The sequence below is a fragment of the Bacillus sp. CHD6a genome, assembly GCF_001293645.1.
In the GTDB taxonomy this organism is placed as follows: domain Bacteria; phylum Bacillota; class Bacilli; order Bacillales; family Bacillaceae_I; genus Sutcliffiella_A.
On sequence record NZ_LBMD01000016.1, the window covers coordinates 57672 to 115342 of the forward strand.

Annotated in this window: 62 protein-coding genes and 1 pseudogene (2 of these 63 cut by a window edge); 48 read left to right on the forward strand and 15 right to left on the reverse strand. The window is 38.9% G+C overall.

Annotated features, from left to right (window positions below; all coding sequences use genetic code 11):
* The 4 genes from AAV98_RS13120 to AAV98_RS13135 all read right to left on the reverse strand — a co-directional run.
* A protein-coding gene (locus AAV98_RS13120; RefSeq protein ID WP_060666024.1) for a GerAB/ArcD/ProY family transporter crosses the window boundary here: on the reverse strand, positions 1 to 768 show its 5' portion. Its footprint begins 315 nt before the window's first position; only the first 768 of its 1083 coding nucleotides appear in the window; the start codon lies at positions 766 to 768; its stop codon lies beyond the left edge, outside the window.
* Between the two features lie 67 nt (positions 769 to 835).
* Positions 836 to 1069: a hypothetical protein gene (locus AAV98_RS13125; RefSeq protein ID WP_060666025.1), complete on the reverse strand. Its 234-nt coding sequence runs from the start codon at positions 1067 to 1069 to the stop codon at positions 836 to 838.
* Between the two features lie 2 nt (positions 1070 to 1071).
* A complete protein-coding gene (locus tag AAV98_RS13130) occupies positions 1072 to 2280 on the reverse strand; it encodes a Ger(x)C family spore germination protein (protein WP_060666026.1) in 1209 nt (402 codons plus the stop codon).
* The gene (locus AAV98_RS13135; protein ID WP_060666027.1) at positions 2280 to 3884 is read right to left on the reverse strand and encodes a spore germination protein; all 1605 of its coding nucleotides are present in this window, start codon (positions 3882 to 3884) and stop codon (positions 2280 to 2282) included. Before AAV98_RS13135 ends, AAV98_RS13130 begins: the two co-directional genes overlap by 1 nt.
* Positions 3885 to 4059: 175 nt before the next feature.
* Between AAV98_RS13135 and AAV98_RS13140 the strand changes: the two genes are divergently transcribed.
* The 4 genes from AAV98_RS13140 (at position 4060) to safA (ending at position 6740) form a co-directional block, all read left to right on the forward strand.
* Positions 4060 to 4638 carry a YdcF family protein gene (locus AAV98_RS13140; protein WP_060666028.1) on the forward strand — a complete coding sequence of 193 codons (579 nt, stop codon included), beginning with the start codon at positions 4060 to 4062 and terminating at the stop codon, positions 4636 to 4638.
* Positions 4639 to 4766: 128 nt separating this feature from the next.
* Positions 4767 to 5234, forward strand: a complete 468-nt coding sequence (locus AAV98_RS13145) for a threonine/serine exporter family protein (protein WP_060666029.1) — start codon at positions 4767 to 4769, stop codon at positions 5232 to 5234.
* Positions 5235 to 5246: 12 nt separating this feature from the next.
* Entirely contained in the window at positions 5247 to 5990 is a 744-nt protein-coding gene (locus AAV98_RS13150; RefSeq protein ID WP_060666030.1) for a threonine/serine exporter family protein, read from the forward strand.
* A 129-nt stretch (positions 5991 to 6119) separates the two neighbouring features.
* Complete coding sequence (gene safA, locus AAV98_RS13155; RefSeq protein WP_082380889.1) at positions 6120 to 6740, forward strand: SafA/ExsA family spore coat assembly protein; 621 nt, start codon at positions 6120 to 6122, stop codon at positions 6738 to 6740.
* Between the two features lie 52 nt (positions 6741 to 6792).
* Here the strand turns inward: safA and AAV98_RS13160 are convergent, their stop codons facing one another.
* Genes AAV98_RS13160 through nagA form a run of 3 tightly spaced genes read right to left on the reverse strand, consistent with a single transcriptional unit; the run spans position 6793 to position 9470 of the window.
* Positions 6793 to 7518: a GntR family transcriptional regulator gene (locus tag AAV98_RS13160; RefSeq protein ID WP_060666031.1), complete on the reverse strand. Its 726-nt coding sequence runs from the start codon at positions 7516 to 7518 to the stop codon at positions 6793 to 6795.
* A gap of 19 nt (positions 7519 to 7537) precedes the next feature.
* Positions 7538 to 8275 carry a glucosamine-6-phosphate deaminase gene (gene nagB / locus AAV98_RS13165; RefSeq protein ID WP_060666032.1) on the reverse strand — a complete coding sequence of 246 codons (738 nt, stop codon included), beginning with the start codon at positions 8273 to 8275 and terminating at the stop codon, positions 7538 to 7540.
* Between the two features lie 4 nt (positions 8276 to 8279).
* A complete protein-coding gene (gene nagA / locus AAV98_RS13170; protein WP_060666033.1) occupies positions 8280 to 9470 on the reverse strand; it encodes an N-acetylglucosamine-6-phosphate deacetylase in 1191 nt (396 codons plus the stop codon).
* A gap of 190 nt (positions 9471 to 9660) precedes the next feature.
* Here nagA and AAV98_RS13175 point away from each other — a divergent pair, with 190 nt between their 5' ends.
* The 22 genes and pseudogenes from AAV98_RS13175 to AAV98_RS13280 all read left to right on the forward strand — a co-directional run bounded on the left by AAV98_RS13175 (position 9661) and on the right by AAV98_RS13280 (position 35396).
* Positions 9661 to 10167, forward strand: coding sequence for a GNAT family N-acetyltransferase (locus AAV98_RS13175; RefSeq protein WP_060666034.1), 507 nt, complete (start codon positions 9661 to 9663; stop codon positions 10165 to 10167).
* Between the two features lie 11 nt (positions 10168 to 10178).
* The gene (locus tag AAV98_RS13180) at positions 10179 to 10517 is read left to right on the forward strand and encodes a hypothetical protein (RefSeq protein ID WP_060666035.1); all 339 of its coding nucleotides are present in this window, start codon (positions 10179 to 10181) and stop codon (positions 10515 to 10517) included.
* A gap of 7 nt (positions 10518 to 10524) precedes the next feature.
* Positions 10525 to 11067: a GNAT family N-acetyltransferase gene (locus AAV98_RS13185; RefSeq protein WP_060666036.1), complete on the forward strand. Its 543-nt coding sequence runs from the start codon at positions 10525 to 10527 to the stop codon at positions 11065 to 11067.
* 402 nt (positions 11068 to 11469) lie between these two features.
* Positions 11470 to 12366 (forward strand): GNAT family N-acetyltransferase, encoded by an 897-nt coding sequence (locus AAV98_RS13190; RefSeq protein ID WP_060666037.1) that lies wholly within the window; start codon positions 11470 to 11472, stop codon positions 12364 to 12366.
* Between the two features lie 50 nt (positions 12367 to 12416).
* Entirely contained in the window at positions 12417 to 14009 is a 1593-nt protein-coding gene (locus AAV98_RS13195) for a M2 family metallopeptidase (RefSeq protein WP_060666038.1), read from the forward strand.
* 193 nt (positions 14010 to 14202) lie between these two features.
* Positions 14203 to 15441 carry a D-alanyl-D-alanine carboxypeptidase family protein gene (locus AAV98_RS13200; protein WP_060666039.1) on the forward strand — a complete coding sequence of 413 codons (1239 nt, stop codon included), beginning with the start codon at positions 14203 to 14205 and terminating at the stop codon, positions 15439 to 15441.
* A 142-nt stretch (positions 15442 to 15583) separates the two neighbouring features.
* Positions 15584 to 16030 carry a pyridoxamine 5'-phosphate oxidase family protein gene (locus tag AAV98_RS13205; RefSeq protein ID WP_060666040.1) on the forward strand — a complete coding sequence of 149 codons (447 nt, stop codon included), beginning with the start codon at positions 15584 to 15586 and terminating at the stop codon, positions 16028 to 16030.
* Between the two features lie 208 nt (positions 16031 to 16238).
* Positions 16239 to 16712: a DUF6241 domain-containing protein gene (locus AAV98_RS13210; protein WP_156317766.1), complete on the forward strand. Its 474-nt coding sequence runs from the start codon at positions 16239 to 16241 to the stop codon at positions 16710 to 16712.
* A 287-nt stretch (positions 16713 to 16999) separates the two neighbouring features.
* Positions 17000 to 18166 carry an acyl-CoA dehydrogenase family protein gene (locus AAV98_RS13215; protein WP_060666042.1) on the forward strand — a complete coding sequence of 389 codons (1167 nt, stop codon included), beginning with the start codon at positions 17000 to 17002 and terminating at the stop codon, positions 18164 to 18166.
* Between the two features lie 380 nt (positions 18167 to 18546).
* The gene (locus AAV98_RS13220) at positions 18547 to 18840 is read left to right on the forward strand and encodes a YhdT family protein (protein ID WP_060666043.1); all 294 of its coding nucleotides are present in this window, start codon (positions 18547 to 18549) and stop codon (positions 18838 to 18840) included.
* Positions 18837 to 20300, forward strand: a complete 1464-nt coding sequence (gene panF / locus AAV98_RS13225; RefSeq protein ID WP_060666044.1) for a sodium/pantothenate symporter — start codon at positions 18837 to 18839, stop codon at positions 20298 to 20300. Before AAV98_RS13220 ends, panF begins: the two co-directional genes overlap by 4 nt.
* A 20-nt stretch (positions 20301 to 20320) precedes the next feature.
* Entirely contained in the window at positions 20321 to 22522 is a 2202-nt protein-coding gene (locus AAV98_RS13230; protein ID WP_060666045.1) for a poly(ethylene terephthalate) hydrolase family protein, read from the forward strand.
* A gap of 74 nt (positions 22523 to 22596) precedes the next feature.
* Complete coding sequence (locus AAV98_RS13235; RefSeq protein WP_231687745.1) at positions 22597 to 23859, forward strand: MBL fold metallo-hydrolase; 1263 nt, start codon at positions 22597 to 22599, stop codon at positions 23857 to 23859.
* Between the two features lie 77 nt (positions 23860 to 23936).
* The gene (locus tag AAV98_RS13240) at positions 23937 to 24419 is read left to right on the forward strand and encodes a hypothetical protein (RefSeq protein ID WP_060666047.1); all 483 of its coding nucleotides are present in this window, start codon (positions 23937 to 23939) and stop codon (positions 24417 to 24419) included.
* Positions 24420 to 24933: 514 nt separating this feature from the next.
* Positions 24934 to 25449 carry a CBO0543 family protein gene (locus tag AAV98_RS13245; protein WP_060666048.1) on the forward strand — a complete coding sequence of 172 codons (516 nt, stop codon included), beginning with the start codon at positions 24934 to 24936 and terminating at the stop codon, positions 25447 to 25449.
* A 136-nt stretch (positions 25450 to 25585) separates the two neighbouring features.
* Positions 25586 to 26095: a PTS sugar transporter subunit IIA gene (locus AAV98_RS13250; RefSeq protein WP_060666049.1), complete on the forward strand. Its 510-nt coding sequence runs from the start codon at positions 25586 to 25588 to the stop codon at positions 26093 to 26095.
* 46 nt (positions 26096 to 26141) lie between these two features.
* Positions 26142 to 27557 (forward strand): PTS system trehalose-specific EIIBC component, encoded by a 1416-nt coding sequence (gene treP / locus AAV98_RS13255; protein ID WP_060666050.1) that lies wholly within the window; start codon positions 26142 to 26144, stop codon positions 27555 to 27557.
* A gap of 65 nt (positions 27558 to 27622) precedes the next feature.
* Positions 27623 to 29301: pseudogene (locus AAV98_RS13260) on the forward strand (glycoside hydrolase family 13 protein).
* A gap of 35 nt (positions 29302 to 29336) precedes the next feature.
* A complete protein-coding gene (gene treC / locus AAV98_RS13265) occupies positions 29337 to 31037 on the forward strand; it encodes an alpha,alpha-phosphotrehalase (RefSeq protein WP_060666051.1) in 1701 nt (566 codons plus the stop codon).
* 27 nt (positions 31038 to 31064) lie between these two features.
* The gene (gene treR, locus AAV98_RS13270) at positions 31065 to 31772 is read left to right on the forward strand and encodes a trehalose operon repressor (RefSeq protein ID WP_060666052.1); all 708 of its coding nucleotides are present in this window, start codon (positions 31065 to 31067) and stop codon (positions 31770 to 31772) included.
* Positions 31773 to 32547: 775 nt separating this feature from the next.
* Positions 32548 to 34359 carry an oligoendopeptidase F gene (gene pepF, locus AAV98_RS13275; protein WP_060666053.1) on the forward strand — a complete coding sequence of 604 codons (1812 nt, stop codon included), beginning with the start codon at positions 32548 to 32550 and terminating at the stop codon, positions 34357 to 34359.
* Between the two features lie 134 nt (positions 34360 to 34493).
* A complete protein-coding gene (locus AAV98_RS13280; protein WP_060666054.1) occupies positions 34494 to 35396 on the forward strand; it encodes a chemotaxis protein in 903 nt (300 codons plus the stop codon).
* 57 nt (positions 35397 to 35453) lie between these two features.
* Here the strand turns inward: AAV98_RS13280 and AAV98_RS13285 are convergent, their stop codons facing one another.
* The 5 genes from AAV98_RS13285 to AAV98_RS13305 form a co-directional block, all read right to left on the reverse strand.
* Positions 35454 to 35936: a YkyB family protein gene (locus AAV98_RS13285; protein WP_060666055.1), complete on the reverse strand. Its 483-nt coding sequence runs from the start codon at positions 35934 to 35936 to the stop codon at positions 35454 to 35456.
* A 76-nt stretch (positions 35937 to 36012) separates the two neighbouring features.
* Entirely contained in the window at positions 36013 to 37521 is a 1509-nt protein-coding gene (locus tag AAV98_RS13290; protein ID WP_060666056.1) for an HD domain-containing phosphohydrolase, read from the reverse strand.
* Between the two features lie 95 nt (positions 37522 to 37616).
* Positions 37617 to 38117 carry a L,D-transpeptidase family protein gene (locus tag AAV98_RS13295; protein ID WP_156317768.1) on the reverse strand — a complete coding sequence of 167 codons (501 nt, stop codon included), beginning with the start codon at positions 38115 to 38117 and terminating at the stop codon, positions 37617 to 37619.
* Positions 38118 to 38218: 101 nt separating this feature from the next.
* A complete protein-coding gene (locus tag AAV98_RS13300; protein WP_197284295.1) occupies positions 38219 to 38416 on the reverse strand; it encodes a hypothetical protein in 198 nt (65 codons plus the stop codon).
* 77 nt (positions 38417 to 38493) lie between these two features.
* Positions 38494 to 39354: a metallophosphoesterase gene (locus AAV98_RS13305; protein ID WP_082380891.1), complete on the reverse strand. Its 861-nt coding sequence runs from the start codon at positions 39352 to 39354 to the stop codon at positions 38494 to 38496.
* A 177-nt stretch (positions 39355 to 39531) separates the two neighbouring features.
* Here AAV98_RS13305 and fadH point away from each other — a divergent pair, with 177 nt between their 5' ends.
* From fadH to AAV98_RS13330, 5 genes are all read left to right on the forward strand, one after another.
* Entirely contained in the window at positions 39532 to 40299 is a 768-nt protein-coding gene (fadH, locus tag AAV98_RS13310) for a 2,4-dienoyl-CoA reductase (protein ID WP_060666060.1), read from the forward strand.
* Positions 40300 to 40552: 253 nt separating this feature from the next.
* Positions 40553 to 41125: a LysM peptidoglycan-binding domain-containing protein gene (locus AAV98_RS13315; RefSeq protein WP_060666061.1), complete on the forward strand. Its 573-nt coding sequence runs from the start codon at positions 40553 to 40555 to the stop codon at positions 41123 to 41125.
* A gap of 87 nt (positions 41126 to 41212) precedes the next feature.
* Positions 41213 to 42430: an EAL domain-containing protein gene (locus AAV98_RS13320; RefSeq protein WP_060666062.1), complete on the forward strand. Its 1218-nt coding sequence runs from the start codon at positions 41213 to 41215 to the stop codon at positions 42428 to 42430.
* Between the two features lie 65 nt (positions 42431 to 42495).
* Positions 42496 to 42735 (forward strand): hypothetical protein, encoded by a 240-nt coding sequence (locus tag AAV98_RS13325; RefSeq protein WP_060666063.1) that lies wholly within the window; start codon positions 42496 to 42498, stop codon positions 42733 to 42735.
* 180 nt (positions 42736 to 42915) lie between these two features.
* Entirely contained in the window at positions 42916 to 43596 is a 681-nt protein-coding gene (locus tag AAV98_RS13330; protein ID WP_060666064.1) for a DUF3993 domain-containing protein, read from the forward strand.
* A 115-nt stretch (positions 43597 to 43711) separates the two neighbouring features.
* On the opposite strand, the gene AAV98_RS13335 is transcribed toward AAV98_RS13330, so the two are convergent.
* The gene (locus AAV98_RS13335) at positions 43712 to 43948 is read right to left on the reverse strand and encodes a glutaredoxin domain-containing protein (RefSeq protein WP_060666065.1); all 237 of its coding nucleotides are present in this window, start codon (positions 43946 to 43948) and stop codon (positions 43712 to 43714) included.
* Between the two features lie 214 nt (positions 43949 to 44162).
* On the opposite strand from AAV98_RS13335, the gene AAV98_RS13345 reads away from it, so the two are divergent.
* The 7 genes from AAV98_RS13345 (at position 44163) to AAV98_RS13370 (ending at position 48226) form a co-directional block, all read left to right on the forward strand.
* Positions 44163 to 44402, forward strand: a complete 240-nt coding sequence (locus tag AAV98_RS13345; RefSeq protein ID WP_010192712.1) for a YkuJ family protein — start codon at positions 44163 to 44165, stop codon at positions 44400 to 44402.
* Between the two features lie 42 nt (positions 44403 to 44444).
* Complete coding sequence (locus tag AAV98_RS13350) at positions 44445 to 44831, forward strand: YueI family protein (RefSeq protein WP_060666067.1); 387 nt, start codon at positions 44445 to 44447, stop codon at positions 44829 to 44831.
* A 14-nt stretch (positions 44832 to 44845) separates the two neighbouring features.
* Positions 44846 to 44989 carry a hypothetical protein gene (locus AAV98_RS20595; RefSeq protein WP_168864073.1) on the forward strand — a complete coding sequence of 48 codons (144 nt, stop codon included), beginning with the start codon at positions 44846 to 44848 and terminating at the stop codon, positions 44987 to 44989.
* Between the two features lie 210 nt (positions 44990 to 45199).
* Positions 45200 to 45718 (forward strand): ribonuclease H-like YkuK family protein, encoded by a 519-nt coding sequence (locus tag AAV98_RS13355; RefSeq protein WP_060666068.1) that lies wholly within the window; start codon positions 45200 to 45202, stop codon positions 45716 to 45718.
* A gap of 32 nt (positions 45719 to 45750) precedes the next feature.
* A complete protein-coding gene (abbA, locus tag AAV98_RS13360; protein ID WP_148986691.1) occupies positions 45751 to 45921 on the forward strand; it encodes an antirepressor AbbA in 171 nt (56 codons plus the stop codon).
* A gap of 210 nt (positions 45922 to 46131) precedes the next feature.
* Positions 46132 to 46593 carry a cyclic-di-AMP-binding protein CbpB gene (gene cbpB, locus AAV98_RS13365; RefSeq protein WP_060666070.1) on the forward strand — a complete coding sequence of 154 codons (462 nt, stop codon included), beginning with the start codon at positions 46132 to 46134 and terminating at the stop codon, positions 46591 to 46593.
* A 124-nt stretch (positions 46594 to 46717) separates the two neighbouring features.
* Positions 46718 to 48226: an MDR family MFS transporter gene (locus AAV98_RS13370; protein WP_060666071.1), complete on the forward strand. Its 1509-nt coding sequence runs from the start codon at positions 46718 to 46720 to the stop codon at positions 48224 to 48226.
* 52 nt (positions 48227 to 48278) lie between these two features.
* Here the strand turns inward: AAV98_RS13370 and AAV98_RS13375 are convergent, their stop codons facing one another.
* A complete protein-coding gene (locus AAV98_RS13375) occupies positions 48279 to 49019 on the reverse strand; it encodes a sulfite exporter TauE/SafE family protein (RefSeq protein ID WP_156317770.1) in 741 nt (246 codons plus the stop codon).
* Between the two features lie 121 nt (positions 49020 to 49140).
* Between AAV98_RS13375 and AAV98_RS13380 the strand changes: the two genes are divergently transcribed.
* The 6 genes from AAV98_RS13380 (at position 49141) to AAV98_RS20285 (ending at position 54490) form a co-directional block, all read left to right on the forward strand.
* A complete protein-coding gene (locus AAV98_RS13380) occupies positions 49141 to 50019 on the forward strand; it encodes a LysR family transcriptional regulator (RefSeq protein WP_060666073.1) in 879 nt (292 codons plus the stop codon).
* 94 nt (positions 50020 to 50113) lie between these two features.
* Positions 50114 to 50950 (forward strand): DUF368 domain-containing protein, encoded by an 837-nt coding sequence (locus AAV98_RS13385; protein WP_060666074.1) that lies wholly within the window; start codon positions 50114 to 50116, stop codon positions 50948 to 50950.
* 794 nt (positions 50951 to 51744) lie between these two features.
* The gene (dapD, locus tag AAV98_RS13390; protein ID WP_060666075.1) at positions 51745 to 52455 is read left to right on the forward strand and encodes a 2,3,4,5-tetrahydropyridine-2,6-dicarboxylate N-acetyltransferase; all 711 of its coding nucleotides are present in this window, start codon (positions 51745 to 51747) and stop codon (positions 52453 to 52455) included.
* A 68-nt stretch (positions 52456 to 52523) separates the two neighbouring features.
* Entirely contained in the window at positions 52524 to 53654 is a 1131-nt protein-coding gene (locus tag AAV98_RS13395) for an N-acetyldiaminopimelate deacetylase (protein WP_060666076.1), read from the forward strand.
* A gap of 70 nt (positions 53655 to 53724) precedes the next feature.
* Positions 53725 to 53970, forward strand: coding sequence for a YkuS family protein (locus tag AAV98_RS13400; protein ID WP_060666077.1), 246 nt, complete (start codon positions 53725 to 53727; stop codon positions 53968 to 53970).
* A 205-nt stretch (positions 53971 to 54175) separates the two neighbouring features.
* Positions 54176 to 54490, forward strand: coding sequence for a hypothetical protein (locus AAV98_RS20285; RefSeq protein WP_156317772.1), 315 nt, complete (start codon positions 54176 to 54178; stop codon positions 54488 to 54490).
* Between the two features lie 13 nt (positions 54491 to 54503).
* Here AAV98_RS20285 and AAV98_RS13405 read toward each other — a convergent pair whose 3' ends face one another.
* Entirely contained in the window at positions 54504 to 55343 is an 840-nt protein-coding gene (locus AAV98_RS13405; protein ID WP_060666078.1) for a mechanosensitive ion channel family protein, read from the reverse strand.
* A gap of 74 nt (positions 55344 to 55417) precedes the next feature.
* On the opposite strand from AAV98_RS13405, the gene AAV98_RS13410 reads away from it, so the two are divergent.
* The 4 genes from AAV98_RS13410 to AAV98_RS13425 form a co-directional block, all read left to right on the forward strand.
* Positions 55418 to 55600, forward strand: coding sequence for a hypothetical protein (locus AAV98_RS13410; RefSeq protein WP_060666079.1), 183 nt, complete (start codon positions 55418 to 55420; stop codon positions 55598 to 55600).
* Between the two features lie 111 nt (positions 55601 to 55711).
* A complete protein-coding gene (locus AAV98_RS13415) occupies positions 55712 to 56254 on the forward strand; it encodes a peroxiredoxin (protein WP_010192747.1) in 543 nt (180 codons plus the stop codon).
* A gap of 85 nt (positions 56255 to 56339) precedes the next feature.
* Positions 56340 to 56789, forward strand: coding sequence for a TlpA family protein disulfide reductase (locus AAV98_RS13420; RefSeq protein WP_060666080.1), 450 nt, complete (start codon positions 56340 to 56342; stop codon positions 56787 to 56789).
* Positions 56790 to 57079: 290 nt separating this feature from the next.
* A protein-coding gene (locus tag AAV98_RS13425) for an ABC transporter ATP-binding protein (protein ID WP_060666081.1) crosses the window boundary here: on the forward strand, positions 57080 to 57671 show its 5' end (the start). Its footprint extends 1163 nt past the window's final position; only the first 592 of its 1755 coding nucleotides appear in the window; its start codon is at positions 57080 to 57082; the stop codon falls past the right edge of the window.

Below are 57671 nucleotides of genomic sequence, written 5' to 3' on the forward strand. Positions count from 1 at the left end.
TGTCAAATCATAGCTTGGGTATACACTTCTAGTTGTTTCATTCACTCCCATTACTAGTACAGAAAGCGTGGATATAATGATAAGAATCCCCCCGCCTATAAGCACTCCAAGTAAAAATCCACTTCTCCTATTTTCAGGTTTATTCGTATATGGAATGATCATTAAGAAAACAATCAATTCCAAGAAAGGAAACGTGAACAATGAAATGGAAGCTCTAAAGATAGGTTTTAACCCAAATTCAAAAACAGGCTGTATGTTGTGAATTTCCATTTTAGGAGAAATAGTGAAAAAAAGGACCAAAAACAAGATGAAGAGGAAGGGTAGAAACACTTCCGATGCTCGTGCAAAAACCTCCAGACCTAATCGCACAGCATAAAGAACTACTGCCAGAAAAAGAATAAGTATGGCATCTATTGGTGTTTCTACTATCATTACGGTTGTCATGAAATCTCCAATATCTCTTAATACAAAACTTGCCAATACTAAGGTGAAACAGCTGAAAAAAATAAAAGAAACCGTTTTTCCCAGCCACTTTCCCAATAGTACCTCTAAGTATTGTGCCAGGTTTAACCCGTTAAATCTTTGTGCTATCGAGCAGTATAGCAAGACAGTGAGCAGACCCATGCTCAAACCAAGGATTCCTGCAATCCAGCTGTCTTGTTTTGCAGTAGCAGCTAAAATGGAAGGAATGATTAATATAGCGGTACCAATAGTATATAAGGCGACTAATATTGTAAATTGTCGATTGCTTATTTTCCCTCTTTCCATTTAATCCCTCTTCAGTTCGAATTATTTGTTATATACAAAAAATGGAATGACCCTAAATTGAAAATAGTTAAAAATCTAGTATTTTTTTACTCAATGGCTCTAATATTATTTTTATTAAATCCAACGGAGTGGGAATTTGATAATTCAGTCCATATGCAATCCACAATGTAAAACCGATACTTAAAAGAATGACAAATACCCAGAATTCCTTTTTGTTTTGCTTTCTTTTTTGCCATAAAATTTTCCCGTCGATCATGATAATGAGAAAGGTCGAAGCTAATGCAATTAAGATGCTCCACATTTTTATGACCCCTCTAATTCACTAATGAAGGAATTTGTTCTTTTGCCAAATTTTCGAATGGACACTTCCACATCTATGTTTACTGTCATAGTCGAAAATTTTTCATCCCAGTTGTTTTTTACTGTTTTCCAGTATTTTGGATTGGAACGATGTACGTCTAATCCAAAGCCGAATATATCAAGCTTATATTCTTTTTGAGCAACTTTAATGGACTGCATCATTACGTCTTTTATATCTGCTTCTGTTAGCTTTTCAAGGTCTTTAATGGATTTTTGTTTTGTTAAATCTGCAGAACAACTTATTTCACCGATGTTGCCCTCCGCTTTTAAACTAAGACTTACTTCAGGATGATTCGCTTTTACATCGCTTTTTCTTTTTTGGTTGGTACGAAGAAGCTCGATGGAGACGTGACCGTTCTCTCCATTCGGGCATGGAACTACGACAATTGTACTTTTTACGTTGCCGTTTATATAATTGACTCCTTTGCTTTCATCCACACTTAACCACCCTTGAAGTTTGTCCATTTGGAAAACAGAAAAACTTGTGAATTTTAAACGGCTAGGAGGGTCACTAGATTGGAGGTTTTCCATCATTTTTCCTGAGTTATAGTCACCTAAGATTTCAATGCCAGATATAACAGGTTGCTTTCCAGAAACGACCAAATCTTCAATCAACTCCCCAAGTGTAACCCCAAGGGTCGGAGCCCAAACGTCTTGTGACGTTTCTAATTTTGAGAACATGTCTTGAGCTGGAATTTTTTCAACAGGGGGTATAATAGACAGCACGTCCGATGCTTTTGAATTTTTGGCAATTAATATGTAAAAATCTGGACGCATTTCTTGATCTCTTACTAAAAGATCGAGTGATTTGCTGAATCCTTCTCTAGCTAATTCTTCTCCTATTACGAGAACACGGAGGTGGGGATAGAAGGTTTTACGTGGTGCTGTCGTTGTTAATTTTCTAATTGCTTCAAAAATAGTTTTTCCTTTTTCTTGATATATCACAACAGGAGCTCTCGTACCACTTCCTTGTAGATTAGAAATCTCTCCAGAATTCACTAATTGTACCGTGGCAACGAACTGTTCGCCCTCTTTATCTATACCCAATGCGACAGCTATCCCCAGTTCACCTAATTCCCGGCTATTCCAACACCCTGACGAGAAAAGGAGAAAAGGAATGGAAAACAGAATAAAAAATGCGGTTTTTTTCACTATCCTTCACTCCTTTTTCCTAATTGAATGTTTTGGCTTGTCATTTGATCTTCCCTAACATTATTTTTTTTGCTGACAAGTCTTGGCCTTGTATACCTTTTCCAAGTTGGCAATCTCCACAATGTGTCTTTTTGATCTTCCTTAACAAACGGAGAGATTGGAGTCAAGAAAGGGACTCCAAAAGACCGTAGACTGCATAAATGGAGAGTAAGTAAAAACAACCCAATGGTAATGCCGAATAATCCGAAAGTAGCCGAAAAAATAATAAATCCAAATCGTAAAATTCGAATAGATATCGCCATGCTATAGGAAGGCAGGGTGAAATTTGATATTGCCGTAATCGAAACGACAATTACCATCACTGCAGAAACAATTCCTGCTTCAACAGCTGTTTGTCCTATAACCAAAGCACCAACAATAGATACTGTTTGGCCAATGGCTTTTGGAAGTCTTAAGCCCGCCTCCCTTAAGATCTCAAGCGTGACCTCCATCAACAGTGCCTCTATAACAGCAGGAAAAGGGACTCCTTCTCGTTGTGCGGCTAGGTCAATCAATAATGTAGTTGGAAGCATTTCCTGATGGAAATTTATTAATGCAATATATAGTGATGGGCCGAGCAACGAGATAAAAAAAGCTAACACCCGAAGCATCCTTAACAGAGTTGCTATATCCCATCTTTGATAGTAGTCTTCTGCAGATTGAAAAAAGTGAGTAAATAGAGCAGGTGCCAATAAAACGAAAGGTGTCCCATCTACAAAGATAGCGACTCTTCCTTCTAGTAAACCTGCTGCGATAACATCGGGACGTTCCGTATTATAGAGAGTGGGAAAAGTAGTGTAAGTTTTATCCTCTATCAACTCTTCTATATAGCTGCTTTCCAGGATGGAATCTATTTCAATGAGCTTGATGCGATTTCGCACTTCTTCCACAATTTTCTCATTTGCAATTCCTTGGATATGAACAATAGCTATTTCAGTTTTGGTCACCTTGCCAACTTGCAGTTCTTCTATTCTAAGAGATGAATCCTTTATCTTTCTACGGACAAGTGAAGTGTTCGTCCGTAAAGTTTCGGTAAATGATTCTTTCGGTCCTCTTACTACATTTTCTGTGGAAGACTCATTGACTCCTCTTTCTGCCCAACCACTGATATTTATTTTCAGCCCCGAAGTTACCCCATCTATTAGCAGTATTGCCCCTCCACTAAGAATCGCACTTTCCATGTCTTGAAGGTGATGTAATTCTGTTGTTTCAGCTATGGGGATTGATGTGTTTTTTAAAATTGTTGTAACATTGTCCTTTTCTAATGAATCCACCGTTACTTGGTTATCTTTCATCTGAAACATGAAGGCGTCCAAAAGGTCTTCCACCATTTGTTTATCTACAAGGCCATCTAAATAAATCATACCTACATGAAGCTTATGATCTTCTCCAAATTGAATTTTTCTAATTACCAAATCAGAACTATTACCATATAAATCTTTGAAAGTAGCCAGATTCCGCTCTAAATTTATATCTAACGCGGAGGCGTCATTATTTTTTTGCGGTAATTCCGTTTGGGTATTTGCTGATGTTGATTTTCTGGATTTTTTCTTGAAGAAGGACATAGAAATCGCTCCAGGGTTTTTTTCACTAGTTTGCCTTGGTTCGACCTTATTATTCATTCAAGAGCAATTTTCACTTTTTGTGCGAAATAGATTTAATTTCTTATAACAATAAACAAATTCTATCTATATTACGTTATATAATTAAATGACTATAACAGAAAAAGGAATAATGAAGATGAAAATAAAAAAGAGAGTAAAATTTGTGGGGAAAATGGTTGCTGTTGCCCTGGCAATCTACGTCATCATCATCCATTCCCTTATCTATCAGACTGCTAAACAAGAACCCCCAAAAGGTGTAGATTACCTAATTGTCCTTGGTGCAAGAGTGAAGGGGGACATGATGACGAAGGCTCTATTGTTCAGAGTGGAAGCAGCTCTTGAGTACCTTGAAGAAAATCCCAACACCAAAGTCATTGCATCCGGAGGTCAGGGACCTGGTGAGGATATCTCAGAAGCGGAAGCAATGAGGAGATTTTTTGAGGCTAAAGGGATTGAAGAGGAAAGAATCATTCTGGAAGACCGATCGACTACCACTTTTGAAAATTTATCTTTTTCAAAAGCATTGATGGAAGATGGGGCTTCTGTCGCCATTGTAAGCAATGATTTTCATATGTATAGGGCATCCGTTATTGGAAAAAGACTGGGCTATGCAGAGGTACACACACTTGCTGGGAAGACTCCTACCATTGCCATTATTAAGTTATGGTCAAGGGAGTATTTTGCAGTGGCAAAGACGTGGTTGGTTGACAAATAGTAGAAGACCATAAACTTGTAGTTAGTAAAGCAAGCATAAAATCCCTGCTGAAACCTCCAAAAAAGGAGGTTTTTTCTATCTCCGCTTTCCTATATAATAATCAGTACTAGAATTAATGAGGTGACAGCATGCTGTATATACTTTCACAATTGGGGTTCAGCTTTATAGCAGCGGCAGGTTTTGGGGTTCTTTTTAATGCACCGAGAAGGGCATTATTCCATTGCGGCACGGTTGGGATGATTGGCTGGATTTTTTACATATTATTGGCCGATTCCGGGGTGGATCCAGTGGTGGCTTCGTTTGTTGGGTCGTTTATGGTGGCGCTAGTAGGACATATTATGGCGAAGCGTTTCCGGATGCCCATGATTATTTTTAGTGTTGCTGGGATTATCCCACTTGTACCAGGTGGTCTGGCGTTCAATACCATGCGGAAAATTGCAGAAAATGATTATCTTGGAGCCATTCCATTAGCGGCAAAAGCATTTATGATTTCAGGTGCCATTGCAATGGGGCTTGTGTTTGCTGAGGTCATCATGCAAGTTATTATGAATATCATAAAACGAGTATCGGTGAATACGAAACGTGAGGTGAGCTAGGTGACGAAGAAAATGACAGAGCGGGAAACGGAGAGAATCCTGGAAGTCTGTCTCCTTGCCGGAAGAATTATGATGGAAGGGGGAGCAGAGACCTACAGGGTGGAAGATACGATGACAAGGATCGCAGCATCATATGGTATCACAGAAACGCACAGTTTCGTTACACCTACCGGAATCATCGTTTCGCTTCAAGGAGATAATCCTACACGATTAGTAAGAATAAATTCTAGAACAACAGACTTAGAAAAGGTTGCACAAGTCAATCAGATTTCTCGTAAAATTGCAGATGGACAGTTGTCATTGCAAGAGGCTCATCAATCGCTAATCAAATTAGAGGAGTCACATCTGCTTTTTCCAATAAGCTATCAGATTCTAGCTGCTGCCTTTGTAAGCGGCTCTTTCCTAATAATGTTCAAGGGAGTCTGGACGGATTTCCTACCTGCAATGCTAGCGGGTGGTTTGGGTTATTCCGGTTTATTACTGATACAACATTACACCAGGGTTAAGTTTTTTGCAGAGTTTTTCGCTTCATTGATTATTGGTCTTGTTGCACTGGCAATGGTGACATTTGGAATTGGATTGGAGCTGGACAAAATAATAATAGGTTCTGTTATGCCGTTAGTTCCAGGATTGCTTATCACCAATGCTGTTCGTGACCTAATGGTAGGGCATTTCGTTTCAGGTTTATCTAAAGGAGCGGAAGCGCTTTTTACAGCCTTTGCCATTGGAGCAGGTGTGGCGGCCGTATTTATCTGAACCGCCATCTCCTAAAAGACACTGGAAGATATTTCTCATTACAGTTATGACAGGCAATTAACAGTATATTTCGTTATTTTACAATAATTACTTGTTTTCAAAGAGGGGAAAACATATTAGATTAATAGTATGAAAACTTTACAGAAAGTCCTCATAACTTTGTCGGTTGTCGCACTAGTCTTAGGTGGAAATTCAGCTGCCTTCGCAGCTACTACTCATACGGTTCAGTCCGGTGATACGATGTGGAAGATTGCGGTGAAATATCAAGTGGGAGTATCCGAACTGATTGCTGCCAATTCTTCTATAAACAATCCTGACCTAATCTATCCAGGTCAAAGAATTACTATTCCAGAAAAAGGAGAGGGGCAAACGCAAGAAGAGCAAGTTGCTAAATTAGTAAACCAGGAACGTGCTAAGTATGGGTTAAAGCCTTTGAAGCTTAACTGGGAATTATCCAGAGTCGCAAGATATAAATCTCAAGATATGATTGATAAAAGATATTTTAGCCACACATCACCAACATATGGATCTCCATTCGATATGATTCGTAACTTTGGTATTTCTTACCGATCAGCAGGTGAAAATATTGCTGCTGGGCAAAAAACACCACAAGAGGTCATGAATGCTTGGATGAACAGTGAAGGGCATCGTAAAAATATCTTATCCAGCCAATATACGGAAATTGGAGTGGGCTATGCGAAAGGTGGCCAATATGGTCATTACTGGACGCAAATGTTCATCTCTAGATAAAACGAAAGGCGGTACCTCAAACAAGATGGTACCGCCTTTTCTTATGAAAATGTTAATTCCGCTCCATCTTGATCTGAAACTTATAACGGTCTCCTCTATAAACGGATTTGACTAGTTCAAGGGGGGTTCCATCATGGAGAAAGGTGTTCCGTTGGATATACAGCATTGGATGATCTCTCTCAATATCCAATAGTTTTTCATGTTCTTCAGAAGCCTTTACGGATTCTATCAATTGTTCCGCATGTGTTATTCGTAATCCCAACGTCTCTTCTACATAAGAATAGATAGAGGCTTTAACCTCCTCTTCAGTAAGGCCTTTTACCAAGTTTGCAGACAGATAGTTTGTTTCAAGTGCCATTGGTTCCCCATCTGCAAGGCGAATTCTCTTTATTTCATATACAGGTGCATATTCACTAATCTTCAGTTCTTTGGAAATAAAACTATTTGCAGGTATTATCTCAAAATGAATAAGTTTACTAGTTGGGGTCATGCCGCGTTTCTTCATATCTTCGGTAAAGCTAGTCAAGCCTTGAAGGGGCTGTTCAATTTTTTTTTCGGAAACAAAAGTGCCACTTCCTTTTTTTCGATAAAGAAGCCCTTCATTAACAAGGGAATTGATAGCCTGTCTTACCGTCATTCTACTTATTCCATAGCTTTCGGCGTATTCTCTTTCTGATGGAATGGTTTCACCAGGCAAGATGAATCCTGCTTCGATCTGTTTTTTGATATGTGATTCCAATTGATAGTAAATGGGAATTGGCGATGATTTATCAATCATTTAGGGTGTTTCGCTCCTTTCAAGCAATGATGCTGGAAGTGTCGAGTATGGATTGGTCTGCCATGATCTTTACGCATGGATGTTTCTTCAAAATAGAAGCGGGGAAGTCCTCTGAAATCTCTCCGTACAACAGTTGCTCAAAGGCTTCTCGTTTGTTGGCTCCTGCTACAAGAAGAAGAATCTCTTTGGCGTTCATGATAGAGTCAATTCCCATTGTGATAGCATGTGTCGGTACATCTTCTATATCCTGAAAAAATCTAGAGTTAGCCTTTCGAGTAGAGTCAGTCAACTTCACAATATGTGTTCTGCTTCCAAAAGAAGTACCTGGTTCGTTAAAGCCAATATGACCGTTTGCGCCTAGACCTAAAATTTGAAGATCGATTGGCCCATGTTTCCGTAGTTTCTCTTCATAATAACTACACTCAGTTTCTGAATGAGCGCTTATTCCATCGGGTATAAACGTTGATTCATTTCTAATATCAATATGCTGAAAAAGATGTTTCTCCATAAAGGCATAATAGCTGTTAGGATTTTTTTTGCTCATCCCCACGTATTCATCCAGATTAAAAGTGGTTACTTGACGGTAGCTTGTGCCCATCGTTATATGGTCCTTTATTAAATGTTCATACATGCCAGTAGGTGTGCTGCCTGTGGCAAGGCCAAGCACCATATGAGGATTGTCTCGAACTTTCTTTGACACATAAGATGCTGCTTCCTTACTTAACTCCTCATAAGATGGGGTGGTGATGATATCCATGCATTTACTCTCCTTTATATGAAAGATTCCCTTTACAAAAGGTCATTTTAACTTGCATTTTTTCATCTAAAATAACAATGTCTGCATCCTTACCGATTGCAATGCTACCTTTTCTATCCCAAACCTTCAATCTTTTGGCAGGGTTCACGGAAGCCATTTGGATCGCTTCTTGAAACGTACAATCGGTAAATTTTTTTATGTTCCTCACAGCGTCATTCATTTTCAGAACACTTCCTGCTAGCGTTCCATCTTCTAGAAGCGCAGTATGATTCTCCACAAACACTTTTTGCCCTCCTAGCTCATACTCTCCATCTTCCAACCATTTCGCCCTCATCGAATCGGTTATCAATAGGAGATTATCAACTCCTTTTGCCAGAACCGTCGCTTTTACCATGGCAGGATGAATATGAATGCCGTCTACAATCATTTCCAAAAAGAGTTCAGGATGAGCCAAGCCGGCACCAGCTACGCCAGGTTCACGGTGATGACTCCCGCGCATTCCATTGTAAAAATGAGTAATATGCTCAGCACCGGCTTCTATTGCCTTCACTACCTCTGTATATAAAGCGTCGGAATGTCCGATGGAGGAGATGACTCCGGTTTCAGAAAGGTACTTGACCAGCCCCAAGCCATCTTTTCTCTCAGGTGCCAACGTAACCAATTTAATATGATTTCCTGACTCTGCCTGAAAGTGACGAAATGTGGCTACTGATGGCTCTAAAATATAGGCAGGTGGCTGAGCACCAGCACGTTTTTCATTGATAAAAGGTCCTTCCAAATGTACACCCAAAACTTCGCTGCCAACATGACTAAAGTTTTGGCTAGTAATAAAACTGTTCACATTCTGTAGTGCCTTCTCTAGTTCCGTACTTTCTTGGGTAATGGTAGTTGCTAAAAAACTAGTGGTACCCTCTTTTGGTAGAGTGGTTGCCATGGCCATGATACTTTCCCTTGTTGCATCCATCACATCTGCACCATTTATGCCATGAATGTGGATGTCAATAAAGCCTGGTGAGGCATATAAATCTTCCGATAAATGAATTTCAGGTAAATTTTCATCATTGGAGTAAAGATTTATGGACCCAAAATCAGCTATCTTCCCTTCTTTGATGATCAAATAACCACTTTCTATTATTTCCATTTCCGTAACTATCTTCATAGAGAGGAGGGAATAATTAGTTGGTTGAGAAGCCATATCAAAGTCCTCTTTTCCTAGTTAGTATATGCTCAGCATAGCAAAAATATGTCTAGTTGTATATACCAATTACCTTATTGGTATATACATTTATCATCCCTAAATTACAAAATAAATCTGTCCAATTTTCTTATGAAATAATATACTATTAACAGAATAAAAGCATAGAATACTAGAAAGGTGAATCATCATGAATAACTTATCTATCCATTTAAGAGATGCTGTTTTAGAAGACCTACCTATAATAGTTTCCATCTATAATTCCACCATCGAAAGCAAGATGGTGACGGCAGATACTTCTCCTGTTACCGTGGAAAGTAGAAAGGAATGGTTTGATAAACATAATGCAAAAAGACCACTAAAGGTAGTGGAACTAAATAATCAGATCTGTGCCTGGATCAGCTTTCAAAACTTTTACGGCAGACCGGCCTATCAGGCAACAGCTGAAGTTAGTATTTATCTTAGCGAAGCAATAAGAGGAAAGGGACTAGGGGCAAAAATATTAGAAATAGCAATGGAAGAGTGCCCAGTTCTTCAGATTGAGAATCTATTGGCATTCATTTTTGCACATAATGTCCCAAGTATACGATTGTTTGAAAAGTATGGATTTGAAAAGTGGGGATATCTCCCTGGTATAGCGGAACTTGATTCTATAAAAAGGGATTTAGTGATTATGGGGAGAAGAATAGTAGAGTAGGGGGAAGTAGAATGAAATGGAAATGGGTGCTCGTCATTTTCACAGGAATACTACTAGTAACAGGGACACTACTTGCATTTAATGAGGAAGTAAGGGGAGCGCTGAAATTAGCAGTTTCCAGTTCACCTATCGTAACTCTTTCCTCAGAAGAAGATTCCACAACGGTCATGGCGAAAATGGACAACGGTACAGGGGTGCAGGATGTTCTTTCCCATGTGGAAGAAGAAGGCTGGGAATTTGAAGAACAACTAGGTTCTACTTTTCTTTTTTCAAAAGGTGATGAGAGCCTAGTTATAATGTTGAAAATGTGGACAAACCAATATATCGTAGCAGAGATGACAGAAGGGTAGGGAGTTTATGCTAAAGCCGGTACCAATGCTCAGAACGGAACGACTTCAATTAAGAAGTCTAACGTTAAGAGATTCAGAGGTTATTTTTTCTTATTTTTCCCAACCGGAGATGACGAAATTTTACGGAATGGAGCCTTTCCAAACAAAAATCGAGGCAGATAAATTCATTAAAGATTTCATTGATGACTATACAACTCTTTATAGATGGGGGATTATCGAGAAGGAAACTAATCGTCTCATAGGAACATGTGGTTTTCATGCCATATCGGAGAAGCATCAACGAGCGGAAATAGGCTATGAAATAGATATTCCTTATTGGGGAAAAGGCTATGCAACAGAGGCAATCGGGGCGTTGGTCCATTTTGGGTTCGAGGCGATGGATTTCCACCGTATCGGTGCAAATGTTTATCCAGAAAATGTGGGCTCGAGAAAGGTTCTAGAAAAAGTTGGGTTTATTCATGAGGGTCTTCTAAGGGGATATCTATATCAAGGTGGAAAATTTCATGATGCAAATGTATTTTCCATACTTAAGCAAGACCATGAACAATAATACGGAAAGAATTACAGGTCGGAACAACAACTTTCCAACCTGTAATTTTTTTTGAAAAGGTTTAGAAAGCTTGTTAATCCGTTGATTTACCTTCCAGGCGCTTCGCTTGCCTGCGGGGGTCCGTGGGCCTCCCTCACAAACAACGCTTGAAGCCACTGAAAAATTGATAATGTATAGTTTTTATGATTCCTAGCTGTTGATTGGAGCAAAAGGCAAAGACTCCTTAGGGACCTAGCGCAAGGTGGAGACCCCGCAGTCGTAGCCGCAGCGATTAACCAATCAACTTGAATTTAATTTCAGAAAAATCCATTTGTTAGAATATACTGTAATTTTTTCTGTTATTATTATAAGATAGTAATTAGGATGGCTTGGCATGCATTTAAGACCATAGGGGGCATGTATATGTATCATATAAAACGTTTGAGTGAATGTACATTGAATCAAGCACTTGAAGCTTGGAACAAGGGTTTTGAAGGGTATTTTTTTGATGCAACCATGGATGTCGACCGATTTGCGGCAAGATTGGGTCAGGAAAATATTTCTGCTACCTTATCCATTATTGCGTTTGACGATGAAAATCCTATAGGACTCCTATTAAGTGGATTAAAAAAAATCGGGGATAATCTCGTTGCATGGAATGGAGGCACAGGGGTAGCTGCCTCTCATCGTAGAAAAGGTATTGGGAAGTTGTTAGTAGAGAAAGCTTGTGAGCTATATGAAGAAAAAGGGATTCATACATCTACTTTGGAAGCTATCTCTAAAAACGACCATGCAATTGCATTATACGAAAAGAAAGGGTACAAGGTTGTTGATCATGTGGTACACCTTTCCCTTGAAACCTCTGTGGAATTTAAGGATTCTCTAGAATTTTACCCTGTTCATACTTCTGCTCATGATGCGCAGTATTTATCAAGTTATCATCATGACACGCCATGGCAAAGTCAATGGTGGTGCATGAAAGATGGCTTGACACTGCAACTCTTGGGATCTGAAGGCGAAACTGCTGCATATGCCATGTTCAAAAGACAATATAGCCCTGATGGGACCTTAAAAGCCATTGCAGTCACCCATTGTTTTATAAATGAAGGACAGCAAGAACCAGAAAGAGTATTGGAAGCTTTATTCTTTCATCTTTTTCCACCGACAGTTGCGCCTTACCAATGCACGGTAGCATTTTTTCAAACGTCCAATAAAATGGTCTATGACTATCTTATCGACAAAGGCTTTGCCATGAAGGTAGAGCAAGTGTGGATGAAGAAGGCCATAACAGCTGCTGTGGACTCAGGGCATAAAAATTAAGAAGATAGAGTCGGATTATACATATAGTATTTATTTTTGGAGGGATCGTTATGATGGTTGAAAAGTTTTTAGATGAACAAAATGAACAGTTTCAGAAACTATTAAAAAAATCCACCCACGCTGGCTGGATGGCACAAACGACTGGAGAAAAGAAATGGGCAGAGGAAGCCGGAAAAGCTTCCAGTGAATTTAGCCTTTTCTATGCCAATCAAGATCGTTACAATCAGGTGAAATCTTACCTGCAAGACCCAGAAATTACGTTGGAACAAAGAAGACAGTTAGAAATTTTAGAGTATGGAATGAAAGAAAATCAATTGGATAAGGAAACAATTGAAGAAATGTCTTCAATGTCTTCTGAACTTAATTATCTTTTTAATACGTACTTGCCTGAAGTAAATGGAAAAAAGTTATCCGCAAATGATATTAGAAATATCTTGTTAAATAGTACAGACAGCAAGGAGCGGGAAAGAGCTTGGAAGGCAAGTAAAGAAGTGGGTCAAGTTGTGTCGCAAAAGTTATTGGCACTAGTGAAAAAGAGAAATGAAGCGGCAAGGAAATTAGGCTATGATAACTATTATGAAATGTCGTTTGCCAATCAAGAACTAGATTTAGAAGAAGTTTTTTCTATGTTCGAAAATCTAGTAGAACAATCGGATTCTACTTTTCGTAAGTTGAAAAGTGAATTAGATAACGAACTAGCCAAAAAATTTGGAGTAAAAGCGGAAGAATTACGACCATGGCATTATGTGGATCCATTCTTCCAGGAAGCACCGGCAAACGAACAAACGAATCTGGATCAATATTTCAAAGGGCAAAATCTGGAGAAATTGACTGCGGACACGTTTGATTCCATGGATATGCCAATTGAAGGCCTGTATGCTTCCTCTGACTTAAATCCTCGTGAAGGAAAGAACCCTACTGCGTTTTGTATGGATATGAACCGTGAGGGAGATATTCGGGTACTATGTAACAATTTAGATAATACGTATTGGATGGGAACCATGCTTCATGAATTTGGACATGCGGCGTACAACAAATATGTAAATCGCGATCTTCCCTATCTATTAAGAAGCTTTGCACATATTTTAACAACAGAGGCCATCGCAATGTTATTCGGGAAAATGACGGAAAATAGAGAGTGGTTATCTAAGTTTTTGAAAGTAGACGATGGGAAGCTTGATGTCTTAATGCCGTCCCTTGAAGAGCATGAACAATTAAAAATGCTTATATCAGCAAGGTGGATTATCACCTTTGTTTTCTTTGAAAGAAAGCTGTATGAAAATCCTGATCAGGATCTTAATGCTCTTTGGTGGGAAACAGTGGAAAACATTCAATTGCTTCATCCACCTGAAGACCGGACCAATCCAGATTGGGCGGCAAAGATTCATTTCACTCTTGCACCTGTTTATTACCAGAACTATTTATTGGGAGAATTGACTGCTGCACAACTCTATCAACATATCAAAAATAATGTTTCGGATGAGTTTTTCTCCCTTAAGGTAGGAGCATTTATTCGTGATGAATTCCTGGCACCAGGAGCAACCTATCAGTGGAATGAAAAAATTGAAAAAGTGACGGGCGAGCCACTAAACCCAGACCACTTTATAAAAGCCTATTGCCACTATGAAAAAGTAAATAATTGATCGTTTAGGGTAAGTAGATTTCATTTCTACTTACTCTTTTTTTGTTAAGTTTTTATGACTTTTCTAACAAATCCTTAATTTTTCATGAAAATCCTATGAATTTAATATAAACTAATAATTAGTGATATTTTTCGAGTTTTTTTGACATAACTCTACACTGATAATAGAGAAACTAGAAGGGATGACTTCTTTTATGATAAAAAAATTACAAATATGTGTCATCATCCCACTACTTGTTTTGGTTTTTGGGAATTCAATAGCAGTGCAAGCAGAAGAACCAGGAGATTTATTTAGTGAGTCCGCTATATTAATAGATGCAAAATCAGGTCATATTCTATATGAAAAAGACAGTAAACGTGAAATGTATCCAGCTAGCATCACAAAAATCGTGACTGCTATTATTGCTATAGAAGAGGGGAACCTTCAGGACATTGTAACGGTAAGTAAAAATGCAAGGGACCAAGACGGATCAAGGGTATATTTACTTGAAGGGGAAAAGGTAACGCTTGAGAAACTAGTTCAAGGATTGATGATTAATTCTGGTAACGATGCAGGTACTGCTATTGCAGAACATTTTGATGGCAGTGAAAAAGCTTTTGCCATAAGAATGAATACATTTGTGAAGGAAAAAGTAGGGGTGGAGGATACAAATTTCACAAACCCCCATGGTTTGTTTCACCCTGAACATGTGACAACTGCACAGGATATGGCAAAGATTGCCCAATATGCAATGAAAAATGAAACCTTTAGGAAGATTGTCGGAACAAAGGAAATGGAGTGGATTGGTGAAGGTTGGGAGACAACGTTGTACAATCATCACCGCTTATTATGGGATTACGAGGGCACAACTGGAGTGAAAAATGGTTATGTGCCGGAATCAGGTCATACATTGGTTACTTCAGCAAACAGGGATGGTATGGATCTCATTGTCGTAACCATGAAGGCAGCTTCAAAATATTATATCTACAAAGACACCATGACTTTATTGGATTATGGTTTTGCAAATTTCATAACAGATGAAATCAAAAAAGGTGAAATGGTAACAGATGCTGGCGGTAGAGAGTACATGCTTGCGAAAAATGTGCATGTAGCAAAGATGGATGATGAAATGGTCAGCTTGCGTGTAAACAAGGACAAGGATTTGGTAGTGAAAATCGGAACCCGTAAACACGTGGAAGAAAATGTGTTGGTTGAACAAGAAAGAAATGATTTAACTCCTGTTCCTACAGCATCTTCATCGGATTCCACCGATCAATCAGGTGGAGATACAAGTTCAAAGAGCAGTGTAGGTTCTACCATTTTTATCTTCACTGCACTATTAATCTTCTTTTTTGGTATGAATACGCTGCAAAAAAGAAGAAGGAGAAAGAAAATGCAACAACGTTACGCTGATTCTCTCGTATATTCTAGAAGAAGCAGCTATTATAGGTAAGGAAACAGCGAAGCGACCTGTAATATACAGGTCGCTTCGCTGTTTTGTATTTTTAAAGAAGGGTAGGGTATGAATAAGGGTTTGGCGAGATGCCCAAAGAATGTATATAATGGATATATGTAGATAATAGGAGGGAAAGATCATGCAGAGAAAAGAGAATTCGCTTAGTAAAGAACTGGTTGAGTTATTGCAAGGGGAGAAAATCGTGTCCCTGATTACAACAGACAAGGATAGCAAGAAACCGAATTTAAGCGTCGTGTCATGGTTGGTTGCACATGAAGATGGGAAAACGATAAAATTTGCTTTAGGGCACAAGGCAGAGAGTGCGTTTAACATACAAGAGAACCCGGAATTAATCTTAGGTGTAGTAGGAGCGGGAAGTTGTTATTCCATTAACGGTAAAGGATCCGTATCTGAAGTTATAGATAAAACAATGAAGTATCGTGTGGTGACCGTTGAGGTGGAGTCAGTGGAAGATGTCATTTTTTATGGCGGAAAAATAACGCAAGAACCTGACTATGTGAAAACATACGACGAAGATCTTGCTAAAAAGCTAGATGAAGAAGTTTATGCACTTTTGAAAGGCTGATAGTTCGATGCAAGGGGTTGTCCAGATTAGGTGGGCAGCCTTTTCTATATATCTAGAATATATCTCATAGTTAATAGCAACCTAGAAAAGTAATACTTTTCCATATATAATAATAGAATACTACATTTTCTATTTGAAAGGGGTTTCTATGAAAAGTTGGTTTAAATTGAACAAAAGTAAAGTCCTTCCCTTCTTGGGTGTTTTATTTATGGCAGGAGCACTAATTACATACTATTTATACACGTCCCCATTTCAGGAAACAGGGTCGGCAGGGGGGCAAGGGAACCCTTCTTCAAGTACATTATCCACATCAAACAGTATTACAGTTGAACAAGAAAACCCATTCAATCATAAGAAGAAACTGAACGAAGTCCATGTTGCTAATTACATTCATTGGATGTCTCATCAAAAGGTCAAAGCAGAAAGCAAATGGACCCATTATAAGATGACTCCTGAAAGAATTGATTGGCTATTGGAAAAAGTTCAAGAAGCTGAGTATAAACATGAAGAAGTGTATGTGGAAATTCTAACAAAATGGCAGAACGGTGACTTTTCCACAGCTGACCTAGATCATAATAAGGTCTGGTCTTTGCTTAACGGGACGATTGGTAAAGCAACTGGCGTAATGACAGAAGAACAAGAAAAAGAATACTTAAAAAATCCAACTATCAACTTTAAATAATGGCTGCAACATTACCTTATGGTAAAATGATGGAGAATTCGCATAAGGCCACTGAAAAACTGATAACGGAAAGTTTTTTATGATTCCTAGCTGGTGATTGTAGCAAAAGGCGAAGACTCCTGAGGGAGATAGCGCTAGCTGGAGACCCCGCAGGCGTAGCCGAAGGAGGCTCACGTCAGCCCCTAGGAAAGCGAAGCCATTTGCGGAAATCAACAGCGGTGTCTAAACACATTCTTAGTTCAATGATTTTTTCAGTGGCCTCATTCGCATAAGGGTGGTTATTTCAGATGAATGGAATTAGAAGTTTTGCTAGAACACAAGAGCAAGAGTTGATGGTAAAAAAAGCATCTTCTTTGGCTTCGGACTTTTATATCCGCTCTGGCCATTATGATCAGAATGCTGAATTTCCTTTTGAAAATTTTCAAGCACTTAAGGATGCGGGATTACTGGATCTTACCATACCAAAGGAACACGGTGGGCAAGGTGCAGGGCTGTATGCATTTGTTTTACTACAGGAAACCATTGCACAAGGTGATGGACCAACTGCACTGAGTCTTGGATGGCACTTGGGTATCATGATGAACGAAGGGATAAATCAATCATGGCCAAAGGATATTTACAAAAAAATTTGTGCGGATGTTGTACAACATAATAAATTGATAAACAGTGCGCATAGTGAAAGAAAGACCGGAAGCCCAGCAAGAGGAGGTAAGCCTGAAACAGTTGCTAAAAAGCTCTCTGGTGGCGGTTGGCAAATTAACGGAAGAAAAAATTTCACTTCCCTTGCCCCTGTTCTGGATTATTTCATTATCTCAGCAAGCATTGAAGGAACGAATCAAGTGGGAGAGTTTTTGCTTCCGCGAAAACTGAAAGGAATTACTATTGAAGAAACGTGGAACTCTATGAGTATGAGAGCTACAAGAAGTGATGATTTGGTGTTAACAGATGTTATCACAGATGAACAGGCACTATTATATATAAAGAAGAAAAAAACTCCAAAACCACAAGGGTGGCTTCTTCATATACCTGCCTGTTATTTAGGCATAGCCATCGCAGCAAGAAATGAAGCTGTATCATTTGCTGCTTCTTACCATCCAAACAGCCTCCCTCATCCGATAAGAGAAGTACCTAAAGTAAGGGAAAGGGTAGCAAGGATGGATACAGAATTGATGACAGCACGTCATTTGTTATACAGCGTGGCTAGACTATGGGATGAAGCGCCTGATAAACGAAGTGAACTGATTGGAGAACTTGCGACAGCCAAGCTGGTTGCAACAAACAGTGCCATCTCCATTGTAGATGAAGCGATGCGTATTGTTGGGGCACAAAGTCTACATGCAGAACATCCACTTCAACGTAATTACCGTGATGTCCGGGCAGGATTACATAATCCGCCTGCAGATGAAATTACAATGGAAATGCTGGCTCAGCAAGCTTTCCTAAAAGAAAATTAAAAAAAGCGCAATTCCGTAGATTTACCTTCCAGGCGCTTCGCTTGCCTGAGGGCGGTCCGTGTGCCTCTCTACTTGCACCGTGGCCACTGAAAAACTGATAACCTAAAGTTTTTATTAATTCCTAGGTGTTGATTGGAGCAAAAGGCGAAGACTCCTCGAAAATGCTACGCATCTTCTTCGTGCGATGAATCGCTGCCGAAGCCTTCCTTGTCATGAGGGAGATAGCGCTAGGTGGAGACCCCGCAGGCGTAGCCGAGGAGGCTCACGTCAGCCCCTAGGAAAGCGAAGCCATTTGCGGAAATCAACAGCGTGGCAATCCAGTAACTTATAAAGTAAATGCTATTAAGAAATACAGACTGATATAAAAAGAGAGTGATTTTATGCACGAAAAATTTAACAAAGGTAAAAGAGACTGGCGCTATCCCATTGCACATAGAGAAGCATGGATTGGGATTGCGCTTGTTCTTTTCCATTTCGCTTGGTGGTACGGTTTTGCTTATGGTTTTGGATCAAAGCCAGTCGACACCTATACATATATTTTAGGCTTACCCGCTTGGTTTTTTTATAGTTGTATACTTGGATTCATTATCATCATTTTACTCGTCATTCTAGTGGTCAGGTTTTTGTTTAAGGATCTTCCTTTAGAGTCAGATGAAGAAGGAGATCATCCATGAACATACAAGTGATTATTCCTTTATTGATATTTCTTGTTATTATTTTCTTCATTGGAGTGTTTGCCTCCAGGAAACTATCGAACACATCTTCTTTTGTACAGGATTATTTCCTTGGGGGAAGAGAGCTTGGAGGACTGTTACTTGCGATGACTATGGTTGCCACATACGGGAGTGCCTCAAGTTTTATTGGTGGGCCCGGAATTGCATACCATACAGGACTAGGTTGGGTACTCTTAGCTATGATACAAGTGGTGACAGGATATTTTGTTTTAACGATATTAGGAAAGAAATTCGCTATAGTAGCACGGAAAATGAAAGCCATCACGCTGATCGATTTTTTAAAAGAAAGGTATCAGAGTAAATGGGTGGTGTTGTTATCGGCCTTTAGCATCATTCTTTTCCTTTTCTCCGCGATGGCAGCACAGTGGATTGGCGGAGCAAGGCTCATCGAGTCGATAACGGGTCTTTCTTATACCTCTGCGTTGTTTATTTTTGCTGCTTCTGTATTGGTATATGTAATTATTGGAGGATTCCGTGCGGTGGCCATTACTGACGGTGTGCAAGGAATTGTCATGATTATTGGGACAATAGTCATTTTAACAGGAACCGTCATTGCTGGTGGTGGCATACCTACCATTATGAACGATCTTGTGAAGGAAAATCCGAATCTTATCACACCTTTCGGAGCGGATGGATCATTGACTCCATTATATGTATCGTCCTTTTGGATCTTAGTAGGGGTTGGAGTAGTTGGACTTCCTCAGGTGGCTGTCAGAGCCATGTCTTATAAGAATTCCAAAGCTATGCACGCAGCATTGATTATTGGTACAGTTGTTGTTGGGTTCATTATGCTAGGCATGCACTTGGCAGGTGTGTTCGGAAGAGCGGTTTTACCGGGCTTAGATACACCAGATACAGTCATGCCACTTTTGGCCTTGCATGTCTTGCCAGGATGGTTGGCAGGGATTGTCTTGGCAGCTCCGATGGCTGCCATTATGTCGACGGTTGATTCTCTATTGCTCATAGTGAGTTCCTCCCTTGTAAAAGATGTATACTTAAACTATGTGCGTCCTAACGCGCCAGAAAAAAATATTAAACGAATAAGCATAGGTGTAACAACAGTTGTAGGGGTACTTGTGTTCTTTATGGCCATTGATCCACCTGCATTTCTAATCACCTTAAACCTTTTTGCATTCGGCGGGCTGGAAGCGGCCTTTATCTGGCCGGTTGTATTGGGTCTATATTGGAAAGGTGGAAATGCGGTTGGTGCACTGGCATCCATTCTTGTAGGGGTGCTTTCCTATATCTGTATAACTTTATATATTCCAGATGCATTTGGTATGCACAGCGTAATAGTTCCAGTCATACTTTCTCTTGTAGCCTATATTTTTTGCAGCATAATAGGTAGAGATAACAAGAAGCATGAACACCAAGAAATAATTAATAAATACTTGCTTTAATAAAAGAGTAGGAGATTAAAATGAACAAGCTAAAACAGCTTTATTATAACGGTATGGAACAAGCTAATAGCTTTATGATTGAGAGTAAGAGGCAACTGGTGATGAGCCTCCTTCTTTATATTTCCATTTTGGTTGTCCTATTAAGTTATTTTTTCTTTTCAGGTGTAGGCAAGTGGTTTGATATACTTTTGATTTCAGGTACTGGTGCATTGACATTAATTTTAGGGATAGGGATTACGCTACTGTTCTTAAATATCCTAAGAGGTTTACCTAGATTTCTTGTGTCAGTCATTGTAGCTTGTATAGCTGTGATATACAGTGTTGGCACATTTTTGGGACCATTTTTCCGGTTAATGGGTTTTAGCGTAATGGTACTCGCCATACTTTTAGGAGTCACGGTATTTCTTTATCGTAAACGGAAAAAAACACTTTTCCTCATTTTTAGTTTCCTCACGATAGGCTTGCAAGTAGCCGCTATTTATCTTGCAGTTACAGATGGAAAAGAAGGCCCTTGGTCACTTGAGGTAGGAGAAGTTGCCACAACTTTAACAAATCCAATGGAGAGTGGAAGTTCCAAGGTTCAATTTTTTACATATGGCAGTGGCAAGGATGAACGCAGGGAAGAGTATAGAGTTGTTAAATATGAAACCCAAACTGTCAATATGTCATCGTTTGTTGCACAACCTAAAGGCTTGAATAAATGGTATCGAGAATGGTTTTGGGGCTTTGATTTGTACAATGCTCCGTTGAATGGGCGAGTGTGGATGCCTGAAGAGGAAGGGGCATACCCTTTAGTATTAATCGTTCATGGCAATCATAATATGGCTGATTTTTCAGACAGAGGTTACGCTTATCTCGGAGAAATGTTGGCAAGTAAAGGCTATATCGTTGCGTCGGTTGACCAAAATTTCATCAACTCTGGAAAAACAGGTCATATCGGCTGGGATAATGCTGGGAGGGCATGGCTGTTATTAAAGCACTTGGAACAATGGCAGTCCTGGAATGAAGACAAAACTCATGCGCTTTATAATAGAGTAGACATGAACAATATCGCTCTTATCGGTCACTCCAGGGGTGGAGAAGCTGTCAGTATTGCGGCTCTCTTTAATGAACTTGACCGGTTTCCGAACAACGCAAAAGTGAGTTTGAACTTTGATTTTTCAATAAAATCATTGATAGGTTTATCGCCTGGTGATGGTAAATTCAAACCGGGAGACCAACCAGTCAGTTTACAAGATGTGAATTATCTTACTCTACAAGGTGGAAATGATACCGACCATACGAATTACCTTGGAATGAGGCAATTTCAGCGAGTTACTTTTTCAGAAGGTTTTGATGGGTTTAAAAGCAGTGTGTATATCTATGGTGCCAACCATGGCCAATTTAATTCAGATTGGGAAGTCGATCAGCCAAGCCCATATTGGTGGTTCATGAACCGAAAAGAAATTATGGAGCCTGAAACTCAAAGAGAAATCACCAAGGTGTATGTTTCTGCTTTTCTTGACGCCACACTAAAAGGAAAACATGAATACCGCGGTGTATTCTCAGATAAGGAAATGGCTTCGTCGTGGATTCCAACCGATCCACTTCGTGTGCGCTATGAGGACCGTGATTTTCGACCAATTGCTACATTCGAAGAGGACGTAGATGTCACGAAGACAACCCAAAAAGATGGAAAGTTACAAGGAAACAACCTTCGAATCTGGAAGGAAATTAATTTACTTCAAAGAGATAAAGAACACCAAAATAATCAGGTAGTAAAATTGGGTTGGACGAATAAAAATAGTCGATATACTATCACATTGCCTGAAGGTGCTGCAAATAATTTTACAGAAGAGACTGTATTAAGGTTTGATGCAGTTCAGGCCCATCCATCAAGGTATGATTTTTATCATATAGACCTACCCGAGGGATATAGAAATAAAGCAATTCCTGTCTCAGTAAATGTGAAAGCAAAAGGGATGACTGATTTTGATGGTAGACTAAGAAAAACCATTTATATCGAACCCACTTATACGACGACATTGTACCGTTTTGATTGGTGGAACGAGCGTTACGGTAATCAGTATGAACATATGCTTCAAACATACGGTTTCCCTTTGAATTATTTACAAGAAAACTTCCCGGACATCGATTACACTCAAATAGAAGAGGTTACTTTTGAATTTAATCAAACCGACAGCGGTTTAATTTTCTTAGATAACATCGGCTTTACCAACTAATCAATGAATAAAAACACCCACTCTCCCTCATAGTAAATATAGAATCACTACAGAAGGGGGAGAGTAGGTTGTACATGAAAAAAATTATCATACTGCTGCTTCTCTCCATTATTCTTCAGCCTCTGGATACATCCCAGTCAAGTACCCTGACTCCACTGTCAATCAATCAAACAGACTCACCTACATTTTTATATGAAATAGAAAAGCCTAAGAATACTAACATCCTATCACTTCCATTTCTTGTTCATTTTATTGATGTAGGACAAGGGGACGCGATCCTATTGCAAACCCCTAATGGATCTAACGTACTGGTAGATACCGGCCCAAAGGATTCATCCACAAAGCTGCTTGCTTATTTGAAGAAAGTAAACGTGAAGTCCATTGATTTATTAGTCATCACTCATCCCGATTTTGATCATATTGGAGGAATTCCGTCTTTATTAGAAAAGTTACCTGTCAAGAAAATACTAGACAGCGGTAAGGCCCACACAACATTAACTTTTATTCAATACAAACAATATGTTTGGAACAATATTGTCCCTGTTCAATATGCGAAGGAAAAAATGAAGTTGGACATTGATCCTGAGTTGAAAATCAAGGTGTTAAACAGTGGTTCGGAAGAAAAAGAAACCAACAATGCATCCATCGTCCTACATATAAGTTATGGGGAGATGAAATTCCTGTTGATGGGTGATACGGAGGAACAAGAAGAAAAACGAATGAGCAGGAAATACAACTTGGAATCGACCATTTTAAAAGTCGCACATCATGGTTCTAATAGTTCATCAACGGCATCTTTTTTAAAGGATGTTCAACCTAGAATAGCCGTAATATCTGCTGGAAGAGATAATGATTTTCACCACCCTCATTTGCCGGTCTTAAACAGATTAATTGAAAGTGGAGCGGATATATACAATACTGCAGAATCCGGAAGTATTGTATTTTCAACAGATGGAAAATTATTATTTGTCAATAGTCGTCCATGGCTTTATGCCAATCAGCAAAAGCAAGAATCTAAAAAATCAGTGGTCATCACTAATTTGGATGTAAAAGAAGAAATGGTCACGTTAGAAAATAAAAGTTCTGAAACAGTTGATATGTCTTATTGGAAATTAGTAAGCAAAAAAGGGTATCAAACGTATGATTTCCCTGAACATTATACACTACAACCAGGTGAAACTATTTACATTGCTTCTGGCGCGCATAAACAACATTTCAAAAAGTATATCCATTGGCTGAGCGATCATTTATGGAATAACAATGGAGATAAAGCCCAGCTTTATGATGATCAAGGAGATTTAGTGGATGAATATGAAGCAGGAGGGAAGGACGGATAGGTTTAATTAGCTTCGAATTGTGTTATGTAAGTAGGAAAGAAATTATCTTTAAAGAACACAATGCGAGGAGCCTTAAAATGAAAAAACTAAAAAAACCGGTACGTCTTACACTAACATTAATGATAAGCCTGTTCTTATTTATGTTCTATATCCACTCTACAAAAGAAAAAGTTGTCGCTTCAGCTGTAAAGGAAACAAACCAGAATGGGATTTCATTAAGCCTGCAAAACCCTTATGTTATGCCAATTAAAGTGTACCGTGCCTCCATGATGGACAGCAAAGAAAACGAGCTACCCATTACTGCTTATAGCATCAAACTAAATGGAGTGTATTCTGGAAGTGATTCCAACGTGGATCAGTCGTTCATGTCTACCCAAACAGAGGAGTTTGAAGAATTGAAGGAGGTTACGATACCAAGTGACACCTCCAAAAAAGAAGAAATCTATAGCATCTATATTACTGACCAAAAAAGTAAAGGAAGCGTAGAGGCAGCAGAAAAAGTTGAAATTACCTTTAAAATATTCTCCTTTCTACCAATAACGACAACAATCTCACTCTAAACACTGCATAATCTGCAGTGTTTTTTGTTTGAAGATGAAGTGATAAAATCCGTCGATTTCCGTTACAGGCGCTTTGCTTGCCTGCAGGCAGAAAGTGAGTCTTCTTACTTGGTTGGAAGTCCCTTGAAAAGTCTTGATTTTAGTATTTTTATAACCACCGCTGTTGATTTCCGCAAATGGCTTCGCTTTCCTAGGGGCGGTGCTTGAGCCTCCTCGCTTCGCTGCGGGGTCTCAAGCTACCGCTATCTCCCTCAGGAGTCTTCGCCTTTTGCTCCAATCAACAGCTAGAAATCAAAAAAAGTTTACGTTATCAGTTTTTCAGTGGCCTTTTTGGTTGCGGGGGTGCCCCGTGGAAAGTGCAGCTATTCGGGGAAAGTAACAGCTCCGTTTTATACATGAATGTTTTTGTTTGTAGATTAATTCACTGAGTAAATTAAGGGCAGTAGGGGAAGATAAAACAACTTATGACTGTTTTTTATGGTGTTTAAGGTAATAAAGAGAGGGAATGTACATAATGGAGATTGCCAATTATAACTACCTATACAATTGGATAGTATTAAATTCAATTGCCGATCCCCGCTGGTGGCTGTTGTTTTCATCCATATTTCTCCCATGGGTAATATGGTGGTGGATAGTAGATAAAAAAAGGCTATTCGAAAACGTCGCTTATGGTCTCTGTTGGGCTACAATGGCAACGTGGCTTGATATATTGGGGACGGAATATGGCAAGTGGAGCTACCCTATTAAAATAAACACAGACATACAAACGTTGCTCTCAGCCGATACAGCTGTTATTCCGGTTATGTATATGCTTCTTTATCAGTATGCGTCAACTTGGAAAACATTTGTTTTCGGAAGTGTGCTTTGTGCAGCAGTTTTTTCTTTTATTTTTGAGCCACTGTTTATCATGCTTGACATGTTGGAATTAAAAGAATGGTCACATACAAAATCTTTTTTCTCCTTTATTTCTTTAGCAATAGCCACTAGGACACTTTTCTATCTAATAAAAAAGAAACAGAGTACTTTTTAGTTGACGAACATGTATATACAAGTTAGACTATTTTACATTGGCATGTATATACAAGTTGAGCAGTGAATGTAAGCGTTTTTTCGCTGGATGAAAAAAGTTAACCCCATAAAAAAATAATTGTTTTGGAGGGATAATCATGTTTAAAAAACTTTTCGGAATGAAAGAGACCACACAAACTCAAACAGAGGAAACCGTCCTTGCTCCTTTGAGTGGAAAGGTGACGGATCTAAGCGACGTTCAAGATCCCACGTTTTCTCAAAAAATGATGGGAGATGGTTTGGCAATTGTTCCAACGGAAGGCGAGGTAGTTGCTCCTGTTGACGGAGAAATCGTACAGTTCTTCCATACTGGACATGCAATTGGCATTCGTTCCCTAACAGGCGCAGAAATATTAATACATGTAGGACTGGAAACGGTGTCCATGAATGGGGAAGGTTTTGAAGGACATGTAAAGGAAGGCGATAAAGTGAAAGCGGGCGACAAGCTCATTACTTTTAATATCGACCTTATCAAAGAAAAAGCTGCAGATATCATTACTCCTGTTGTTATCACAAATGGAGAGAAAGTAGAGAGCCTTGAAAAAATATCGATTGGAGATGCAGTGAAAGGACAAACAGAATTGCTAAAAATTAAAATGAAAAATTAGATGAAGTTTTAAAATCACAATAGAAGGCATACGGGAGGAAATAGAAATGGACATAAGAAAACAGAGTGAAGAAATTGTCCAAGCCTTAGGGGGAAAGGAAAACGTAAGTGCAGCCACACACTGTGTGACTCGTCTCCGTTTGGCTTTGCATGATGAAAGTAAGGTAGATCAAGAGGCATTAGAAAGTATAGATGTCGTGAAAGGTTCTTTCTCCACAAATGGTCAGTTTCAAGTTGTGATCGGACAGGGAACGGTCAATAAGGTCTATAAAGAATTTGTAGACATTACTGGTGTTGGAGAAGCTTCAAAGGATGAAGTGAAGAAGGCAGCGGAATCTAATTTAAATCCCCTGCAGCGTGCAATAAAAACATTGGCTGATATCTTTATTCCAATACTGCCTGCAATCGTTACAGCAGGGCTACTAATGGGGATAAATAATTTATTAACAGGACCAGGTATTTTCTATGATGATCAATCTGTCATTGATGTTCATACCGAATGGGCGGATATTGCAAGCATCATAAACCTGATTGCCAATACAGCATTTGTCTTTTTGCCGGGTCTGATAGGTTGGTCGGCAGCAAAACGATTTGGCGGAAGCGAGCTCTTAGGTATTGTGCTTGGACTTATGCTTGTGCATCCTGATTTACTAAATGCGTGGGGATATGCAGAAGCACAGGAAGATGGAGCGGTTGAAACGTGGAAATTTTTTGGATTAGAGATTGAGAAGGTCGGGTATCAGGGACAAGTGTTACCTGTTCTTGTTGCAGCATTTGTTCTGGCAAAAGTGGAACAATTTTTATCCAAACGTGTAAGTGACGCTTTTCATATGCTTATCGTCCCACCAATCACTTTATTATTGACTGGATTTGTAACATTTGTCGCAATCGGACCTATTACATTTGCAATCGGTAACTTCCTGACGAACGGATTTGTCGGAATCTTTGATGCTGTTCCAGCGTTAGGTGGACTTATTTACGGTGGGTTATATGCACCTTTAGTTATTACAGGGATGCATCACACATTCCTCGCAGTAGATTTCCAGCTGATTGCAACAATTGGCGGCACATTCTTATGGCCAATGGTTGCCCTGTCTAACATCGCACAAGGTTCAGCTGCCTTTGCGATGATGCTTGCGACGAAAGATGAGAAGTTGAAAGGTTTGGCATTAACATCTTCCATTTCTGCTTGGTTGGGGATTACTGAACCGGCAATGTTTGGTGTTAATTTACGCTTCCGCTACCCGTTCTTTGCGGCAATGTTTGGATCTGCCATAGCGGGAATCATCATTACCATCGCAGGTGTCAAGGCTCCTTCGATCGGGGTAGGTGGAATACCAGCATTCTTCTCCATTATGGCGGAATTCTGGCCGATCTTCTTCCTTGGTATGGGGATTGTACTAGTTGTACCATTTGTCATTACTTTTTTAGTTGCAAAAATGAAAATGAGGAAAGAAGCGTAAAGATTGTAAAAAGGGGTCTGACCCCTTTTTACAATTTTTTCAATTATGAAGGGAGAGCTTGATAGATGAACCATTCTTGGTGGAAAGAAAGTGTCGTGTATCAAATTTATCCTCGAAATTTTATGGATTCGAATGGTGATGGAATTGGGGATATTCAAGGAATAATCATGAAAACTACCTAAAGGAACTTGGTATCGATACCATATGGCTTTCTCCAGTTTATGAATCTCCTAATGATGATAACGGTTATGATATAAGTAACTACATGAAGATAATGGATGAATTCGGAACAATGGATGATTGGGATGAGCTGCTACAAGAGGTACATATTAGAGATATGAAATTGATCATGGATCTTGTGGTCAATCATACTTCTGATGAGCACGAGTGGTTTTTGCAGGCAAAAACATCTAGAGAGAATCCTTATCGTGATTATTATATTTGGCGTGACCCAAAAGTAGATGGCAGCGAACCGAACAACTGGGGATCTAATTTTGGTGGATCTGCATGGGAATACAACAATGAAACAAAAGATTATTACTTGCACTTATTTTCCAAAAAACAACCAGACCTCAATTGGGAGAACGAAAAGCTTCGAGAAGAAGTGCATTCTATAATGAAATGGTGGCTCGATAAAGGAATCGACGGTTTTAGGATGGATGTCATCAACTTTATTTCTAAGGTAGATAGGATGCCTGATGGAGAAGTTAAGCCAGGAAAAAAATATGCTTCAGGGAGCAAGTTCTACCGTAACGGCCCAAAGATTCATGATTATTTAAAAGAAATGAATGAAAAAGTTTTATCTCACTATGATGTCATGACTGTCGAAGAGATGCCGGGAGTAACGCCCGATCAGGCTAGGGATTATACAGGGGATGAAAGAAATGAACTGAACATGGTTTTTCAATTTGAACATATGGGTTTGGATAATGGTCCTAATGGGAAATGGGACTTGCATGAACTGGATTTAATTGAGCTTAAACAGAGTTTATCTAGGTGGCAGTATTCTCTAGCAGAAAGTGGCTGGAATAGTCTTTATTTTAATAACCATGATCAACCGCGGTCCGTTTCAAGATTAGGAAATGACGAAAAATACCGACTAGAATCTGCTAAAATGTTGGCAACACTTCTTCATATGATGAAAGGTACTCCATTTGTCTACCAAGGTGAAGAAATCGGCATGACAAATTGTAGGTTTGATTCAATAGATTCTTATAAGGATATTGAAACACTGCAAGCTTATTCTGACCTGAAACAACAGGGGTGGAGTGAGCAGGAAGTGATGGATAGTATCTTTAAGAAAAGTCGGGACAATGCGAGAACGCCAATGCACTGGAATGATGAGGAGAATGCGGGCTTCACTGCCGGCAATCCATGGTTAGCCGTTAACCCTAATTACAAATCTATCAACGTAGAAGCCGAAAGAAATAAAGAAGATTCTATCTTTAACTATTACAAACGACTGATTAGATTAAGAAAGCAGCATGAACTGATTATTTACGGAGATTATCAGTTGATACTGGAGGACGATCCTGCAATTTTCTCTTATGTTAGAAACTATCAAGACAAAAAGCTACTTGTGATTTGCAATTTTTATGACAAGGAGCCGATATTCAAGCTGCCAAAAGGTATTAATTTTATGACAAAACAACTTTTACTAAGCAACTATACGGTACAAGATCAAAGTAATATTGCAGAATTTACTATGCAGCCATATGAAGCAAGAATTTATTTATTAAACTGATCGATAAAATACATTAATAATAGAGGTGCATGAAAATGAGTAAAAGGGAACTAGAACCATGGTGGAAGAGGTCTGTTGTTTATCAAATCTATCCAAAAAGCTTCCATGATACGACTGGAAACGGTGTTGGAGACATCCAAGGAATTATTGAGAAGCTTGATTATTTAAAAGAATTGGGAGTGGATGTTATTTGGTTGACTCCTATTTACAAATCACCGCAGAGAGACAATGGCTACGATATCAGCGACTATTTTTCCATTCATGAAGAATATGGGACAATGGAAGACTTCGATCAACTTTTATCGGAATCTCATGATAGAGGAATCAAAGTTATCATGGATATTGTCGTGAATCATACTTCCACAGAGCATGAGTGGTTCCAGAAATCTATGCAACAAAAAGATAACAACCCATATCGCGACTTTTATATTTGGAAGGACGGCAAGCAAGACGGGAGCGAACCGACCAACTGGGAATCCAAGTTTGGTGGAAACGCCTGGCAATACGATGACAAAACTGGTCAATGGTATTTGCACCTGTTTGATGTGACGCAAGCAGACTTGAATTGGGAGAATGAAGAAGTTCGCAAACAAGTTTACGATATGATGACATTCTGGTTTGAAAAGGGAGTGGATGGTTTTAGATTAGATGTGATTAACCTTATTTCCAAAGACCAAAGTTTCCCAAATGATGACGGGTCGGTGCCTCCAGGTGATGGCCGTAAATTTTACACAGACGGACCACGAGTTCACGAATATATGAACGAAATGTACGAAAAAGTATTTTCCAAATATGACAGTATGACAGTAGGGGAAATGTCTTCCACGACAATCGACCATTGTATTAAATACACGCGGCCTGAACGAAATGAGCTCAGTATGACATTTAACTTTCACCATTTAAAAGTGGATTATCCTAATGGAGAAAAGTGGTCTGTAGCTGATTTTAATTTTCAACAGTTGAAGGATATTTTGTCTACATGGCAGATTGAGATGGAAAAAGGCGGCGGTTGGAATGCTTTGTTCTGGTGTAACCATGATCAACCTCGTGTCGTATCCCGATATGGAGATGATGGGAAATATCACAACAAGTCAGCCAAAATGCTTGCTACAAGCATGCATATGATGAGAGGAACGCCTTACATTTATCAGGGCGAAGAGTTCGGAATGACCAATCCCGGATTCACGAAAATAAGTGATTACCGTGATGTGGAATCGTTGAATATCTTCAATTTGAAAAAGGAAGCAGGAATGAGCGAGGAGGAAATTCTTGAGATTCTTCGCCATAAATCCCGCGATAATTCCAGAACACCGGTTCAGTGGAATAATGAAGAAAATGCCGGGTTTACAAATGGTACACCTTGGATTGGTATCGCACAAAATTACAAAGAAATAAATGCAAAGACAGCGTTGAATGATAAAGATTCTGTTTTCTATCATTATAAGAAGTTGATTGAACTACGCAAGAACTATGATGTTATCACACATGGGGATTTTCAATTGATTTCAGGAGACCATCCGCAAATATTTGCCTATATCCGCAATAGTGAAAATGAGAAACTTCTTGTAATTAGTAATTATTATGGCAAGGAAAGTTCTTTTGTGTTAGAAGAGGATTTTGATGTGGACGGCTACAAATCAGAAGTGCTATTAAGCAACTATGAGGATTCTAGCAGCCAATATAAAGAATTGACCCTACGTCCATACGAATCCATCGTTTATCACCTGAAAAAGTAATGCTACAATAGCAGTAGGTGGTATTAAATGAAAAATAATAAATATCAAGTAATTTATCAGCAGTTGGTTTGGAAAATAGAAAAACAGGAGTTCAAGTCAGGAGATAAACTTCCGTCTGAACATGAGCTAATGGAGCTTTTCACAACATCAAGAGAAACGGTAAGAAAAGCATTGAATCAACTTGCTCATAATGGCTATATTCAAAAAGTCCGAGGTAAAGGATCAATTGTCCTTGCCCGTGATAAATTTGACTTTCCCATTTCAGGCTTAGTAAGTTTCAAGGAATTAGCAGAAAAAATGGGTAGACCTTGGGAAACAGTGGTACACGAACTAAACACCGTGGATAGCTCTTCTGGTTTACTGGCTAAGTTAGGAGAAAGGGAGCTATGGAAGGTGGTTCGTTCTCGCAGGGTGGATGATGAAAGTATAATATTGGATAAGGACTATTTCATCCAAAGTCAAGTCCCTTATCTAGACACAGAAATATGCAAGAACTCTATCTATGATTACTTGGAGTCGGAAAAAGGATTGCAAATAGCCTTTGCCGATAAAGAGGTAACAGTAGAGGAAGCGACCGAAGAGGACAGAAGGTTGTTAGATTTAAATGGCTTAACTCACGTGGTGGTGGTAAAAAGCATCGTCCATCTTGATGATGCAAGCCCGTTCCAATTCACAGAATCGCGCCATCGTTTGGACAAATTCCGTTTTGTTGACTTTGCAAGAAGAATGAAATAAATGAAGGAAGACGGAAAGACACTCCCGGTAGGTGGGAGTGTCTTTTTTTAAAAAGATAAGAAAGTATAAAATCCTGTTGATTTCCGTTCCAGGCGCTTCTCTTGCATGAGGCCACTGAAAAACAGATAAAATAAAGTTTTTATTTATTCCTAGCTGTTGATTGAAGCAAAAGGCGAAGACTCCTCGAAAATGCTACGCATTTTCTTCGTGCGATGAATCGCTGCCGAAGCCTTCCTTGTCCTGAGGGAAATAGCGCTAGGTGGAGACCCCGCAGGCTTAGTGAGGCCAAGGAATTACTGAAACCGTAAAGTTTTTATTGATTCTTAGCTGGTGATTGGAGCAAAAGGCGAAGACTCCTCGAAAATGCTACGCATTTTCTTCGTGCGATGAATCGCTGCCGAAGCCTTCCTTGTCCTGAGGGAAATAGCGCTAGGTGGAGACCCCACAGGCGAAGCCGAGGAGGCTCCAGCAGCGCCCCTAGGAAAGCGAAGCCATTTGCGGAAATCAACAGCGGTAGCTAAAAAAATTCTAAAATCAATGACTTTTTCAGTGGCCTCGGCTAAGCCGAGGAGGCTAACGTCAGCCCCTAGGAAAGCGAAGCCATTTGCGGAAATCAACAGCAGAGAATAACCGGCAAATTATAAAAAGGCCGGACGTTTTTTTTATCCCCTCTTAAATATTTTAATTTTCAAAAATATCATTTAAATTACGCTGGTCTTCTTATATAATGGTTATATAAAAGATTCGATTATCGAAATAAATGGAGGGGAAGAAAATGGCAAAGGTTATGGATAAAGCACTAAAAAGAGAGGAAGTCCCAGTGGAGCAAACTTGGAATCTCAAAGATTTATTTGTTTCCTCAGAAGCCTGGGAACAGGAGTTGCAAGCCGTACAACAAGACTTATCAACTGTCACTTATTATAAAGGGAAAGTTGGGAAGGATGCTAAATCATTACTTGGGTGTTTAAAGGACAAGGATGCCTTAACAGAAAGAGTGATGAGGGTAATGACTTTCGCATCCTTAAAACAATCCGAAGATGGAACAAATCCTGAAAACCAAGCAAATTCGACTCGTGTTGGAGGCATGATCTCGAACTTTAGCGCCAGCACATCATTTATCCAATCTGAAATCCTTCAACTAAATGAAGAAACATTGAATGCATTCACAGCAGAAGAACCAGAATTGGAAGAGTTTAAAAAAAGCTTAATGGATGTGATGGAAACTAAGCCTCATAAACTATCTCCAGAAGCGGAAGAAGTACTTTCTGCCTTTGGAGAAGTGCATAACGCACCATACACCATCTATCAAAGAAGCTTAATATCGGATATGAGATTTCCATCTTTTTTTACAGATGACGGACAGGAACACCCGTTATCATTTAATTCTTTTCCTAATTATGAAGGGTCTTCCAATACAGAATTACGTAGAAAAGCGTACCAAACTTATATTGATACACTAAAACAATACAAGCATACATATGCGGCTACTTATGCAACTGAAGTGAAAAAGCAGGTCGTAGAAGCGCGTCTTCGAAACTATGAATCCGTCACAGATATGCTGCTTTTCGATCAACAGGTGACAAAAGAGATGTATCATAATCAATTGGATATTATCCAAAGCGAGTTGGCACCGCATATGCAAAGATATGCGAAATTGAAAAAGCGGGTACTAGGTTTAGAGACCATGCAATTCTGTGATTTAAAAGCACCACTAGATCCAGATTTTAATCCTGAGATTACTTATGAGGAAGCGTCTGAATTAATTCTAGAGTCATTAAAAGTGATGGGACCGGAATACATGGAAATAATGAAAGAGGGACTTAATAATCGTTGGGTTGACCTGGCTGATAACGTAGGGAAGGGTTCAGGTGCGTTCTGTTCCAGTCCTTATGGTGTCCATCCTTATATCCTGATGACATGGAGTGACTCTATGAGAAATGCCTTTACGCTCACCCATGAATTAGGGCATGCAGGGCACTTCCGCTTAGCAGGCAGATACCAGAAGCTTTCTAACACACGTCCATCCCGATATTTTGTAGAAGCGCCTTCCACGATGAATGAAATGCTGTTAAGCCAGCATATCCTATCAAAACCAAATGATGAGAGAATGCGCAGATGGGTTATCTTACAATCATTAGGGACGTATTATCATAACTTCGTTACACATATTCTAGAAGGGGAGCTTCAGCGCAGGGTTTACGATCTAGCAGACAAGGGAACTCCTATCACTGCCAATGTTCTTTGTGATCAAAAGACTGCATTGCTTTCTGAGTTCTGGGGAGATGCAGTCGAAATGGATGAAGGGGCAGGATTGACCTGGATGCGCCAGCCACATTATTATATGGGGCTTTATCCATATACGTATTCTGCCGGACTTACTGCTTCAACAGCAGCAGCAAAACAGATCCAAAAAGAAGGTCAGCCTGCAGTTGATCGTTGGCTGTCGGCATTAAAAGCAGGGGGCACGTTGAAACCGCTGGAATTGATGCAATTGGGCGGTGTAGATATGACAACATCTGAACCGATTAAGACCGCTGTCGCCTATGTAGGCTCTTTAATAGACGAATTAGAAAAAAGCTTTTCCTAAACCACGTCAACACCTTATCTGTATACAGATAAGGTGTTTTTTTATAGAAAAGAGTGTAGTCTATCAACATTCCTTTATTTAATCCGATAAAAAAATAAAGTACATATAGTCAAGAACGGAAGGGCGTATCAATAATGGAAAAAAGAAATGGAATACTATTAGATTCTGGTACCAACGAAGTGGAATTTCTTGAATTTCATATAGGAAGCACCAGCTTTGGCATAAATGTTTTAAAAGTAAGAGAAATTATCAAACCCGTTGCAGTGACCAAAATCCCTCATTCCCATAATAATGTAGAAGGCATCATCGAATTAAGGGGAGAAGTGCTCCCAATAATAAACCTCAGAAAAGCTTTGAATATAGTAGAACAGAGCAACTATATAGAAGAAAAATTTATCGTGACTGAATTTAATGGGATGAAAGTAATTCTAAGGGTAGATCATGTAACTCAAATCCACCGCCTTACATGGGCAGAAATGGAAAAACCTGCTTCGTTGCAAAATGGCTTTGAAGACCACATAACAGGGATTATTAAACAACCCTCCCAGATGATTCTCCTCTTAGATGTAGAGAAAATCATGTTTGAGATTTATCCAAACCTGGATAAAGGAGCGTCAAATCTACATAAAAATCAAAATCCTGCTCGCAGTGAAAAAAGGATTATGATTGCTGAAGATTCTCCGATGCTAAGAAAACTTCTAGAAGAGAACTTGTTCGAAGCAGGATTTGAACATATTCAATTCTTTGAAAATGGCCAGAGTGCTTGGGAGTATATGGAGACCGTGGTGAAAACCGGAGAGCAAAATGTAGACCTGTTAATTACCGATATCGAGATGCCTCAAATGGATGGTCATCATCTGACAAAGAAAATAAAAGAAGATAACTCTCTCTCAAAGATACCCGTTATCATATTCTCTTCTCTGATAACAGATCATCTTAGGCATAAAGGTGACCAAGTAGGTGCGAATGCTCAAATTAGTAAACCACAATTGACAAAGTTAGTAGAATTACTAGATATTCATCTGTTTAATAAATGACAGATTAAAAAGACGAAAGCCCAGCTACTTGTAGATGGGGCTTTCGTCTTTTCCTTCTCAGAGATAGCTTTCCCCGAGTTTTTTGAATACGGGCTTTTGATACTGTCTTTTGGGTTGATGTTTTTGCCCATCTGTCGGATGGAAATTTGTGTACCGTTGAAGTAAGTTCTTCGCTACTGATAAGGACATATTAGCTTTTGGGTTACGATAATAATCGTTTAATTCTCCAAGATGAGGTAAATCTGTAAAGTCATCTTTTGTAGGAGGAAGATGGAAGTAATATTCCCCTGCCAATACAAGAACATCAGATTGTTGACGACTGTTTTTGGGGTTTCTCGAAAAATGCAATCCTTTTTTTATAGCTTTGCCTTCGGTGATAAGTTTCTCTAAAGCTTTTCTTTTTAATGTATAGAGAAACTTTGGATCCGGCGCGGTTTTTGCATGCCGATTTACAGTAAAGATGGCACGAGAGAGGTTTTCAATAGAAGATTCAATAGGGGAATCGTTTTTCCTTTGGTTTGTGTAACTATTATTATGCATAATTGGCTCCTTTCCTTTTCCTTATTATACTGCGCATTCAATAAAAATGGAAGGGGAGCTCCAACTTCCTCCAATTCTAGGCTGAAGTTAGAGCATGTTTCTGGTCTTTTTCCATAAGTTTGATAAAGATATCAACAAACTCTGGATCCCATTGAGTGCCTTTTCCACTTTCCAAAATAGATAGGGCTTTCTCCATTTTCATTCCCTTACGATATGGACGATCCGAAGTCATGGCATCAAATGCGTCAGCTACGGCGATGATTCTGCCGAAAAGAGGAATATTATGACCAATTAATTTATCTGGATACCCGTATCCATCAAATCGTTCATGATGGTTTCTTACACCTGGTATTAATGGAGCCATTGCCTCTTTAGGTTGCACTTGACTTAAGATGGTAGCGCCAAGCAACGGATGTCTTTTAATTTCTTCAAATTCCATATCTGACAGCTTTCCGTCTTTTAATAATATCTCATCCTTCACTCCAATCTTACCTATGTCATGAAGGAGAGCGGCATTCTTTAGCAATTCAAGTTGCTGTGGGGGCAGTCCAGCTTTTTGGCCAATGAGTACAGAGTATCTGCTTACCCTTAATGAATGTCCTGCTGTATATGGATCCCGTGCATCAAGGGCGGTAGAGAGGGTTTGATAAAAGCTTTCCATCAACAGCCTATTTGTCTCATTTCTTTCCTCCAATCCCTGCACCATGGAGTTAAATCCTTGAATAACTTGAGAGAATTCATCTGAATATAATTCCTTAGCAAAAGCTAGATGATTATTTTCTACGTCTTGCATCCCTTTTAACAATTGAGTAATAGGTTGTAAAATATCCTTAAATAACAAAAATGCCCCAAATGAAGAAAATACGGCAGCAATGAAGAGGATCAATATTCCCCAATTCCAGAAATCCACTTCTAAGGTAAGGGTTTCAAAGCGAACTTCTGTTGCCAGACTGAATAATAGAACGGGGAAAATTCCGATAAATAATGCGCTTACTAGAAACTTCGTACGTAAAGAAACGATTATATCCCCATGTAAAGATAATGCAAGATGATAGATGTTCTGAGTGGCTTCTTGTAAACAATCCAAAACGGGCCTTATCGCTCTGACTGTAAGAAAGTATTCAATAAACGCATGCATTCCAGCTATTAGCACCGCACCAAGTGAAGCAAGAAGTACATATCGAAAAGGCATATTAAGCAAGCCTGTCTGTATACAAATGATCGCAAAGGTAATGGCGGGAACAGAGAGTCCCAGCAGGTGGGGGCCAATTATTCTTTTAACTGTTAACATTGGAAACCGTTGTATATGTAAAAAAGCTTTCTGATAGTCAGCATATGTTTGATCGGTTTTAGTAAGGATAAATTTTATCGGTTGCAGTTGTTTATGAAAAGCGAACAATTCACAAAGCACCATAATAAAAGCAGAAGTTAATAAGATACTAATCATTATATTAATCTCTGAATGGGATAGGTTTAATGTAGAGAATATGAGTATGCCGCCTACCCCTAACACGGCTATGGATGAACCAAGTATATAATTTATGACAAGCTGTTTCACAAAACGAGTATATGTTGATGGATGCAAGAAATCCCTTCCTTTATCACTATATTTTTCTAGTACAATTATAATCAATCTTATCAGTATGTTCTAGTAAATTTGGTAGATTTGGAATGTAAATGTTATTGAGGGCGAATGATCACACGTGTCCCGTTTGGTACGATTGATGCAAGTTGTAGGACATCTTGGTTATACATTCGCACACATCCACGAGAGACAGCTTTTCCAATAGAGCTGGGATCGTTTGTTCCATGAATACCATACGATAGTTTGGAGAGGGAAAGCCACATTGCACCAAATGGGCCACCAGGGTTAGGTTGTCGATTTACGATAATATAGTTGCCAACTGGAGTTTCAAAGAGCATTCTGCCTACTGCAATAGGAAATGATTTGACAATAACCCCATCTTCTTTCAGTACAAGCTTCCTATTTGCAATGGATATTTCAATGGAATAGGGAATGGTATCTGCATTAGGAAGACCTGGAATGATGATTTGTTGACCAGGATAGATGATATTAGGATTTAAAATGGCATTGACAGACAAAATCTCAGCTAAAGGCCGTCGGTAATCCAACGAGATAGAACTTAGTGTCTCTCCTTTCCTCACTACATGTACAGCCACCCAACTCACCTCTTTCATTACAAATTTTTTTAATGCTTGATAACAATCATCTGAAAAAAGCCGTGCAAAAAGTGCAGCGGCTTTAGGTTTCGATCAGTCCATTATCTATAATAAGGATTAGGTGGGTAAGGTCTTGGGTAAGGTCCAGGATAAGGTCCAGGGTATGGTCCATAATAAGGGTATGGTGGGTAATAAGGTCTAGGAGCTAAAAGAGTACCTACTGCCAATCCCCCTAAAAACGGAAAAAAAGGAAACCCGAATCCCCCAATTAATCTGTTATTTTGGTAGTTTCGATACATAGACATATGCCTCCTTTATAGGGTCACTATAATGTATGGCAATGCGAATAGGTATGCGCTTGTACGCGGTAGCCCATTTATTGACGTTCAAGGGTAAAGAATGCTATTTCTGGCGGGGCTAAAAAGCGATAAGGTTCTCTTGTCGTGCCTAAACCCTTATTCACATATAAGGTCAATCCATCCAAATGATAAAAACCTTCATAAAATTTAGTTCCAAGAGGTGGAGTAATTAATGGGCCGAAAAAAGGAATTTGTACTTGTCCTCCATGAGAATGTCCGGACAGCTGTAGATTTACTTGAAACTGCTCTGCTATGGAATCAGCTGCATCTCCTTCATGAGCTAATAGTATCGTATAAGCGTCTTCAGGAATACCACGTAGCGTTACATTAAAATCAGGTCTTCCAAGCATCAAATCATCCACTCCAGCAATGAATATTTGACTTTTATCTATTAATTCAACCTTAGTATTTTCATTTTTCAACACAGTGAAACCAGAGGACTCCATGATTTCCTCGTAAGTCTCCGTCCCGTAACCACCATGATCGTGATTTCCGTAAATTGCAAATTTTCCAAGGGGAGCTTCGATCTTTTTTAATATATTTATTAAGTTGTATGACCCATCGTATTCTAATGGGTTGTCCATTAGGTCACCTGTAAAGAAGACGATATCGGGTTCCTCTTCATTAATTAGACGAACCACTTTTTCCAATTCAGCTTGCCCAAAATGGTGACCAATATGTGTATCTGAAAATTGAGCAATCTTTATTCCGGAAAAGCTTTTAGGGATGCTTGGATGTTTAATGATATGTTTTAATTTGTTCATTTGCTTTGGTTCTATATATCTAGCATAGAAATAACCTGCACCACTTGTAAGTAAAGCAGTGAAAACTATCGTAAAGATTCGTTTAAAAAAGGCTCTTCTTGTTAATTTACTCATAGTCATACCAACCTAACCTATCATAATATCACTCATTATAGCACCAATTAGAGGTGAATTTCTCTTTCTATCATTCTACTTTTAATGGAAACTTTTCGAATGGATTTTATAAAACATTTTGATTATTTTGAACATTAGGTTAGAATAGTATAGAGACATAGGATTGGGGGAGATTTTATGGGAGAAAAGAAAGTTGCCATCATTACCGGTGGTTCTAGTGGTATGGGGAAATATATGGCGTTGAAGTTCGCGCAAGAAGGTTATAATGTGGTCATTACCGGACGTGATCTTGATCGACTTGCGCAAGCTAAAGAAGAAATTGAAGGGCACGATGGAGAGGTCTTGACTGTGCAAATGGATGTTAGGGAGCCTGAGCATGTGGAAAGAATGGTCAAGTTGACGGATGAAGCTTTTGGAAGAATTGATGTGCTGGTCAACAATGCAGCAGGGAACTTTATTTGTCCAGCTGAAAAACTATCTGTGAATGGCTGGAAGTCCGTCATTGACATCGTCTTAAATGGAACCTTTTATTGTAGCTCTGCAGTAGGGAATTATTGGATGGAACGAAATCGTAAAGGCAGTATGATCAACATGGTTGCCACCTATGCTTGGAACGCAGGAGCGGGTGTGGTGCATTCAGCTGCGGCCAAGGCAGGAGTCCTATCCCTTACGAGAACACTTGCAGTGGAGTGGGGGACGAAATACGGAATTCGAGTGAATGCAATCGCTCCAGGTCCAATCGAAAGAACTGGTGGTGCAGACAAATTGATGCAGTCTGAGGAAGAGGCTAAAAAAGTTGCGGCCAGTGTACCATTGAAGCGTTTTGGAACACCTGAAGAAATTGCTGAATTAGCATTTTTCCTGAGCTCTGAAAAGGCTGCATACATAAACGGAGAATGTGTAACAATGGACGGCGGCCAATGGCTCCATCCATTCCCGTTTTAATTATTAGTGGTTTAAACCTGTGGATAGGAGCAAAAGGCATAGACTCCTGAGGGAGATAGCGGTAGCTTGAGACCCCTCAGCAAAAAAAATGAGCATGCTCTTGGAAAGAGAAGCCATTTGCAGAAACCACCAGCTATGTAATTTAGTTAACAAAGCTCGTGTAAAGCAATTTTTTATTGCTTTACCGGGCTTTTTTTCATACTTGTATACCTGTTTTGCTCATACTAAGCAGAAACACCAAGGAGGAAACCTAATGAGTATCTATTACAAGTATGACTGGGACGAACAAAACAAAGAACTGACAGTATATATAAACCCTACAGAAGCATTCTATGAGTGCTCTGTTGAATACGCTGGCAACCATGAAAAGTTATCAAAAAGAAGAAACCTGTTAGATGCAGCAAGGAAATTAGCCTCGGATGTATTGCCAAAAGGAACGGTTGTAAACAGCTATCGGGTCAAATTCCAACAATTTCTCATAGCTGTACTGGATGAAAAGAATGGAGCTACTAGAGAACTTTTGGAAGGACAAGCTTGTGGAAGTTATCAGGTGAAACATAATGAAACGTTAAAAGATATATCACAAATGTTTTCGGTTGACGAAAATAGCCTAAAAAAGGTTAATCACCTTGAAAGTGATACCATTTTCACTGGGATGAATCTTAAAGTGCCATGCTACCTTCATACTGTGGTTACTTCAGATAGTTTGTTAAAGATAGCACAAAGATACGACATTTCACGAGAGTCAGTCCGCCAATTAAATAATTTAGATACTGATTGTTTGAAAATTGGACAAGAATTAAAAATTCCTAAAAGATTTCAATAAAATATCATAGCTCGTTACTATTTCCACGTCATAATCTGCCCTATAACATGATATAATCGTTCCAAACAAGACAAAGGGGAGAACGAGATGGATCCACTTGATATTATGACAAATATCGAAAAGGTCACCCCTTATTTTCAAGCAATTTTTAGTGCAGATGCCCAAGAAGTAATTGGATATGAAGTACTAGGAAGGTTTCAGTTGGAAAACGGTGATGTGATGAGTTTAGGGTCTTTTTTTCATGACCACACAGTACCTGGCGAATACCAACTCGAAGTAGATAAGGTATTGATCAATAAAGCTTTAACCTACTATATCGAACAAGATTGTACGTTAAAATTATTCTTCAATCAAAACGCAAACCTTCTTTTGGAAGACCAAGGTGAATCATTGCTAGAACTTTTTCTGTCATATGCTCCAAAAGGATTAAGGTTAGAAAATATTGTAATTGAAATAGACGAACATTCTTCTAAAGAAGGAGAAGAATATCTTCAGCACCTCTTTAATTACTATAGAACCTATGGTATACAACTTTCCGTGGCTAATATCGGGGACACTGGTACAAACATGGACCGAATTGGACGCTTGAACCCGAATATACTAAAAGTTAATCTAGAAATTCTTCGTCAATCACATGAAGTGGCAGCTCATCAAGATATCTTACACTCTTTATCTATTTTATCAAGGAAAATAGGAGCTGCATTAATGTATGAGAACATGGAAGCTTCTTTTCAATTGCAATATGCTTGGAGAAATGGTGGAAGGTTTTATCAAGGTTACTATCTACATAAACCTGGTCCGGTTTTTATTGACATCAACCATTCCAAAAAAATGCTTGTTGAGAAGTTCCAACAATTTATTCGTTATGAAAAAAGAAAACTACAAGCTATTCATCAGTTTACAGGAATGCTCCAAACTAGACTTCACCCACTCCTTTTAAAAGGGCATAATCTAAAAGATTATGATGACTGGCTTCACTCGATAGCGGAGGAACTGGACAATATTAGCTTCCGTATGTATATATGTGACGAAAATGGATTCCAGCTTTCTCCCAATCTTTTAAGAGAGAATGGAAAGTGGAAAGCAGACAGTCAATATAGAGGGAAGAATTGGAGTTGGAGACCTTACTTTCTCGAACATATTATGAAAATGAGTATGGAGAAAAAAGGAATTATATCGGACTTGTACAGTGATATTGAATCAGGTCAAAGTGTTCGAACTTATTCTTGTCTTATTACAAAAAACCGCTTCCTTTATGTCGATATTTCTTATGAGTATTTATATGAAAACCAGGATCTTCTATAAGCAGTGTATAGAAATTATCCGTTTGTTTACCTTAAGAGTATAGTTTGTTCGGTGAGGTGATTAAAATGGGTTCTTTTGACTTTATTTTGGCTATTTTAGCATTAGTTATTGTTGCTGGCGCTATGGTATACACGTATAGGTTAGGGCGTCAGGAAAGTACTCAGGCAACAACCCAGGATTCTTCCATTAGTGAAAAAGTTCAAGATCATTATGTAATGAAAAATCCTGTTTTTGTAGCCTTATTAATAGCGACAGTATTAATATTGTTGTATATCGTATATGTTGCACTTAATTCTAATTGGTAGTAGTGGGGAACCCTTACAAAAATTGTAAGGGTTTTTTGTGTTTGCAGATGGGGCAGAAGGGTAGAGGTAGAGAAAGTGAATAATTTGTCAGTTTTCAACGTAATTTTTCGAACGGTTACAAACCCTTGTCCGCTCTGTTCTTGATACAATTAGATCACATCATCTGAGGAGGAGAATGGATTGCTTAAAAATATGACAGGAATTTTTGCCCTTATAACCATCATTATTTTCGGCTCAAGCAATGCTAGTGCAGAACAATCGCCTGAAGATTACGAAGTATATTCCTATTTGAATGATGCCTTTCAATCACAGGTTTCATTGGGAGAAAAACACCATTCCTTAGAGGAAATCAATCAGCTACTAGATCCTTACTTTACAAAAGAGTATCAACAATCTTTTCTTAAAGAGCATTTATTTAAAGAAGAAGCAGGTTATATAACATACGGTACTGATTTTCCTGCATATTACATTCCTTTCTTTAGCTATGATGAAGAAACAAGAGTGATAAGTGAGCAAGATGGAGAGTTTATTGTTTATGAATTTTTTGCGTCAGAAGAGGATATGCCAAGCCTTTATGATGATCACTATGAGTATGTAAAAATAAAAGAAACATCCTCTGGCTGGAAAGTGACAGACTATGGTTTTGAATATGAGACTCCAGAATTTGTGAAAAGCAATGAAGAGGAACAAGAAGCAAATATAGTCAAAACATTCTCCAAAGCAAATGTTAGTATAAACAATACTTATACCATTGGAATGTTAGCAAATCCTTTTTTTCATTCCTTCCCAAATACCATATCGATGATGGTTTCTCATTTATTTCATGCTTTTAATAAAGATAGCTTCCTCGTAACAAGGTGACATACAAAAAAAGAGCGTAATCGCACGCTCTTTTTTTAGTGAAAGCAAATAAAAAGCTTTCTTCTATCATCTTATTAGTGGTATGATGTATTCTCTTGCAAAATCACTTTCGAGACTATTCCGTAATGCCTAATAAACTTTGCAGCTTTGACAGGTCAAATCCTTTTACAACCTGCTCATCGACTGTTACAGTAGGAGTGGAATATGACTGTAGATCATGTACTAAATAATCTCTTGCTTGTAGATCCTCAGAGATGTCAATCACCTTATAGGAGATATTATGGTGTGTTAAGAATTGTTTGACCACCTGACAAGGGGGACAATCAGGTTGAGTGTAGACGGTTATTTTCATGGATACAGCTCCTCGTAAGAAAAATTTCACAACTTCGCATGTTTTATTCGTCATTTTAGACTACAATAAAAGGGAAGTTATGTACGAACACTATAATATTAATATTCCTACCTTTATTTTACCGGATATTGAAAGGTTTTGTACAAAAATACGAATGGCCTTCCAAAACAAGGTGAATGATATAGGTAGGAAGGAATAGAAGGAGAGTTGTTACATGTCACTATTAGTAGGGATTGTAAAAAGATTAAATGATTTAAAAGAAACATCAGAAGCTGGAAATGAACCAGCACAACGCTTTTTCGAAGTAAATGGAGAAAAAGTGTGCAGCGTGAAGTTCTTTGATAAGACCAATACATATGAATTGGAAGTATTCCTAAAAGGGGAAAACCCTAAAACGTATCAATTTGACAATATCGATATGATTGCCATTGAAATATTTGACCTGATCCACTAAGAAGTACAGGGAAACCTGAATTTCATGATGGAGGGATCTAAGATGGGTAAAAACATTGATGATTATATAGATAGAGGGTTAAAGGGAACACCTGAAACAAAGCCAAGCGAGAGAAGGGAATACCTCTCTCAGCTCCGCGAACGGATTATTCTTGCATTAACAAACGGTCAAGTGATCCAAAAGAAACCTTATAAACCTATTTCGGATTTGATGAAGATGTACCCTTCTTCTAAACTTTATCTGGACGGAGATCTGGATTATATGCATCTTTCTAAATATATCCGGATTGCTAATGAAAACAATATCCCATTTACTATTGTCGACGATAAAGCATCTACAACCAACATTGGTTTAGTGCTTGCAAATCCAACAGCAATTGATAAAGATGATATTTTTGTTTCTAAGGAAGATTTTCAACGTCATTTATAGTAGGAGTGGTTTACATGATGCCAACGGTTCACTGTCCTAAGTGCAATCGCGAAGAAGAAATGGATAAAGTACTTACTGCCCATTCAAATCAAAATGTCATGTATCGATGCCCACATTGTGCGTATTCGAAGTCACAAATCCAAACAAGTAAAGGTTAACCAGGCTGTTCATTCTCAGCCTGGTTTTTTTATGCCGTTTGTCCATATTACAACTGAAAAATCATTGAAAATCACGTATAAATTTTTGATAATCGCGACAATAATGTAGATATATTTGTCATCCAAACCGTTAAACGTAAGAAAACACTACTTTTTTTGGAGAAAGGAACATATAAGTATAAGGGAAAGTACGGAAAAGGAAGTGGATAAATGGATAACCCCAGCAAGTTTATAAATATTACCCACGGCTACCTTACTTTTGAACAAGCTTATGAAAAAATCCTTTTGTTTATCCAAAAAGACGTGAGAGCCCCATACTTACTATCGATTGGAACAGATTCACATGTTTATCAACAAGAGACCAAATTCATGACAGCAGTCCACCTGCATCGCGTTGGTAAGGGAGCATGGGGTTGTGTAAGGCCATACATCGTAAATAGAGCCATTAGAAGCCTGCATGAAAAAATTTCGCTTGAAACTGCATTAAGTCAAGAAATTGCGATGTTATTTACAATGGAAAAATTAGAAAAGATACAAAATCTGTTGCTGCCGCACTTGGAGCATGGAGCGGATTTCCATTTTGAAATTCATCTCGATATTGGACAAAATGGTGCTACAAAAGATTTCATACAGGAAATGACAGGTCGGATTACAGCCATGGGTTTGGATGCCAAAATAAAGCCGGATGCATACACTGCCTTCTGTTATGCAAACCGATATACAAAGTAAAACCAATAATGGAAAGGATGGAGCATGTTGCAATGGTGACTTTAACTCAAGAAGAAAAAGATCTGTTGGTAACCTTATTAATATCAACTGATGTAGCCAAGGAATTGGTAATCAGTGAAATAAATGATATAGAGGTCGGGGAAAAAGAACTTGAGAAAATAACATATCAGAAACTGATAGAATTGTATGACAAAATCTCCTAGTGATTTTCTCCCTGTAGCTGCCTAAATAAGGCAGTTTTTTTGTTTTTCTTTTAAATTTTCCTGTCATAAGTCTATTTTTGTCGAAGAAAGATAAGCATTTTATTGAGGATAAAATTCGAGTCCAAGTTATATTTGTGCTACAATGATAATGGTCAATTACACAAAGTGGCATATAGTATTAGAGAGTAAATAAAGAGAGGAAGAACATTTATGATCAGCCTCCAAAGTAGTAAAGTATTAGGAGCAACTATCAAAGATTTAATTATTCCTGCCGAACGTGTGGCACATGTACAAGTAAAAAACAATTTGGAACACGCATTATTGGTTTTGACTAAAACAGGTTATACAGCTGTACCTGTTCTTGATCCTAAATATAGGTTGCATGGTCTGGTCAGCACTACCCATATTATGGATTCTATCCTTGGTTTAGAGCGAATTGAATTTGATAAACTGGAACATATGATTGTTGAAGAGGTAATGAATAAAGAGCTACCTTGTTTAAATGTTACGGACACAGTGGAGAAGGGTTTGGAGTTGTTAGTGGACCATCCTTTTGTTTGTGTGCAAGATGAAGACGATGTTTTTGAAGGTATCCTCACACGCCGTACAATCCTAGACAGATTAAATACACATTTTCAAACGAATGAAACGGAAAAAGACCTGGAAGCATAGGGTCTTTTTTTATTACAGTTGAAGGTTGCATTAAATGTGTTAAAGGGTACAATTTACATAGAGTGACGAAATAAATCTATTTAAGAGAAATTCTAGTGCCATTCATAGGAGAGAAGGGAAAGACATGGGAACTGCAACGCTTGAGAGGCAAGAAGTGAAACAAGCCTCACCAAACAAAACGAAAAAGCCGTTGGTGCTGGCAGCTATTATGCTTGCGATGTTCATGGCAGCCATCGAAGCGACGATTGTGTCCACAGCCATGCCTGCAATCGCTGCAGATCTTGGGGGATTCTCTTTATACAGTTGGGTATTCTCTTCCTATTTATTAATGAATGCTGTAACCGTTTTGATATACGGTAAACTATCGGATTTGTTTGGAAGAAAGCCAATACTTACATTTGGAATCATTGTCTTTTTAATTGGATCTTTATTGTGTGGAATGGCTGCTTCCATTGAAATGTTAATCTTTTTCCGATTTATTCAAGGTTTTGGAGCAGGAGCCGTTATGCCCATTGCATCGACCATTGTGGGGGACCTGTACACAAAAGAGGAAAGGGCAAAAATTCAAGGGTATTTATCGAGTGTATGGGGTATATCAGCAATCTTAGGACCTGCTATTGGCGGATTGCTTGTTCAGTATGTTAGTTGGAGATTTGTATTTTGGGTAAATATCCCTTTAGGAATCTTAGCCATTATCGGTCTTTATCTCTTCCTACATGAAGGAGTGGAAAAGAAGAAACATTCGATTGATTATGCAGGTGCGGGATTGTTATTTGTATCTGTGAGTTCATTCATGTTTGTCATGGTAGAAGGCGGTGTAAGATGGGAGTGGCTATCAACTCCCGTTCTTAGCCTTATAGCTCTATCGGCAATAGCCTTTATATTCTTTATTCTTCAAGAAAAGCGAGCGAAGGATCCGATGATGCCGTTTGATATTTGGCAGGAACGGTCCATTCTAATTGCCAATATTACATCATTGACCACGGGCGTCATGTTAATAGGTATTTCTAGTTTTTTACCTGCCTTTGTTCAAGGAGTTATGGAGAGACCGCCGATTGTTGCGGGTTTCACCTTGACTACCATGTCCATTGGGTGGCCGATTGCAGCAATGATTGCTGGGAGGCTTTTGTTAAGAATTGGATTTCGGACGACTTCCATTATTGGTGGAGTTGCCTTGATACTGGGAAGCATCATTTTCATGACATTAAGCCCTGAGGATGGACCAGTATGGGCCGCTTTTGGTTCCTTTATGATTGGTGTGGGTATGGGCTTTTCAACAACGGCCTTCATTGTCTCTATACAAAGTACAGTTCCATGGCAAAAACGAGGAGTAGCAACCGCATCCAACATGTTTATGAGAACACTGGGAAGTACCATAGGAGCAGCTCTGTTAGGTGGAATATTAAATTCCAGAATACAGGCGCATTTAAAAGAAAATGGAGCTTTAGGTGAATTTTCTTTAGATTCTACGACACTCCTTCTAAATGAAGACCAGCGCAATCAGCTTTCAGCATCCATGAGAGTGTTGCTTCAGGATGGATTAACAACCGCACTTCAGACGGTTTACCTTGTTGTTGCAGGGTTTGCTGTCATCAGCTTTATTTTAATATTGCTCTTGCCTAAGAAAAGTTAAAAAAGCGCCAGTTCTTAAGAAATTGTTTCTAGAGAGCTGGCGCTTTTCGTTGCTAAACTATTATTTTTAAGAGTAAGTAGACGATGAGAAAAATAGAGAAAGCGCTAAGTATCTTCTGCCACGGAAGAAAAGCCAGTCTGTTCGCCAGTTTTATTGCAGTTTGTGCACCTAGAAGAGAGCCTAACCCAAGTGCGACCCCAACCTTCCAATCAAAATACCCCATGGAGAAGTAAACAATAAATGAAACAAAACAACTTGCGAAAGTTTGTAGCCTCGTGAGTCCGATACTGGATAGAAAAGAATGACCTGCCGTTAGGAAAGAATGCATAAGTAGGGTCGCTTGACCTGGACCGAATAGTCCATCAAAGGCACCTATTCCTATATATGTTGGATAAAACAGCGGGGACGGTGTGCCATTATTTTCATTTCGCTTTATCTTCGATTTTACGATATTAAGAAAGGTGGCAATGACCAACAAACCCAACGCTACTTTAAGCAAAATCTCCTCTGTCAGAAAGGAGGCTAATAAAGCACCAGAAATTCCTCCAATAATGGTAAATGGCACAATGGATAATCCTAGTTTCACGTTTACTTGTTTCTTTTTCCAAATCGTATAAAAGCTAGTAAACGAACTGAAAGAATTAGAAAATTTATTGGATGCGATTGCAGTGTGAATAGGTACTCCCAAAAGTAGCATGGAAGGTAAGTTGATGAGGCCACCACCTCCTCCTAAGGTTCCTATAAATGTAGCGATAAAGCCGATTAATGTAAGATAGTAATATGGTGTTTCCATGGTGACACCTTCTTTCAACGAAACTTGGTCCTTCTACTTCATATTATGCGCATAATAGTCATAATGAAATGACATTAAAATTAAGATATACTATAAGAAAAACTTATATTGAGGGTAGTGTATGAATACATCAGAATTTCAAATATTATCGGTAATGGCTAAAGAAAAAAATATGAGAAAAGCTTCTGAACGGTTGTTTGTTTCCCAACCAGCTTTGTCACAACGCTTGCAATCCATCGAAAAAAATTGGAATACCAAGATATTTATCAGGACGCAAAAAGGATTACTGATTACACCTGCTGGTGAGAAAATTGTGGAATTTGCGGAAGAGGTGTTAACAAAAGAAGCAAAGGTAAGAGAAGAAATCACCTCACTTGATAAAGAAATCTACGGCACTTTAAAGATTGCTGTGGCCACAATCATCGGGCAATATTGGCTTCCGAAAGTATTGAAAAGGTTTATTCAAAAGTATCCTAATGCCAAAGTCTCTCTTGTAACAGGGTGGAGCAGTGATATTGTAAAAAGTTTGTATGAAGATGAAGTTCATTTGGGGATTATCCGGGGAAACCCGGAATGGAAAGGAGTAAAGAAACATCTGCTTAGAGACAAGCTTTATCTTGTAGATACAGAAATAAAAGAGCTTTCAGAACTGGAACTTACGGAACGACCTTTTATCCAATTTAAGAGTGATTCCACCTATTATCAAGAAATTCAAGTGTGGTGGCATAAAAAATTTCAGGCTCCACCAAAGCGGACCATTGTAGTAGATCAAATTGAGACATGTAAACAGATGGCGCTAAATGGAATTGGTTATGCTATCCTGCCTTCCATCACCATACAGGATGATTATGATAACATCAAAAAGATTCCGCTTGAAGAAGATGAAGTATCCAACCTTCACCGAGATACATGGTTGATTGGATATGAATCCTCCTTTAATTTAAAGCAGGTGGAAGCATTTCTAGAAGTATTAGAGGAATATCATCATGGAGGTAATTAACGAACTTCTTTAAGATAATATTGGATTATATTTAAAAGAAATAGTAATATATATCTTTGAGATACTAGACTTACTTATAAGGTGGAGCACTTGTATGGAATGGAAAAATATTTATCGCGGTATGTTAATGGGGATTAGTGATGTAATACCTGGTGTAAGCGGTGGAACAATTGCTTTTATCCTAGGAATTTACGACCGTCTTATTGAATCAATAAGCGGAATTTTCAGCAGAGAATGGTTAAGACACCTAAAGTTTCTTATCCCTCTAGGTATCGGTATCGTGGGTGCATTACTTATTTTCAGTCACCTACTCGATTACTTGTTACACACCTATCCCCAACCGACTATGTTTTTGTTTTTAGGATTAATCATTGGAGTTTTACCATTACTAACCAAAGAATCTAACATGTTTCAAACATTTACAAAACGTCACTATCTGGCTTTAATTCTTTCATTTGTATTAGTTGGTTCCATGGCATTTTTGCAGGAATCTACAAGACCCGTGATTGAAACACTAACAGTTAGTTCAGCAATCAGTCTATTTTTTGCTGGTTGGATTGCCAGTATGACAATGCTTCTGCCTGGTATTAGCGGCTCAATGGTATTATTGATCCTAGGCTTCTATACGACAGCTATCGCAGCACTCAAAGATATCAACATACCGATTATACTTACAATCGGTGCAGGAGTTGCGGTTGGTTTTATCATATCCAGTAAACTAATTAAATACGTGTTGGAGCATTTTCCGAAAATAACATTTGCCGCGATCATCGGCCTTGTGATGGGGTCGACGTTAATTGTCTTCCCGGGCTTTTCACAAAGCATGCTTACAAACGTGATTAGCATTCTCACCTTCATCATTGGAATGATAGTAGTTCAATTCATCGCACGCACAAACGATAAAATGGTTGCCAAAAGAGAGACTGAATAAGTCTCTCTTTTTCATAAGGATTAGAGTATATATAGTACTGTTGATTTCCGTTTTCCAGGAGCTTCGCTTGCCTGCGGGGTTCTCACTTGTCCCTTCCTCCCGCGGGCGTCTACGCGCCTTCCACTCCAATCAACAAGGTAATCTCATTCATACAAGGTTAAAGGAAAAGAAACTAACCAGAATAGCTGAAAAAGTAGTAACCTTTAATACTTTTGAATCTTAGCTGTTGATTGGAGCAAATGGCGGAGACTCCTCGAAAATGCTACGCATTTTCTTCGTGCGATGAATCGTTGCCTATGCCTTCCTTGTCCTGAGGGAGATAGCGCTAGGTGGAGACCCCACAGGCGAAGCGAGGCCACTGAAAAACAGAAAAAATAAAGTTTTTATTTATTCCTAGCTGTTGATTGGAGCAAAAGGCGAAGACTCCTGAGGGAGATAGCGCTAGGTGGAGACCCCGCAGGCATAGCCGAGGAGGCTCCAGCAGCGCCCCTAGGAAAGCGAAGCCATTTGCGGAAATCAACAGCGGTGTTTATCAATTTCCAAAACCTAAGACTTTTTCAGTGGCCTCGGCGAAGCCGAGGAGGCTCTAACAGTGCCCCTAGGAAAGCGAAGCATTTGCGGAAATCAACAGCGGCGTTAAACTAATGGCTAAAGTTTTCACTTTTATAGAGCCGGGCTGTTTTGTCCGGATATTCTTTATTTATCAAAAATCTATAATTTTTTTACTTGTCACACTTTTCGTTGTTTGATAGAGTAAAGGGATAAAGACTTATAGTTTTGGGAGGAATTACATAATGAAAATGATGGACGCAAACGAGATTATTTCTTTTATTCAAAACAGTACAAAATCCACACCTGTAAAGGTTTATGTGAAAGGTGATGTAGAAGGTATCAACTTTGGTGCTTCTTCAAAAACTTTCTTAAATGGCAATAGCGGAGTTGTATTTGGCGAGTGGGCTGAAATTGAAGTAGCTCTTAAAGAAAACGAAGCAAAGATTGAAGATTTTGTGGTAGAGAATGATCGCCGCAACTCTGCCATTCCTCTTCTTGACATGAAAGGTGTCAAAGCTCGTATCGAGCCAGGCGCAATCATCCGTGACCAAGTAGAGATTGGGGACAATGCTGTTATCATGATGGGTGCTTCTATCAATATCGGTTCCGTGGTTGGAGAAGGAACGATGATTGACATGAACGTAGTACTTGGTGGACGCGCTACAGTCGGTAAGAACTGTCACATCGGTGCAGGATCCGTTCTTGCTGGCGTAATTGAGCCGCCTTCTGCAAAGCCTGTTGTTATTGAAGATGATGTTGTTATTGGAGCAAATGCAGTAGTGCTAGAAGGTGTAACAGTTGGAAAAGGTGCAGTTGTAGCTGCGGGAGCCATTGTAATTGATGACGTGGCACCATACACAGTGGTAGCTGGAACACCGGCAAAGAAAATAAAAGATATTGATGAAAAAACGAAGTCTAAAACGGAAATTAAACAAGAACTTCGTCAATTATAATATAGTAGAGATGAAAAAGGCGTGGGTGCTTAACTCCACGTCTTTTTCTTAGAAAGAGAGGGATAGTCGTGTCGAATCTAATCAATCCTTTTATACAAATAAGAAGAGATCTACATCAAATTCCAGAAAAAGGCTTTCAAGAAACAAAAACACAAGGATATTTGCTTCATTATATACAAAACCTGCCACAGGATCATATAGAAGTAAAAACATGGGAAACTGGAATATTTGTGAGAGTACAAGGAACTAATCCTTCTAAAACAATTGGATACAGAGCGGACATTGATGGCCTGCCAATCGAAGAAGAAACAGATTTATCCTTTCCTTCTTTACATGAGGGAATGATGCATGCATGCGGACATGATATGCATATGAGTATTGCCCTGGGAATCCTGACTCATTTTTCTCAGCATCCTGCATCTGATAACCTCCTGTTTATGTTTCAACCAGCAGAAGAGGGACCAGGTGGTGCTTTGCCAATGATTAAATCGGCTGTCTTTAAGGCTTGGAAACCAGATATGATTGTAGCTCTCCATATCGCACCGGAATATCCAGTCGGTACTATTGCTACAAAACAGGGACTTCTTTTTGCTAATACATCTGAACTTTTTATCGACTTAAAAGGGCGAGGAGGACATGCAGCATATCCGCACCAAACAAACGATATGGTGGTTGCCGCGTGTTCGCTTGTTACACAATTACAGACAGTCATAGCCCGGAATGTTGATCCACTAGACAGTGCCGTTATTACAGTTGGGAAAATTACTGGCGGAACGGTTCAAAACATCATAGCGGAACGCGCCAGACTAGAAGGAACGATTCGTACTCTGTCAGTTGAAAGTATGAAAAAAGTTAAAGAGCGGATTGAAGCTCTCGTTCACGGAGTGGAAGTGGGGTATAACTGCCAAACAACCATCGATTACGGAAGCATGTACCATCAGGTAGACAATGATCCGGCTCTTACCGAAGAGTTTATGCAGTATGTATCGGAAAACACCAATGTTCGAGTCATAGAATGTAAAGAGGCGATGACCGGAGAAGATTATGGATACATGATTGAGAACATCCCTGGGTTTATGTTCTGGCTAGGAGCAGAATCCCCATATGGCCTTCATCATTCAAAATTGAATCCTAATGAAGATTCGATTGGTGTAGCTATAAGCACGCTCATTTCTTATTTCAATTATAAATCAAAGTGACATTTTTATTTTCCTCCTTGTATAATTTGGCGTTCGCGAGCCAAATTAACAAAGAGGAGGTGGATTACATATGCCAAAAATCGGTGTAGAACAATCCTTAACAGATGTTCAACAAGCGTTGCAACAAAAAGGATACGATGTTGTTCAATTAACGAATGAAAACGACGCAAAAGGGTGTGACTGCTGCGTTGTTACGGGAATCGACAATAATGTAATGGGTATCTCCAATAGTGTCACTGCTGGTTCTGTAATAGAAGCAAGCGGACTGACCGCAGATCAGATTTGCCAACAGGTAGAAAGCAGAATAAACCACTAAAAAAGGAGCCGAGATGGCTCTTTTTTAGTGGTGAGATGAGGTATGTGCGACGGTTTAGTTAAGTGGTTACGGTAGATCCCTTGGAGTTTTAAGGGCCGAAAAGTGAAAAAAGTTTATTTATGAAGGAAAATGGCTCTATTTTTGTTGGGGAAATTTAGTTCGGACATTACCCAGCGGTCTTCGGACATTTAATGGGGGAAGATTGATGGGCTTCGGTCAATATTTCATTGAGTTCGGTCAACTTTTACATATGGTTCGGTCAAACAGTTTTGAGGTTCGGTCATTTTTGGCAAAACTTTGGACAAATTCGCAAAATCTTCGGTCAATTTTGTTAAATCTTCGGTCAATTTCGCAATATCTTTGGACATATAGCATTACCACCTACACAAAAAGCAACCAAGCAACCAAGCAACCAAGCAACCAAGCAAACCAAGCAACAGACCAGACACAAACGTATCACAAATCCACCCATCACTTTTCAACATCAGAACAAAAAGAAAGTCCAGAGTATCCACTCTAGACTTCTCAAAAAACTAATCTTTCTTTTCAATATAAACTTGATGTGGAAACGGGATTTCAATTCCATTAGCATCCAATGCTTCTTTGAGGGTTTTGCGTAATTTACGCTCGACTGCCCACTGTTGCATGTTCTCGGTTTTTGCGATGATTCGAATGACAACATCCGAAGCACCAAGACCTTGGACACCTACTACATTAGGGCCTTCAATAATTGTTTCATCTTCAGAAGCAACCTGTTCACAAACACGCTGCAACACTTCAATTGCTTGATCAATATTATCATCATAGGAGATGCCGATATCAACCAGCGCTCTCATATTTCCGCGAGAATGGTTGGTCAAATTAGAGATCTCACGGTTTGGCACATAGTGCAAAGAACCATCAAAATCCCTAATTTTTGTTGTGCGTAGACCAACTTCTTCTACGATACCGGAAAAACCAGCAGTTGTAACATAATCATCTACATCCACTTGTTTTTCTAGTAAAAGGAAGAAACCTGTTACAACGTCACTGACGATTCCTTGTGCCCCAAAACCAATAGCAAGACCTACAACTCCTGCCCCTGCTAAAATAGCGGTTGTTTCCACGGCAAAGACATTTTCAAGAACCATAATGACGAGGAAAAAGATTAATGCATATGTAAATATGTTAACTGTCAGCTTTTCTAGTGTTTTTGCCCTTCCAGGTGAAATACCCTGTTTTTCTGAAGCTCTTGCAAATCCACGTGTAATAATCTTTGTTCCAATTGATTTTACAATTGCGTACACAATAAGGATAACAATAAGTTTCAGGACAAGTATCCCTAATGCCGTTAATATTGCGTAAAAATCAATATCAGATAAGTCAAATACCATTTGAATATTACTCCCTTCTTTAAATTATTTATGCCCTAATATCGCATTATAAAGTATTCGTTTGTGAAAACCAAATGATTTACGGAAAACAACTGGAAAAAGCTTATTATTTTGTTCTCAAAGGAAAGAATGGTAGTATTAGATGGGAGAAAAAATTCCCATTTATCACCACGATTCATAAAGGGAATACCAACAAGGTGAATTTGGATCTTGTATTCATTACTTCTAACTCCTTAATTAAATTAATTATCATTTAACATTGACTAAAAATAAAGAGTGATTTATAATAGTTGATGTTGATTAAATAACTAAATGAGAATTTTTTATTAATATTCTCATTTGAAATTACAACTTGGAGGGATTTACAAATGGCAGAACGCATGGTAGGTAAACAAGCTCCACGTTTTGAAATGGACGCTGTATTACCAAACAAAGAATTTGGAAAAGTAAGCTTGGAAGAGAATATGAAAAACGATAAGTGGACAGTTCTTTTCTTCTACCCAATGGATTTCACGTTCGTTTGCCCGACTGAGATCACTGCAATGTCTGATCGTTACGAAGAGTTCGAAGACTTAGATGCAGAAATCATTGGAGTATCTACAGATACTATCCACACTCACTTAGCATGGATTAACACAGATCGCAAAGACAACGGTCTTGGCGAATTACGATATCCATTAGCTGCAGATACAAACCACGTTGTATCTCGTGACTACGGCGTTCTAATTGAAGACGAAGGTATCGCGCTACGCGGACTATACATCATCAGCCCTGAAGGCGAACTTCAATACCAAACAGTATTCCATAACAACATCGGCCGTGATGTAGAAGAAACACTACGTGTTCTTCAAGCATTACAAACTGGTGGACTTTGCCCAGCTAACTGGAAACCTGGACAAGCTACATTATAATTTGGTTCAACCTAGAATAAGGTCTAACGGTTTTCGTTAGGCCTTTTCTTTGCAATACATAATAATCAAATAGGAGGTATTCAATATGAAATTGCGATCCCCAATGCCTGAGTTGACAGGTGCGACGGAATGGTTGAACGGTGAGGTAACAAAAGAAGAGCTAATTGGTGAAAAGCCAACGCTTATCCATTTTTGGTCTGTCAGCTGCCATTTATGTAAAGAAGCAATGCCGCAAGTAAATGAGTTTCGCGATAACTACAAGGATAAGCTTAATGTAATTGCCGTACACATGCCACGCTCCGAAGACGACTTGAACTTAGATTCCATTAAAAAGACGGCAAGTGAGCATGATATTACGCAGCCGATTTTCGTGGACAGTGAACATAAATTGACGGATGCGTTTGAAAATCAATATGTTCCTGCTTATTATGTATTTGATGCAGAAGGAAATCTTCGTCATTTCCAAGCTGGAGGCAGCGGAATGAAGATGCTCGAGAAACGTGTTAACCGTGTTTTAGGTGAAATGGAAAAATAAGATATTGATACAAAAAGGATCTCCACCGTTGGCGGTCCTTTTATTTTTTGTGTAAGAATTCTACTCGGGGCTCCTCCCTCATATACTCTAAAGTTGTTCATTTTTCTCCGACTAAAGATCTAGAAAACATCCGACTTCATGACTCTTACTATGTCTTAAGTAACCTAATAAAATAATAGTATAAATAATTTAAATTTTTCCAAAAAAGACTGGATAAATATTTCGAAACTCGATATATTAGATACTATCTTATATTTTCCAGCATGAGTTAACAAAGGGAGGGAATACATGTGGAGACTTTTAAGAAGCTTAAAGAGTTTTATTGGCCTTATCGCAAAAATTTCTATATTTCATTGATATTTTTGCTTTTAGTAACGGTCATCACTGTCATTTATCCTGTTATCTTACAGGTTACCATTGATGAAGTTATTGAAAAACAACAATTTGAATACGTACCATATATCGCACTGGGATTCATTGGACTTATGGCCTTAAAGGGGTTATTTACGTATTTCAATCAATTTTTAGGTGACCTATTTGGAATACGTTCCGTGTATCGCTTAAGAAACGAGCTGTATGAAAAACTGCAATTCCTACCGTTTCGTTATTATGATAATGCCAAGACAGGAGACTTAATGTCTAGGCTTACTGCGGATGTTGAGGGGTTCAGGTTTTTCCTATCATTTGGATTTGCCGAATTAATTAGGTTTGTTCTGTTAGTGACAATAAGTCTTGGGTTGATGTTCTATTACTCGGTTTCTTTAACTTTTGTCACGCTGTTAGCTATGCCTTTTCTGGCGTTTGTCACGTATCGCTTTGATAAAAGAGTTCACCCGGCATTCCGCGGAATCCGTAAATCCTTCGGGAAACTGAATACAAATG

Coding starts and splice junctions, on each gene's coding strand:
- AAV98_RS13125 (WP_060666025.1), bottom strand. CDS start 1,069: ATGTGGAGCATCTTAATTGCATTAGCTTCGACCTTTCTCATTATCATG.
- AAV98_RS13135 (WP_060666027.1), bottom strand. CDS start 3,884: ATGTCCTTCTTCAAGAAAAAATCCAGAAAATCAACATCAGCAAATACC.
- AAV98_RS13140 (WP_060666028.1), top strand. CDS start 4,060: ATGAAAATAAAAAAGAGAGTAAAATTTGTGGGGAAAATGGTTGCTGTT.
- AAV98_RS13145 (WP_060666029.1), top strand. CDS start 4,767: ATGCTGTATATACTTTCACAATTGGGGTTCAGCTTTATAGCAGCGGCA.
- AAV98_RS13150 (WP_060666030.1), top strand. CDS start 5,247: ATGACAGAGCGGGAAACGGAGAGAATCCTGGAAGTCTGTCTCCTTGCC.
- safA (WP_082380889.1), top strand. CDS start 6,120: ATGAAAACTTTACAGAAAGTCCTCATAACTTTGTCGGTTGTCGCACTA.
- AAV98_RS13160 (WP_060666031.1), bottom strand. CDS start 7,518: ATGATTGATAAATCATCGCCAATTCCCATTTACTATCAATTGGAATCA.
- nagB (WP_060666032.1), bottom strand. CDS start 8,275: ATGGATATCATCACCACCCCATCTTATGAGGAGTTAAGTAAGGAAGCA.
- nagA (WP_060666033.1), bottom strand. CDS start 9,470: ATGGCTTCTCAACCAACTAATTATTCCCTCCTCTCTATGAAGATAGTT.
- AAV98_RS13175 (WP_060666034.1), top strand. CDS start 9,661: ATGAATAACTTATCTATCCATTTAAGAGATGCTGTTTTAGAAGACCTA.
- AAV98_RS13180 (WP_060666035.1), top strand. CDS start 10,179: ATGAAATGGAAATGGGTGCTCGTCATTTTCACAGGAATACTACTAGTA.
- AAV98_RS13185 (WP_060666036.1), top strand. CDS start 10,525: ATGCTAAAGCCGGTACCAATGCTCAGAACGGAACGACTTCAATTAAGA.
- AAV98_RS13190 (WP_060666037.1), top strand. CDS start 11,470: ATGTATCATATAAAACGTTTGAGTGAATGTACATTGAATCAAGCACTT.
- AAV98_RS13195 (WP_060666038.1), top strand. CDS start 12,417: ATGATGGTTGAAAAGTTTTTAGATGAACAAAATGAACAGTTTCAGAAA.
- AAV98_RS13200 (WP_060666039.1), top strand. CDS start 14,203: ATGATAAAAAAATTACAAATATGTGTCATCATCCCACTACTTGTTTTG.
- AAV98_RS13205 (WP_060666040.1), top strand. CDS start 15,584: ATGCAGAGAAAAGAGAATTCGCTTAGTAAAGAACTGGTTGAGTTATTG.
- AAV98_RS13210 (WP_156317766.1), top strand. CDS start 16,239: ATGGCAGGAGCACTAATTACATACTATTTATACACGTCCCCATTTCAG.
- AAV98_RS13215 (WP_060666042.1), top strand. CDS start 17,000: ATGAATGGAATTAGAAGTTTTGCTAGAACACAAGAGCAAGAGTTGATG.
- AAV98_RS13220 (WP_060666043.1), top strand. CDS start 18,547: ATGCACGAAAAATTTAACAAAGGTAAAAGAGACTGGCGCTATCCCATT.
- panF (WP_060666044.1), top strand. CDS start 18,837: ATGAACATACAAGTGATTATTCCTTTATTGATATTTCTTGTTATTATT.
- AAV98_RS13230 (WP_060666045.1), top strand. CDS start 20,321: ATGAACAAGCTAAAACAGCTTTATTATAACGGTATGGAACAAGCTAAT.
- AAV98_RS13235 (WP_231687745.1), top strand. CDS start 22,597: ATGAAAAAAATTATCATACTGCTGCTTCTCTCCATTATTCTTCAGCCT.
- AAV98_RS13240 (WP_060666047.1), top strand. CDS start 23,937: ATGAAAAAACTAAAAAAACCGGTACGTCTTACACTAACATTAATGATA.
- AAV98_RS13245 (WP_060666048.1), top strand. CDS start 24,934: ATGGAGATTGCCAATTATAACTACCTATACAATTGGATAGTATTAAAT.
- AAV98_RS13250 (WP_060666049.1), top strand. CDS start 25,586: ATGTTTAAAAAACTTTTCGGAATGAAAGAGACCACACAAACTCAAACA.
- treP (WP_060666050.1), top strand. CDS start 26,142: ATGGACATAAGAAAACAGAGTGAAGAAATTGTCCAAGCCTTAGGGGGA.
- treC (WP_060666051.1), top strand. CDS start 29,337: ATGAGTAAAAGGGAACTAGAACCATGGTGGAAGAGGTCTGTTGTTTAT.
- treR (WP_060666052.1), top strand. CDS start 31,065: ATGAAAAATAATAAATATCAAGTAATTTATCAGCAGTTGGTTTGGAAA.
- pepF (WP_060666053.1), top strand. CDS start 32,548: ATGGCAAAGGTTATGGATAAAGCACTAAAAAGAGAGGAAGTCCCAGTG.
- AAV98_RS13280 (WP_060666054.1), top strand. CDS start 34,494: ATGGAAAAAAGAAATGGAATACTATTAGATTCTGGTACCAACGAAGTG.
- AAV98_RS13285 (WP_060666055.1), bottom strand. CDS start 35,936: ATGCATAATAATAGTTACACAAACCAAAGGAAAAACGATTCCCCTATT.
- AAV98_RS13300 (WP_197284295.1), bottom strand. CDS start 38,416: ATGTATCGAAACTACCAAAATAACAGATTAATTGGGGGATTCGGGTTT.
- AAV98_RS13305 (WP_082380891.1), bottom strand. CDS start 39,354: ATGAGTAAATTAACAAGAAGAGCCTTTTTTAAACGAATCTTTACGATA.
- fadH (WP_060666060.1), top strand. CDS start 39,532: ATGGGAGAAAAGAAAGTTGCCATCATTACCGGTGGTTCTAGTGGTATG.
- AAV98_RS13315 (WP_060666061.1), top strand. CDS start 40,553: ATGAGTATCTATTACAAGTATGACTGGGACGAACAAAACAAAGAACTG.
- AAV98_RS13320 (WP_060666062.1), top strand. CDS start 41,213: ATGGATCCACTTGATATTATGACAAATATCGAAAAGGTCACCCCTTAT.
- AAV98_RS13325 (WP_060666063.1), top strand. CDS start 42,496: ATGGGTTCTTTTGACTTTATTTTGGCTATTTTAGCATTAGTTATTGTT.
- AAV98_RS13335 (WP_060666065.1), bottom strand. CDS start 43,948: ATGAAAATAACCGTCTACACTCAACCTGATTGTCCCCCTTGTCAGGTG.
- AAV98_RS13345 (WP_010192712.1), top strand. CDS start 44,163: ATGTCACTATTAGTAGGGATTGTAAAAAGATTAAATGATTTAAAAGAA.
- AAV98_RS13350 (WP_060666067.1), top strand. CDS start 44,445: ATGGGTAAAAACATTGATGATTATATAGATAGAGGGTTAAAGGGAACA.
- AAV98_RS20595 (WP_168864073.1), top strand. CDS start 44,846: ATGATGCCAACGGTTCACTGTCCTAAGTGCAATCGCGAAGAAGAAATG.
- AAV98_RS13355 (WP_060666068.1), top strand. CDS start 45,200: ATGGATAACCCCAGCAAGTTTATAAATATTACCCACGGCTACCTTACT.
- abbA (WP_148986691.1), top strand. CDS start 45,751: ATGGTGACTTTAACTCAAGAAGAAAAAGATCTGTTGGTAACCTTATTA.
- cbpB (WP_060666070.1), top strand. CDS start 46,132: ATGATCAGCCTCCAAAGTAGTAAAGTATTAGGAGCAACTATCAAAGAT.
- AAV98_RS13370 (WP_060666071.1), top strand. CDS start 46,718: ATGGGAACTGCAACGCTTGAGAGGCAAGAAGTGAAACAAGCCTCACCA.
- AAV98_RS13375 (WP_156317770.1), bottom strand. CDS start 49,019: ATGGAAACACCATATTACTATCTTACATTAATCGGCTTTATCGCTACA.
- AAV98_RS13380 (WP_060666073.1), top strand. CDS start 49,141: ATGAATACATCAGAATTTCAAATATTATCGGTAATGGCTAAAGAAAAA.
- AAV98_RS13385 (WP_060666074.1), top strand. CDS start 50,114: ATGGAATGGAAAAATATTTATCGCGGTATGTTAATGGGGATTAGTGAT.
- dapD (WP_060666075.1), top strand. CDS start 51,745: ATGAAAATGATGGACGCAAACGAGATTATTTCTTTTATTCAAAACAGT.
- AAV98_RS13400 (WP_060666077.1), top strand. CDS start 53,725: ATGCCAAAAATCGGTGTAGAACAATCCTTAACAGATGTTCAACAAGCG.
- AAV98_RS20285 (WP_156317772.1), top strand. CDS start 54,176: ATGGGCTTCGGTCAATATTTCATTGAGTTCGGTCAACTTTTACATATG.
- AAV98_RS13405 (WP_060666078.1), bottom strand. CDS start 55,343: ATGGTATTTGACTTATCTGATATTGATTTTTACGCAATATTAACGGCA.
- AAV98_RS13410 (WP_060666079.1), top strand. CDS start 55,418: ATGATTTACGGAAAACAACTGGAAAAAGCTTATTATTTTGTTCTCAAA.
- AAV98_RS13415 (WP_010192747.1), top strand. CDS start 55,712: ATGGCAGAACGCATGGTAGGTAAACAAGCTCCACGTTTTGAAATGGAC.
- AAV98_RS13420 (WP_060666080.1), top strand. CDS start 56,340: ATGAAATTGCGATCCCCAATGCCTGAGTTGACAGGTGCGACGGAATGG.